The following is a 55,247-nucleotide window of genomic DNA, read 5'->3' as shown; positions in this document are numbered from 1 at the left end:
CACAGGTGACACAAGGGCAAAGATCGCGGGCCCCGAAGGTATCGACCGGTTCGAGTCCGGTCCGGGGCGCTGGCCGCCCGCGTGCGGTCTCTTCCACAAACGGCAAGTGCCCCCGGTGCTGGAACACCGGGGGCACGGTTCGGGCCGTTCCACCTGTGAGAGGAACCACGACCCAATGAGCCACATCGTTACTGTTCAGGACGCTGTTACCGCGTTCGAGCCGTGGTTGGAACCCACGGATGCGGAGTTGGACGCGATCGAGCAGGAGATGCCGCTGATCCTGGCGGGTGTCGACCTGGTCGACGCGCAGATCATCGCCCTTGACCGTACCCCGAACGAGGTGGACAACCGGCGTATCCGCCGGGCCCGGAACCGGGTGTTGGCCGCCCGGCGGGACCTGGCCAACCGCCCGGCCAGTGCGCTGCTGCCGGGAGGTGCGGCATGAGCGCCCCCACCCCGACCCCCCAGGGCCGCGTGCTGGCCCTGATCTCCCTGGGCGTGCTCATCGGGCTCGCCGGTTCCATCGCCGCCCTGGTGACGGGGGACCACCGGCTGATGGGCATCGCCGCCGTGGGGTTCGCCGTCCAGTTCGCCGGGTGGGTGGCCAACGGCCGCCGGAACGGGGGCAGGCGATGAGTGCCACGGAGCGGACTCTGACGGCCGCGCACGCCGAGGTGAAGGCGGAGATCACGCGGACCGACACCAAGACCGGTCTGTTGCTGGCGTTCGTCGGTGCGGTCCTCGCGGGTGCCTGGACGGTCGCCCGTGACCTGCCGATGAACCGGCCCGCCTACGTCGCCGGTGGCCTCGGTATGGCGCTGCTGGTGGCGGCGGCGGGTCTGCTGCTGCGCTCGACCCGGCCGAACCTGCGCGGCCGACACGGCTTTCCGCTGTGGGCCACGCTGACGGCCGAGGAGATCACCGACACCGTCGCCTCGGATCTGGCCGCCGACATCGCCGGTCTGTCCCGGCTGGCGGTCGCCAAGTTCACGACCCTGCGTCGCGCGGTCGACCTGACTTGTGCCGGGGGCGCCCTGCTCATCCTGGCCGCCCTGCTCGCTGTGGGGGGTGCGCGATGACGCAGTACGCCCGGATGACCAATACCTTCCTTGGTCTGTGGGAGGTGTACGTGCCCTTGCCCGACACGCCGTCGGGCCGGTGGCCCGCGCACGACTTCGACCGGACCGACCCCATTCCGACCCCGCAGGAGAGGGGCCGCGCGCTGGCCGCGCTGGGCTACGAGATCGCCGATGGGGGCGAGTGGCAGTGGCAGGAGTCCACCTGCCGCGGCGACGTGGTCCGCCTGACCGCGTCCGTGCCCGTGCGGCCTGTCGTGGACGGGGGTGCGGTATGAGCACGCAGCAGACCCGCAGGCCGTTGACGCGCGCACAGAAGATCGTGCTCGGGTGCGCGTTCGTCCCGATGCTGCTGACCGGCGTGGCCGGCGGCATCGGCACGTTCAGCAACATCGGGCACGCCTACGGCGAGGGAACCGCACTGGGCGCCGTCGCGGCCGGTGAAGGCGCGACCGCCGTCCTGGGCCTGGTCCTGCTCGGTCTGACCATGCTGGGCCAGGCCTCACCGTGGCCGGTCCGCCTCGGACTGTGGGCACTGCCCGCCGCCGCCTCGGTCATGGCCGCCATGGCAGGCCCCGACGCCGGACGCACCGTCATCTACGCCGTCACCCCGATGGGCATGTGCGTGTCGGCCGAGGGCATGGCGTTCCTGGCCCGGCGGATCGTCGTCCACACCGACGGCCGCGACGCCGAAGCGGAACGACGAGCCGCCGCCGTCGTTCAGGCCCTGGCCTACCACCGGGCCCGTGCCGCCAACCACCCCAGCGACCGGGTCAAGAAGTGGTCGGATCGTAAGTCGTGGCGCCTCGCGCGCAAGGTCGGCGTCGGCGACGTAGCCCTTGGATCGAGGCTGCTGGACGTCCAGCGCGATCGGGTCACGGACGGCGCGAACGCGGCCCTGGCGGACATGTTCCCCGGCATCGCAAATGCGGAGGAATCCACCAAGACCATAAGGAAACGGTCTACGGCTGACCTCGCCGAATCGACCCCGGACCCGGTGGTGACGCTGACCCGGCTGACTCTGCCCGATCCGGTCGCAATCGACCTGGGCAAGTCGATGCCACTCAAGCCGCTCCCCCCGGTCGAGCCCGCTCCGGTCGCCTCGATCGAGTCGCGCGCGGTGGCCGCTGAGTCGACCCGATCGCGCCGCGCCACGGGCCGTGTCCCGGAGGCGGCAAAGCCGAGTCGACCGAAGCGCACGCCGGAACAGTTGCTCGCCGAAGCGCGCAAGGTGACGGCCGATTGGCCGGACACAAAGGTGACCGGCGAGGGCATCCGCCGCGCGATCCACACCTCACCGGCGAACGCGCGGTCACTGCGGGACACCATCCTCGCCGAACGCGCCGCATCGGCTAAGGCCGCGTGATGGGGGCGCTGCCGGTGTTCCGGTGGCGCCTGGCTCCGGACGGCTACGCCACCCGCCGACAACTCCGGGCGCGCGGCCTGCGGCCCGGTGGTCAGTTCGTGGCCGCTCAGCTCGAACGGCCACGCCGCCGCCGGGGGCCGCTGGTCGCCTACCTCTACCGCGTCGACCTCGCCAAGCCGGTACGGCCGATGACACCGGCGAGGTGGGCGGCTCTGGCCAAGGCAAACGCCGCCCGCCGCCTGTGCCCCGTCTGCGGAACGGATGCGGGCTACGTCATCCCCGCCTCGCTCGGCACCTGCGTGCCCTGCGCCTACCCCGATCCCCCAACTCTTCAAGGAGCGCCTGACCATGGGTAAGCCCGATACCCGCCGCCTGGACCGTGCGATCCAGCAGGCGAACCGCAAGCTGATGGCCGTGCGGCAGCGTGAGCTGTGGCCACTGGACGGCCGTGAGCGCCGCGCGGTCCTCGCCGCTGTGGCCGGCGGCTCGTACAAGCTCACACGGGGCGAGAGCACCGGCCGCGCCGAAACCCGCCTGGACACGGCGTGGCAGGCGGCCGAGACCCGGCTCATCAGCGAGATTGCCGCGTTGCAGGGCGAGCGGCAGCGCGTCGTGACCGAGGCCGCCAGGGACAAGGCCGCTAAGAAGTCGTCCCGCTGGTGGTGACCGCGCGCCTGTCCGGCGCCCTCACCGCCTGACCTGCGCCGGGGTGGCCTTCCCTGCCACGGACCCAGCCACCCCGGCGCCCTCAACTCCCGCCCCTGTTCGGGGCAGTCAGGAGAACTTCCAGCATGTCTGAGAACGTCGTTCGCCTCTACAAGGACCCCGAACCGCCCACGCCGGATGGGCCGGTGACCACGCTGACCGTGGTTCCGGACCCGCCGCCGGCGCCGGTGGTGCCGCTGTGGGTGCGCTCCGGCCGCGCCGTCAAGCGCATCGCCACCGATGAGCGCACCACCACCACGGCCCGCGCTGTTGCCCGTCACACCCTCTACGTGGCGGGTGGGGCGCGGATCGTGGCCCGCCGGACCTGGGACGGCCGTACCGGTGCCCGCTATGAGCGGATGCTGCGTGCGGCTGAGGCTGCCGGGAACTACGAGGTGGCCGAGGAGTGGGAGGACCGTCTTCAGCGCTTCCGGGAGGCGCGCCACCGGCGCCGTATGGACCTGCTGCACTCCCCGGTGGAGGTGGCCAGGGGTGCCGCCGTCGGGACCGGCATGGGCATCGGTGTGCTGGTCGCCCTCGGGATCGTGATGGCCCTGAACACCAAGGAAGTCGGCGATGTCATCACCCCGTTGAAGGCGACCGTCGACTTCATCGCCACGTTGATCCGGATCGTGCAGGTGGTATGGGGTCCGGCCCTCACGATCGGCCCGTTCCTGGCCCTGCTCGCCCTGTGGGCCGTCGGCAGCAAGCAGCAGGCCGCCCCTCAGTGGGCGCTTCCGGCCGCTGTCCGCTCCGGTGAGGGGGAGCCGATCACCCCGTCCATCGTCGTCAAGGCCCTGCGTGACCTGGGCGTGCCGGCCCTGCGCAACGCCATCAAGGAGATGGGCGACGCCGGCGCGTCCATGCTCGGTCCGATCCGGATCGCCGGATGCGGGGTCGAGGTGGACGTCACGCTGCCGTCGGGGGTGTCGACGGTCGAGGTGCAGAACCGGCGCCGCAAGTTGGCAGAGAACCTGACCCGGCATGAGCACGAGGTGTTCATCACGATCCCCGAGGCGGCCCGCACCGTCCGGTTGTGGATCGCTGATTCCGGTGCGCTGGATGAGCCGATCGGTCCGTCCCCCCTGGTCACTGACGAGACGCTGACGGCGAACTACAAGACGGGCAAGGCGCCGTGGGGGCAGGACTTGCGCGGGGATGCCGCCATGTTGAGCCTGTATCAGCGCCATGTGCTGGTCACGGGTCTGTCGAACCAGGGTAAGACCGTCGCTCTGCGCTCGCTCGCGCTGTGGCTGGCGCTGGACAAGTCGGTGCAGTTCCTCATGGGCGACCTGAAGGGTGTGGGTGACTGGGCCATGTTCGATGGGCTCGCCACGACCCTGATCCAGGGGCCGACGGATGAGCACGTGATCCAGGTGACCGAGATGGTCGAGGGCGCGGTGGATGAGATGAACCGCCGTATCCAGGCCCCGCCCGGCACCGTGTTCCCGCCGCTGATCGTGCTGGTCGATGAGGCGCAGGTGGCGTTCATGTGCCCGGCCAAGGATGAGGACAAGCGCCCGTATGGCGGGTCGAAGGCCAACTCCCGGTACTTCATGGCCGTCCGGAAGATTCACAACCAGGGCCGTGCCGTGAACGTGCTGATGTGGCAGGGCACCCAGGACCCGACCAACGAGAACCTTCCCAAGCTGGTCCGCGAGGGTGCCCACACCCGCGCCTCCCTCGCCCTGGGCACAGAGTCGCAAGCCCGCATGGCGCTCGGGGACAAGGCCGTCGACGGCGGCGCCGCCCCGAACCTGCTGCGTCCGGGCCTGGACCGGGGAACCCTGGTCGTCGCCTCCGACGGCATCGCCATCCCGGCCGGACAGTCGTCCATCACGGTGCGCACGCACTACATCGACGACGACGCGGCCGAAGCCATCACCGACCGGGCCAAGGCCCTGCGCGACGGCGTGACCACCCTGCACGCCATCGAGCGGGGCGAGGAACACGATCCGCTCGCCGACATCGCCGCCGTCGTCGGCGACGCGCCCCGCGTGCGGACGAAGGACGTGCTGGCGCGGCTCGCCACGCGGAACGCGGACGCCTACGGCGGTTGGTCGTTCATCGATCTCAAGCGCGTCCTGGACGACGCCGGCGCAGAGCCCTACAAGTCCGACGGCGTCATGGTCGTCGCCCGTGACCGCGTCGCCCGCGCCCTCGCCAACCGCGACACCGAGGGTTCCGCTTCCGCCGACGGATGACAGGGAGCCAACCCCCGACAGGTCAGGGAGACAGGGAGAACTCCCTGAACGCCTCCCTGACCCGCCTCCCTGGCCCTGACCTGCACAAATGATCGTTCAGGGAGTCAGGGAGGCACGCAGGTCAGACCCCCCGAACACCCCTCCACAACGCCCCCTCAAGGGATTTCTCTGCCTCCCTGGCCAACGTTCGGAAGGGATTCCGCATGTACCCCGACCACACCCACCACCCGCCCGTACAGCGGGCTGTGGAAGTCCACCAGCCCACCCCGCTCCCGCCCACCGCCACCGTCCCGGCGCCGGTCGTGCCGGTACAGCCGAACAGCGTTCCGGCGGTGGCGAGCATCGTCCTGCCCGACGGCCGCGTCGTCACCGGCTACGCCATCGAACCGGCCCGCCCGGAACCGGTCGCGACCAAACCGGCCGTGTCCCGCACGGCCGTGAACATCGCCGTCGGGGGCATCGGGTTCGGCGCGGTGTGCGGCGGGCTGTTCCTGCTGACCGCGTTCATCACTGCCCTGACCGCATTCATCACCCAACTCATCACACTGGCCGCCGTCTGCTTCGGCGGATTCCTCGCCGTCCAGATCTTCAAGCCCAACGACAGCAAGGGCGGCATCACGTTCCACATCCGCAAGGCCGTCTTCAAGCGCAACCACTTCAACGGCTGAGGGGAGACGCCTTGCGCTTCTACCTGACCACCCACAAACGCCACTGGGTTCGGCTGACCGACGTGCCGTTGTTCTTGAAGTCCGAGCACTTCGTCAGCGCGGCCAAGCTGAATGTGGCGCGCGGTCCGTACGCGGTGGACTCCGGCGGTTTCTCGGAGCTCCAGCGGCACGGCCGGTGGACGCGAACCCCACGCCAGTACGTGCAGGACCTGCGCCGCATCTGGGAATGCGTCGGCCCGTATGACTGGGCCGCCCCACAGGACTGGATGTGCGAAGACCTCATCATCCACGGCGGCACAGCAGGGCCGAACGTCTTTGTCGGCACTCATCTCAGCGTGCCGGAGCACATCCGCCGAACCGTCGCCAACTTCCTCGAACTGCGCTCCCTCGCCCCCGAGCTGCGCATAGCCCCTGTACTCCAGGGCCGGACGGTCGCGGACTACGAGTGGTGCGCGGAACTGTACGAGCGAGCCGGGGTCGACCTGACCCGCGAACCCACGGTCGGGCTCGGCTCGGTCTGCCGCTTGCAGTCCACCCGCGAGGGCGCGGCGATCGTGACCGCGATGGCCGCGCACGGGCTGAAGCTACACGGCTTCGGCTTCAAGACCCTCGGGCTGGAACGGGTCGGCCATCTGCTCGCATCGGCCGATTCCGCCGCATGGAGCTACCACGCACGGCGCAGGCCGCCGCTGCCCGGCCACGCGCACAAGAACTGCGCCAACTGCCTGCCCTACGCACTGCGCTGGCGCACCCGCGTCCTCAGCGCCCTGCCCACCTGGCAGCAACCCGCCCTCGACGCAGCCTGACGAGACAAGAGGACATCACCCCATGCTCCGACTGCGCCTCCAGCGCACCTCCTGGCCCCGGCCCGCCCTGGTCCTCACCGATACGCCTCGCCCCGACTGCCCGGACTGCGAGGGCATCGGAGGCTTCGAGTACGACTACGGCGACTACAACGGCGAGTACGCCGGTACCGAGTGGGACCCCTGTGCGTGCTGGAACGAGAACCGCCGCTGGCCCCTGCTGCCCCTGCCGCGACTGCCCCGCTGGCTGCGTCGGCGCAGCAGCGCGCGTGACCCGTGGAGCCCCGGCGGCTACAGCGACGAACCGCCCTTCTAGCTCGCCAAGGGCGGCCCCCTTCCGCCAAGAACGCGGGGCCGCCCTTGCTCGCCAGCATCCATCCAAGGAACTGGAGACATCCAGCATGACCCATGACCCCCGTTCCGCGCTGCTGCGCGCCGCACTGGACGCCGTCGAACGCGGCTGGCACGTCTTCCCACTCCGTCCCGGCACCAAGCGCCCCGCCCTGCACGGCGAGGCCGCCTGCCCCCGCACCGGCCCCTGCGTCGATGGACACCTGAAGTGGGAGCAGCGCGCCACCACCGACCCCGACCGCATCCGTGCGGCCTGGTCGAGGGCGCCGTTCAACATCGGCATCGCCACCGGCCCGTCCGAACTGCTCGTCGTCGACCTGGACGTGCCCAAGGACAAGAGCAGTTCGGACGCGCCTTGCGGCGCGACGACCTTCCAGGCGCTCTGCGAGCGCGCCGGCCACGCCATCCCCACCACCTACCGGACCCGGACCGCAAGCGGCGGGACGCACCTGTACTTCACCGCCCCCTCGGGGGTGCGGCTGACCAACACGGCAGGCACCATCGCCCCGTTGGTCGACACTCGTGCGTGGGGCGGCTACGTCGTCGGCGCGGGCAGCAGCACCCCCACCGGGCAGTACGAAGCTCTGTGCGCCCCGGTGGCCGCCTCTCTGCCGTCCTGGCTCCAAACCATCCTGAAACCCACCCCCAGGGCCCCTCAGGCCCCTTCAGTGGCCGTCGCGACGCAATCCCGCCGATATGCGGATGTAGCGCTCGACAACGAGACGGCGAACGTGGCTCGCGCTGTTGAGGGCGAGCGGGAAGCGAAGCTGTTCCGCGCGGCGCGCGCCCTGGGACGGTTCGTCGCGTGGGGCGACCTCCCCCGGCACGTGGTTGAGCAGGCTCTTCAGGAGGCAGGCGAGACGGCCGGACTCACCGCGTCCGAGTGCCGCTCCACCCTCCGCAGCGCCCTGACCTGGTCCATCACCCACAACCAGACCAGGGGGTACGCGGCATGAACCCCCGGACCCGCCCCCTCCTGAAGAGCCTCACTGGCACTCCGACCGGCGCGCGCGCCGCCCAACCGGCCGCAGCACAACGGGCCATGGGCGAGCCGAAAGGCGCCGCCCGTCAGGGCGTCCGATCTGTTCATCGTCCTGACCCGCACCAGCGCGACGGCCGCTACCCCGTGGCGTGGCTGCACATCAGCGCCCCACGCGGCGCCGTGCCCACGGCCACGTCGAAGTGCCAGTGCGGCCATGACCGCAGCGCCGTCGGCAAACGCCGCGTGCTCGCCCTGATCGCCGACCACGAAACCCACCGCGCAACCTGCCCGCTCCGGAGCTCCCAGGAAGGGAGGACCGCCGCATGACCGACCCCAACGTCACCGAGGAACTGCCGTCGCCGTCCAACCCCCTGGCCGTCGCCCGCCGCCTCCTGCCCGACTGGCACACCGAGGACGGGCGCCCGATCGTCCGGCGCTGGCGTGGCTCGTGGATGCGCTGGAACGGCACGTGCTGGCGCGAGATGGACGAAGCGCAGATGCGCGCCGCCATGTACAAACGGCTTGAGCACGCCACCTACGCCACCCCCGGCAAGGATGGACAACCGGAACTCCGGGACTGGGCCCCCACGAAACAGAAGATCGGCAACCTTCTCGACGCGTTGGGCGCCATCACCCTGCTGCCCACCGACACCGATGCTCCCGCCTGGATCGATGGTGGAGACGCGGCGGCCGGCGGGCCGATGGTGGCATGTGAGAACGGCCTGCTCAGGATCCGGGATCGCGCGCTGCTGCCGCACGGGCCCGGGTTCTTCAACCTGGTCTCCGTCCCCTTCGCCTACGACCCCGCCGCGAGGGCACCGACGTGGGAACGCTTCCTGGCGCAGATCTGGCCGAACGACCCCGACGCCATCGCCGCTCTTCAGGAGTGGTTCGGCTACGTCCTCTCCGGCCGCACCGACCAGCAGAAGATCCTGCTCATCGTCGGCCCGTCCCGCTCCGGCAAAGGCACCATCGCCCGCGTGCTCAAAGAGCTGGTCGGCAAGGAAAACCTCGCCGGACCCACCCTCGCCGGACTCGGCACGAACTTCGGGCTGTCCACGCTGATCGGCAAGCCGCTCGCGGTCATCTCCGATGCCCGGCTGTCCGGCAACGACAACAGCCAAGTCGTCGAACGCCTGCTCACGATCTCCGGCGAGGACACCATCGACATCGACCGCAAATACCGCGCGGTGTGGACCGGCAAGCTGCCCACCCGGCTGGTGATCCTGTCCAACGAGCTGCCGCACTTCGGCGACTCATCCGGCGTCATCGCCCGCCGCTTCGTGCTGCTCAACATGCGGGTGTCGTGGCTGGGCAAGGAAGACCCCACCCTCTTCGACCGGCTCACGTCGGAGATGCCCGGCATCCTCAACTGGGCACTAGAAGGGCTCGCACGTCTCCAGCGCACGGGCCGGATCACCGAACCGGCATCCAGCCGCGAGGCAGTCACCACAATGCAGGACACCGCCTCCCCCACGTCCGCGTTCATCCGGGAACGCTGCACCACCGGACCCACCTGCTCCGTGCCCGTGGACGCCCTGTGGACGGTCTGGCGGGAATGGGCCGAGGACAACGGCGTGCGCCCCGGCACCAAGCAGGTGTTCGGCCGCAACCTGCTCTCCGTGGTCCCCCAGCTCAGCCGCTCCCGACCCCGCGACGCATACGGCCGACAGGTGATCACCTACACCGGGATCACGCTGAACATGTCCGAACCACATTTGCCTGAGTCGCAACTCATCGCGTCTCAAGACACCTCTGAGAGCCGCTGAGTGCCGATGAGTCGCGACTCAACGGAATGTATTTGCAACTCTCCCCGCCCGCCCCGCCTTCGCTGAGGAGTGCCATGGCTCGCCCCAAGATGCTCAAGCTCCCCGAAGTCCTCGAAGAGATCGAGATGAGCCGCGCCGCCTTCTACCGCATGCGCGCCCGTGGCAAGGCACCCAAGCTCATCAAGCTCCCCAACGGTCACCTCCGCTGCCGCCGCACCGACCTCGACGCGTGGTGGTCGTCCATGGAAGACGCTGCCGCCTGACCGCCTCCCGCACACACGAGACACGAGGGGCCCGCTTCCGGCGGGCCCCTCTGGAGTTCATATGGCACTGACCTACGACGTTCGCCTCTACTCCATCGAGGTTCGCAAGGATCGCCCGAAGCCCTACCGCCTGCGCTGGCTGGTCGGGGAGCGCAAGCACTCCAAGAGCTACACACTCAAGGTCCAGGCCGAGGGGCGCCGCTCGGAACTCATGTCTGCCGTGCGACGCGGCGACCAGTTCGACGAGGAAACGGGCCTGCCCGTATCCGAGCTGCGCGCCAAGCAGGGCTCCATCACGTGGTACGAGCACAGCCGCGCGTACGTCGACCGCAAGTGGGTGCTGGCTCCGGCAAAGTCGCGGAAGAACTACGCCGATGCGCTGGCAACCATCACTCCCGCGCTCGTGAAGACCAAGACGGGGATGCCCGACACCGCGCTTATGCGACGGGCGCTGTACGGGTGGGCGTACAACCGGAACCGCTGGAACGAGACCCCGCCGGACGATGTGGCCCGCGCCCTCACCTGGATCTCCAAGCACTCCATGCCGGTCTCCGCGCTGGAGGATCCGGCGACCGTACGTCTGGCCCTGGACGCGCTATCCCTCCGGCTGGACAGCGACGTTCTCGGGCTCGCCGTGGAAGAGCAGTACTTCACCATGCCGGTCAACCCGATCACGGCCGTGAAGTGGACTGCCCCGAAGTCAGTGGAAGCGGTGGACCCCGAGAGCGTGGCCAACCCTCGCCAGGTCCGCGCGCTGCTGGCAGGGGTGCGTGAGCAGGGCCCGCGTGGGCGACACCTGGAAGCGTTCTTCGGGTGCCTGTACTACGCGGCCATGCGTCCAGCCGAGGCCGCCGGACTGCGCGTGAGCCAGTGCCACCTCCCGGAGACGGGGTGGGGGATGCTTACCCTGCGGCAAGGAGTTGTCCGGGCCGGACGGAGCTGGACCGACGACGGAACGGCGCATGAGACACGCCACCTCAAGGCCCGCGCCAAGAAGGACTCCCGTCCGGTGCCGATCCCGCCGCACTTCGTCCGTCTGCTGCGACAGCACATCGCCACCCACGGCACGGCACCCGATGGCCGGCTCTTCCGGACGAACCGTGATGGCCTGCTACAGGAGACCGGCTATGGGGAAGTATGGGCCAAGGCCCGGAAGGACGTACTGAGCGAGGCGGAAACGGCATCCTTGCTGGCCCGTCGCCCCTACGACCTCCGGCACGCCGGGGTGTCGTTCTGGCTCAGTTCCGGGGTGGATGCGATGGAGTGCGCCCGGCGTGCCGGCCACAGCATCGCGGTACTGCACAAGGTGTACGCCAAGGTCCTCGACCAGACGCGGGAACGGGCGAATAGCCGGATCGACGCAGCCCTACGGGAGTGGAACGAGCCGGAGTGATCATGATCACCCCCGGGGGACGCCTGGGGGACACGCACTGATCAACGGTGGGATACGGGCGGTACGAGGTGAGACACGCCCTCGCTCCGTCCACGACGAATCGAACAGGGAGGGTCAACGAAAAACCCCCTCTGAACAGGCGAAAAACCTGATCAGAAGGGGTCTTCCCCAAAGTGGCGGCGCCAGGATTCGAACCTGGGAAGGCTGAGCCGGCAGATTTACAGTCTGCTCCCTTTGGCCGCTCGGGCACACCGCCGGGGGTTGCTGCCCGTCGACCGCCTCTCGGCGGTGCTCCGTGGCAACGACGTAAACAATACCCGATACACGGGGGTGCTTCGCCACCCGATTGATCAGCGCCCGGGGGACCGGGGGTGGCTAGGCTTGTCCGGACGCGGCCCGGACCCACGGCGGTCCCATGGCCGCCCCCACGTACGCCGGTACGCACCGATACGCACCGATACGCACCCCGATACAAGGAGCCACAGGACATGGCCGACTCCAGTTTCGACATCGTCTCGAAGGTCGAGCGGCAGGAGGTCGACAACGCCCTCAACCAGGCCGCCAAGGAGATCTCGCAGCGCTACGACTTCAAGGGCGTGGGTGCCTCGATCTCGTGGTCCGGTGAGAAGGTCCTCATGGAGGCGAACTCCGAGGACCGGGTGAAGGCTGTCCTCGACGTCTTCCAGTCCAAGCTGATCAAGCGCGGCATCTCGCTGAAGGCTCTGGACGCGGGCGAGCCCCAGCTCTCCGGCAAGGAGTACAAGATCTTCGCATCGATCAAGGAGGGCATCTCCCAGGAGAACGCGAAGAAGGTGGCGAAGATCATTCGTGACGAGGGTCCGAAGGGCGTGAAGGCCCAGGTGCAGGGCGAAGAGCTGCGGGTCAGCTCCAAGAGCCGCGACGACCTGCAGGCCGTCATCGCCCTCCTCAAGGGCCAGGACTTCGACTTCGCGATGCAGTTCGTGAACTACCGGTAGCCGGTGCGGCGGGGTCAGGCCGGCCGGTGGGCCACGCCCCGCGCGCGTACGAGGAACGGTGAGCACCCGTCGGTGCCCACCCTTCTCGCCTGCTGGCCGCGGTCAGGGGCGCCCTCAGCGCGAGTTCGTGCTCAGCGCGATGTCGTGCTCAGCGCGATGTCGTGCTCAGCGTGAGTTGCCGAACAGCAGCCGGTAGGCGATCAGCAGGACGAGCGAGCCCCCGATCGCGGCGGCCCACGTGGCGCCGTCGTAGAAGTGCTTGGCGATCGGGTGGTCCAGCCAACGGGCCGATATCCAACCGCCGATGAACGCGCCCGCGACACCGATCACGGTCGTGCCGACGAAGCCGCCCGGGTCGCGGCCCGGCAGCAGGAACTTGGCGATGGCGCCGGCCAACAGGCCCAGGATGATCCAACTGATGATGCCCATGCGGTGAACCTGCCCTTTCACGCTGTGCCCGTGCTGTCCCGGCACTGTGATGTTGATCTCCGGGCAAGCCGTGCTCGCGGTTCGTACGTCGTTCTGGTCGCGCGCGAGTTCATGCCGTCTTGGTGGAGAGGACGTCCCGGGGGCATCCCCTGGTTGCACTGATCAGTAAGGTGCCGCCCATGACAGTTGCCGGTCCCGAACTGCGGCGCACCCTCGGCGTGGCCGACGCGGTCGTCATCGGCCTCGGCTCGATGGTGGGAGCCGGGATCTTCGCCGCGCTGGGGCCCGCGGCCCACGCGGCCGGGTCGGGGCTGCTGCTCGGGCTCGCGGTCGCCGCCGTGGTCGCCTACTGCAACGCCATGTCGTCGGCACGGCTGGCCGCACGGTATCCGGCCTCCGGCGGCACGTACGTGTACGGGCGCGAGCGGCTCGGGGAGTTCTGGGGTTATCTCGCGGGCTGGTCGTTCGTGGTCGGGAAGACTGCCTCCTGTGCGGCGATGGCACTCACCGTGGGTGCGTACGTCTGGCCGGGGCAGGCGCACGCCGTGGCGGTCGCGGCCGTGGTGGCGCTGACCGCGGTGAACTACGGCGGGGTCCAGAAGTCCGCGTGGCTGACGCGGGCGATCGTGGCGGCGGTCCTGGCTGTCCTCGCTTCCGTGGTCGTCGTGTGTCTGGGGTCCGGTGAGTCCGATGCCGGGCGGCTGGACATCGGGGCGTCGGACGGCGCGGTCGGGGTGCTTCAGGCGGCCGGCCTGCTGTTCTTCGCCTTCGCGGGGTATGCGCGGATCGCGACCCTCGGCGAGGAGGTGCGTGATCCGGCGCGCACGATTCCGCGGGCGATCCCACTGGCCCTGGGCATCGCGCTGGCGGTGTACGCGTGTGTGGCGATCGCCGTCCTTTCCGTGCTGGGTTCCGGTGGTCTCGGGGATGCGGCCGCGCCGCTGGCCGACGCGGTGCGGGCGGCCGGGGTGCCGGGGCTGGTGCCGGTCGTGCGGGTGGGCGCCGCCGTGGCCGCGCTGGGCTCGCTGCTGGCCCTGATCCTGGGCGTCTCGCGGACGACGCTGGCCATGGCCCGGGACGGGCATCTGCCCGGTGCACTGTCCGCCGTCCATCCGCGCTTCCAGGTGCCGCACCGGGCCGAGCTGGCCGTGGGTGCGGTGGTCGCGGTCCTGGCCGCCACGGTGGATGTGCGGGGCGCGATCGGCTTCTCCTCCTTCGGTGTCCTGGTGTACTACGCGGTGGCCAACGCGTCGGCCTGGACCCTGGACCCGTCCCCGATCAGGCGTGCGGTACCGGCCGTGGGCCTCGTCGGGTGCGTGCTCCTGGCGTTCTCCCTTCCGGGGGTGTCGGTGGCCGCGGGCGCGGGTGTGCTGGCGGTGGGCGTCGCGGCGTACGCGGTGCGGCGGAGGCTGCGGGCGCGGGTGGCGGGGCGGTAGGGCGGCCGGCTTCGCCAAGGCGGCTGCGCTGACTCCGCGCGGGTGGCTGCGCCTGTCGTGCGGCCGACGCGACAACTCACGTTCCCTTACGGCGGCAGCGAGCCCTGCGCCAACGCGTGGGCGGCCTCGTGTCTCAGGAAGCCCGCGCCTGCGTGGTGCGTATGCGGAAGTCGGTCCACGGGCGCATGCCCAGCTCCTCGTTCGTCTCTTCGTACCAGCCCGTGCCGTCGACCCAGGCGCGGAGCCAGTCCGTGAGGCTGGGGGCGTCGACGAACCAGGCGTGGTCGGCGCCGTCGGCGTTCGGCTCGAAGAGCAGGACGGTGGACTCGGGGGCGTGGCAGTCCACGCACGCGTACATGGCGCAGCCCCAGTGGGATATCGGCAGGACGCCCTCCGGCCAGGACCAGTCGGGGTCCTTGCGGGCGTCGGCGCGGTTGGCGAGGTACTGGACGACAGCGGCGGGCTCGCCGGCGGGCGGGCCGTCGAGCAGCGGCAACAGGCCGTACTCCGGGCCGAATCCGCCGTCTCCTATCCGCAGATAGAGCTCGGCGAGCAGCGGGGGCAGACGAAAGCCCAGCGCGGACTCGGCGCGGGCCAGGGTGTCCGCGTCGACGGGCTCGGGGAGTGAAGTCCAGCCCCACGGGCGGGTGTTGCGGGCCTTGGCCGCCACCCGTGCCAGCAACTGCTCGATCTCGGTCATGCGTTCATCATGCCGCCCGCCTCTGACAGCCGTGCGGGCCTGTGGACAACCCCCCGCCTGTGGAAAACGGGCGACTGAACGGGCGACCGGTCCGGCGTCACCAGCGGTCGGTGAACGGCCGGTCCGTGCGGACGATTTCGCGGCCCAGCGGCAGCAGCGAGACCGGGATCAGCTTGAAGTTGGCGATGCCGAGCGGGATGCCGATGATCGTGACGCACAGGGCGATGCCGGTGACGATGTGGCCGAGGGCCAGCCACCAGCCCGCGAGGACCAGCCACAGCACGTTGCCGATGCAGGACGGCGCGCCCGTGTCACGGCGCTCGACGGTCGTGTACCCGAAGGGCCACAGCGCGTAGACACCGATGCGGAAGGCCGCGACGCCGAACGGGATGCCGATGATCGTGATGCCCAGCAGCACGCCCGCGAGGAGGTAGCCGAGGAACAGCCAGAAACCGCTCAGAATGAGCCAGACGATGTTGAGGATTGTCTTCACTGGTGGGGACCTGCCATCTTTTCGAGCCGGGAGATGCGGTCGGCCATCGGCGGGTGCGTGGAGAACATCCGCGCAAGCCCCTGCCCCGGGCGGAACGGGTTCGCGATCATCATATGGCTGGCGGTCTCGATACGGGGCTCGGGTGGCAGCGGGAGCTGCTTGGTGCCCGTTTCGAGCTTGCGCAGGGCGCTGGCGAGGGCAAGCGGGTCGCCGGTCAGCTGGGAGCCGGAGGCATCGGCCTCGTACTCCCGGGAGCGGCTGATGGCCAGTTGGATGAGGGACGCGGCGAGCGGCCCCAGGATCATGATCAGCAGCATGCCGAGGAGGCCGGGGCCCTCGTCGTCGTCGGAGCGGCCGATGGGAATCAGCCAGGCGAAGTTCACCAGGAACATGATCACGGAGGCGAGGGCGCCGGCGACCGACGAGATCAGGATGTCGCGGTTGTAGACGTGGCTGAGCTCGTGGCCGATGACGCCGCGCAGCTCGCGCTCGTCCAACAGGCGCAGGATGCCGTCGGTGCAGCACACGGCGGCGTTGCGCGGATTGCGGCCGGTGGCGAAGGCGTTGGGCGCCTCCGTCGGGGAGATGTACAGGCGCGGCATGGGCTGGCGGGCCTGGGTGGAGAGCTCACGGACCATGCGGTACAGCCCCGGGGCCTCGAACTCGCTCACCGGGCGGGCACGCATCGCGCGTAGCGCCAGCTTGTCGCTGTTCCAGTACGCGTACGCGTTCGTGCCCAGGGCGACCAGGACGGCGACGACGAGCCCCATGCGGCCGAAGAAGCTGCCGATGAGGATGATGAGTGCGGACAGTCCCCCGAGGAGGACTGCGGTCCTGAGCCCGTTGTGCCGGCGGTGCACGGTACGCCCTCCAAGTGGTGCGGCAGGGGAACCCTTGCTGGGTGATCTGTGCTGCCACTGGTGCCGTGGTGTCACGTCCAGTGGACCCTCCCGTACTGGTCAACGCCAGGCGAGGGCCCCGGGTTCCCTCTTGCGTCCGGCGGCGTGCGTGGGCCGTCCGTGTGACGGTGGCCGCGTGCCGCACGCGTGCGCGGAGATCGGGTGCCCCACGCGCGCGTGGCCGAAGCGACCGGTGCTCAGAACAGCCCGGTGTCGGCGAAGCGCAGGACCAGCTGGGGCGCTCCGGACAGGGCGATGGCGAGGACCCCGGTGAGCGTGATCGCCGCCGTGAGCGGCGCGGGCAGGAGGTGCGTCTCGGGCTCGCCTTCGGGGGCGCGGAACAGCAGGGCCGTCCACTGGAGGTAGTAGAACAGCGCGATCACGACGTTGACGGCCATGACCACGGCCAGCCAGCCGAGGCCCGCGTCGACGGCCGCGGAGAAGACGGTGACCTTGGCGAAGAGGCCGATGATGCCCGGCGGCAGTCCGGCGAGGCAGAGCAGGAAGAAGGCCAGGAGCAGCGCGGTGAGGGGATTGGCGGCGTAAAGGCCGCGGTAGTCCGTGATGCGGTTGAGGGGCCTGGTACGGCCCACGACGGCGGCCACCGCGAAGGCGCCGAGGTTCACCGCGCCGTACATCAGCGCGTAGGCGACGGTGGAGCCGATCGACCGCTCGGCGTCGTCGGCGTACGCGGCGGCGGCGATCGGCACCAGGAGGTAGCCGGCCTGTCCGACGGACGACCAGGCCAGCAGGCGTACGGCGCTGTACGCGCGCGTGGCCTGCTGGCGCAGAGCGCCGACATTGCCGACGGTCATGGTGAGAGCGGCCAGCACCGCGAGCGCGGGGCCCCAGACGTCGCCGTACGAGGGGAGGGCGACGACCGTGACGAGGATCAGGCCGGAGAAGCCGACGGCCTTGCCGACGACCGACAGGTAGGCGGCGACCGGCAGGGGCGCTCCGACGTAGGTGTCGGGCACCCAGAAGTGGAAGGGGACGGCGGCCATCTTGAAGGCGAAGCCGATGAGGGTGAGGACGACGCCGGTCTGGGCGAGCGTGTCGAGCCGGCCGTCGACGTTCTGGATACGGTCGGCGACCTGGGTGAGGTAGAGGGTGCCGGTGGAGGCGTACACGAAGCTGATGCCGAGGAGGCTGACCGCGGTCGCGGTGACCGAGGACAGGAAGAACTTCAGGGCCGCTTCGGAGGACTTGCGGTCGCCGTGCCTGAGGCCCACGAGGGCGAAGGCCGGCAGGGAGGCGACCTCCAGGGCCACGATGAGGGTCGCGAGGTCGCGGGAGGCGGGCAGGAGGGCGGCGCCGGCCGCGGACGACAGCAGCAGGAACCAGAACTCCCCTTCGGGAAGTCCCTTGCGCGCGTCCTTGAGGGCGGTGACCGACAGCAGGGCGGTAAGGAGGGCGCCCGCGAGGACCAGGAACTGGATGACGAGGGTGAAGCGGTCGGCGGTGTAGCTGCACACCTCGGGTTCGCCGGTCAGGCAGAAGGTGCTGCGGTCGCCGTCCAGGAGGGGCAGCAGCATGACCGTCGCGGCGGCGAGTCCCGCGACGGAAGCCCAGCCGAGCAGCGCCTTCTTCGAGGAGCTCACGAACAGGTCGGCGACGAGGACGCCGAGTCCGACGACCGCGGCGATGGTGGGCGGCGCGATCGCGAGCCAGTCGACGGACTGGACGAGGGAGCTCATCGGGTGCCTCCTGCGAGGAGCTGCTGCACGGCCGGGTCGGTCAGCCCGAGCAGGGCCTTGGGCCACAGGCCCGCGACGACGGTGAGGGCGACCAGCGGGGTCCAGGCCGCGAACTCGTACCGCCGGACGTCGGCGAGCTCCGGGGCCTGCTGCGGTACGGCGCCCATGCAGACGCGGCGGACCACGACGAGCAGGTACGCGGCCGTGAGGAGCGTGCCGAACGCGGCGATCGCCATGAAGGTGAGGAAGGCGGGCCGGCTGAGGCCTGCGGCGGGGTCGAACGCGCCGAACAGCGCCAGCATCTCACCCCAGAATCCGGCCAGGCCCGGCAGGCCGAGCGAGGCGACGGCGGCGAAGGCGAGCAGGCCGCCGAGGCGCGGGGCCCTGCCGTACAGGGCCGCTCCGGTCTCCTCGGCAAGGGTGTCGAGGTCGGTGCTGCCGGTGCGGTCCTTCAGTGCGCCGACCAGGAAGAAGAGCAGGCCGGTGATGAGGCCGTGGGCGATGTTGGCGAACAGGGCGCCGTTCACGCCGGTCGGGGTCATGGTCGCGATGCCGAGGAGGACGAAGCCCATGTGGCCGACGGAGGAGTAGGCGATGAGCCGCTTGAGGTCGCCCTTCGCGCCCTGTTTGGCGAGGGCGAGGCAGGCGAGGGATCCGTAGATGATGCCGACGACGGCGAAGGCAGCGAGGTAGGGCGCGAAGATGCGGAAGCCGTCGGGGGCGATGGGGAGGAGGATCCGGACGAATCCGTACGTTCCCATCTTCAGCAGGACGCCGGCCAGCAGGACCGAGCCGACGGTCGGCGCAGCGGTGTGGGCGTCGGGCAGCCAGCTGTGCAGCGGCCACATCGGCGTCTTGACCGCGAGCCCGATCCCGATCGCCAAAACGGCGATGACCTGCACGGATGTGGTCAGCGACCGGCCGTTGTCAGTGGCGAGTGCCATCATGTCGAACGTGCCCGCCTTGATCCCGATCAGGAGCAGGCCGAGCAGCATGACCACGGAGCCGAGCAGGGTGAAGAGGATGAACTTCCACGCGGCCTGGCTCCGGCCCTCGCCGCCCCAGCGGGCGATGAGGAAGTACATCGGGATGAGGACCATCTCGAAGGCGAGGAAGAACAGCAGCAGGTCGAGGACGGCGAAGGTGGCGAGGGTGCCTGACTCCAGGACGAGCAGCAGCGAGACGAAGGCCTTCGGGGACGGACCTGCGGGCATCTTGAAGTAGGAGTACAGCGCGCTCAGGAAGGTGAGCAGCGCGCTCAGGACCAGAAGGGGGAGCGAGATGCCGTCGATGCCGAGGTGGATCCGTACGTCGAGTGCGGGGATCCAGCTGATGTCGGTGCTGGCCTGCATCTTCGACGGCTGGTCGTGGTCGAAGCCGAGCGCGAGGGCGATCGCGGCGATGAGGACGGCGCCGGTGACGGTCACGCCGTGCCGCAGCACGGCCTGCTCGGGCGACTTCCCCTTCAGCCCGGGCGGGGCGGGCAGGAGAGCGGCGGCGGCGCCGAGGAGCGGGCCGACGACGACGAATGCCAGAAGGAACTGCATCACGGACTCGTTGATATCGATCACGCCTGCTCACGCTCCCGTGGCGACGAGGACGGCGGCGACCACCAGGACGACGGTGCCGGCGAGCAGCGCGCTCACATAGGTCTGCACATTGCCGGTCTGGGCACGTCGGACGGCGGCGCCGAGCCACCGCGGCAGGGCGCCCGCGCCGCGTACGTAGGTGTCGACGACCTCGCGGTCGAGGAACCGGACGAGACTCGCGCCGGCCTGGACCGGGCGGACGAACAGGGCCGCGTACACGGCGTCGAGGTGGAAGCCGAGGGCCGCGTGCCGGTGCAGCGGGCCTAGCAGCAGCCGTGCGGGGTCGGCCGGGTCGGACGCGGCGGCCACGGTGCCGTACGCGGGTTTGTGGCTGGCGATGGCCTCGGCCTCGACCAGCGCGGCGTCACCTTCGGGGTGGGCCGCGACGGCGCCCAGCGGGACGCGGGCCGCGAGTGCGGTGGTGTGCCGCCAGGCGGCGTAGGTAACGATGCCGCCGGTCAGGGCCACACCCGTACCGAGGACGGAGGTGGTGAGCAGCGGGGTCAGGTCACGGCCGTCGAACCAGTCGGGCAGCAGGCCGTAGGCCAGACCGAAGGCGAGCGACGGCACCGCGAGCACCCACAGCACAGCGGTCATGACCAGGGGCTGCCGGCCGTGGTCGGGGGCCTCGGCGCCCCGGCCGCGGAAGGCCAGCAGCCACAGGCGCATCGCGTACGCCGCGGTGAGCAGGGCGGTGACCAGGCCGGCGAGGAGGACGATCCAGCCCGCGGCGCCGGGCGCGTGCCCGGTGTCGCCGGTGGCGACGTGCTCGGCGACGCCGAGCACCGCCTCCTTGGAGAAGAAGCCGCTGAACGGCGGGATCGCGGCGAGCGCGAGGAGCGCCACGGTCATCGTCCAGTAGGCGTCGGGGACGCGGGCGCGCAGGTTTCGCATGCGGGACATGGCGGCCAGCGAGTTGGTGCCGGCGGCGTGGATGATCACGCCCGCCGCGAGGAACAGCAGCGCCTTGAAGGCGCCGTGGGACAGGAGGTGGAAGACGGCGGCTCCGCGGTCGCCGACGGCGAGCGCTCCGGTCATGTAGCCGAGCTGGCCGATCGTCGAGTAGGCGAGGACGCGCTTGATGTCGTCCTGGGCAAGCGCCGCGAGCGCCGAACCGGCCATCGTGACGGCGGCCATGACGGCGAGGACGGTCATCGCGGCCCGCGAGGCCTCGAAGACGGGAAGGAGACGGGCGATGAAGTAGACACCGGCGGCGACCATCGTCGCGGCGTGGATCAGCGCGGAGACGGGAGTGGGGCCCGCCATGGCGTCGGGGAGCCAGCTGTGCAGCGGGAACTGCGCCGACTTGCCCGCCACACCGGCCAGGAGCAGCAGGGCGATCAGGGTCGGGTGGTCGAGTCCGCCGTGCGCGACGGCGCCGAGGACGCGGGTGATGCGGAAGGACCCGGCGTCGGTGGCCAGTGCGAACAGTCCGATCAGGAAGGGGACGTCGCCGAGCTTGGTGACCAGGAAGGCCTTGATGGAGGCGGCGCGGGCCTCCGGGGTCTCCCAGTAGTGGCCGACGAGGAAGTACGAGCAGATGCCCATGACTTCCCAGCCGACCAGCAGCACGATCAGGTCGCCGGAGTAGACGACCAGGAGCATCGCGGAGGTGAACAGGGAGATGAGGGCGGCGTAGGAGGGGTAGCGCGGGTCGTCGCGCAGATAGCCGGTCGAGTAGATCTGCACGGCGGAGGCGACGACGCCGACCAGGACGGCGGTGAGGGCGGCGAAGCCGTCGATGTGCAGGGCGAGTTCGACCGGGACCGAGCCGGTGGGTGTGAGTTCGGTGGCGGCGTCGACGGCGCGGTCGCCGCCCTGGCGCACGGCGACCAGGACCGCGAAAACGAGGGACGTGAGGGTCGGCAGGACGGCGAGCGGGCGGACGAACCCGGTTGCCGTGCGGCCCAGGAGGAGGCCGGCGGCCGCCGCGAGGAACGGAAGGAGGGGGACGAGGACGGCGAGGGTGATCGTGGTCACGCGGTGGCCTCAGCCTTCTCGGTCTCTTCGGCCGTGAGGGCGTCGCTGCCGGGGCCGTCGGGGCCGTTGCCCTCGGCGGTGTCGCGGAGTTTGTCGATGTCCGAGGTGCCGCGATTGCGGTGGACGGCCAGGACGATCGCCAGGCCGATGCCGATCTCGGCGGCGGCGATGGCGATGGTGAACAGGGTCAGGGCCTGTCCGGAGTGCAGGGTCTCCTCGGCGGCCTTGCTGAGCCAGACGTCGAAGGCGACCAGGTTCAGGTTGACGGCGTTGAGCATCAGCTCGACCGACATCAGGACCAGGATCGCGTTGCGGCGGGCGAGGACACCGTACAGACCGGTGCAGAACAGGAGGGCGGAGAGTACGGCGGGGTAGGCGAGATGCATCAGCGGGCCTCTTCCGTGTCGCGCCGGGTTGCCTGCGTGTCGGGCGCGCCTGGGGCGGTGGTCGCGGTGGTCGTGTCGGTCTTCGCCTTGCGGGACAGGACGATCGCGCCGACCAGGGCGGCGAGGAGGAGGACGGAGAGGGCCTCGAAGGGGAGGACCCAGTTCTGGAAGAGGCTCGCTCCGGTGGCCTTCGTGGAGCCGGCGGCGGGGCCGTCCAGGTCGATCCAGGTCGCGCGGAAGGCGTCGACGACGACCCAGATCAGGGTGGCCGCGGCGGCGACGGCCACGGTGAGGGCGGCCCAGCGGTTGCCGGAGTCGGCGTCCGGGGAGCGGCCGATGGGGGCTCTGGTGAGCATGAGACCGAACAGGAGGAGGACGACGACGGAACCGACGTAGATGAGGACCTGCACCCAGGCGATGAACTCGGCGGTGAGCAGGAGGTATTCGACGGCGAGGCCGCCGAGGGTCACCACCAGCCACAGGGCGGCGTGCACCAGCTGGCGGGTGGTGACGGTGACGATCGCGGCGCCGAAGGTGGCCAGGCCGACGAGGAGGAAGGCGATCTCGACGCCGGTCGGGGAGAGGAACCCGGGCGGGTCGGCGGCGGTGGTCGTGGCGGCGTGCGCTGCCGTGGTGGCGTGCGCGTGGGCCGTCGTGGCGGCTGCGGCGAGGGTCATGGCCGGCCCTCCTGCCCGTCCGGGGTGTCCCTCCGGGGCTGGTCGGTCTGCTGCTTGGACTCGCCCATCGGCCGGGTGGGCTGCTCGGCGGCGCGGGCCTGTTCGTCGGCGTGCGGCTCGGCGGGTGCCGGGGGCTGCTGCTGGGCGGCGAGTTTGTCGGCGGTCTTGCGGGCGGCGGCGAGTTCCTTGGGGTCCTCCGCGCCGGGGTCGAGGGCGGGCGGGGCCGGGACGGTCCACATCCACTCGCGGAGCTTGTCGCGCTCGTGGGTGAGGTCGCGGATGTCGGTCTCGGCGTACTCGAACTCCGGGGACCAGAACAGGGCGTCGAAAGGACAGACCTCGATGCAGATACCGCAGTACATGCACAGGGCGAAGTCGATGGCGAAGCGGTCGAGGACGTTGCGGCTGCGTTCGCGGCCGCCGGGGGCCGCCGCAGGGACCGTCTCCTTGTGGGAGTCGATGTAGATGCACCAGTCCGGGCACTCGCGGGCGCACAGCATGCAGACCGTGCAGTTCTCCTCGAACAGGCCGATCACGCCGCGGGTGCGGGGCGGGAGGTCGGGCTGGGCGTCCGGGTACTGGTCGGTGACGGACTTCTTCGTCATCGTGCGCAGGGTGACGGCCAAGCCTTTGGCCAGACCGCTGCCGGGGATGCGGGGCCGGGAGGGCGGGGACGACTCGGCCATGGCTACTGGATCACCACCTTGACGATGCCGGTGAGGGCGATCTGGGCGAGGGAGAGGGGGACGAGGAGGGTCCAGGACAGTTTCTGCAGCTGGTCCTCGCGCAGGCGGGGGTAGGTCACGCGCAGCCAGATCACGAGGAAGGCGAGGAGGGCGGTCTTCAGCAGGGTCCAGACCCAGCCGAGGCCGTCGGCGCCCCAGGGGCCGTGCCAGCCGCCCAGGAAGAGGACGGTGGTCAGGCCGCACAGGATGACGATTCCGGCGTACTCGGCGAGGAGGAAGAGGGCGAAGCGCAGGCCGGTGTACTCGGTGTACGCGCCGAAGATGATCTCCGAGTCGGCGACCGGCATGTCGAAGGGGGGCCGCTGGAGTTCGGCGAGTCCGGCGACGAAGAAGACGATCGCGCCGACGATCTGCCAGGGCAGCCACCACCACTCGAAGGCGTCGAGGATGCCGGGGATCGACACCGTGCCGGCCGCCATCGCCACCGAGGCGGCGGTGAGCAGCATCGGGAGTTCGTAGGCGAGGAGCTGGGCGGCGGTGCGCAGGCCGCCGAGGAGGGAGAACTTGTTGGCGGAGGCCCATCCGGCCATGAGCGAGCCGAGGACGCCGACGCCCATGACGGCCAGCACGAAGAAGATGCCCGCGTCGATGACCTGGGCGACGGCGCCCTCGCCCGGACCGATGGGGATGGCGAGGAGGACGAGCAGGTACGGCAGGAGGGCCACGGCGGGGGCGAGCTGGAAGATACGGCGGTCCGCGCCCGCCGGGACCACGTCCTCCTTCTGCGCGAACTTCACGCCGTCGGCGACGAGCTGGGCCCAGCCGTGGAAGCCGCCGGCGTACATCGGGCCGAGGCGGCCCTGCATGTGGGCCATCACCTTGTGTTCGGTCTGGCCGATGAGCAGCGGGAAGGTCAGGAAGACGACGAAGACGATCAGGAGTCGCAGGGTGACGTCGAGCACGTCGTTCACTGCGGGCCTCCTGCGGGGTCTTCGCGGGTCGGGGTGGTGTCGGCGGAATCGGAGGGACCGGAGGAAGCAGCGGAGTCGGCGGAGTTGGAACGGCCGGTTTCCGGGGGCGGGGTCTGCGAGTCCGGGGGCTCACTCTCGGCTTCGGCCGCCTGTTCGGCCTTGGGCCGCTGTTCGGCCCCGGGTGCCTGCTCGGCCTTCGGGGACTGCTCGGTTTCGGCCGCTTGCTCGGCCTTGGGCTTCTGCTCGGCCTCGGGCGCCTGCTCGGCCTCGGGACCCTGCTCGGCCTTGGGACCCTGCTCGGCCTCGCGCGCCTGCTCGGAGGCGGGCTCGTCGAAGGTCGGGCGGGCGTGGTGCCACGGGGCGTCGGGGCTGCGGGGAGTCGCGGGGGGCTTCGGGGTACGGCTGTCCGGGCCCGGTGTCGCGGCGGTCTCGTCCGTGTCGCCTGCCGGGGCAGTGCCGGACGTGGCTCGCTGGCTCGCGGAGCCCTCGGAGGCGCTGCGCGCGCGACGGGGGGCGGCGGGAGTGCCCGTTCCGGTGCGCTGGGACGCCGAACCCTCGTTCGCGCTGCGCGCGCGGCGCGGGGTCGGAGTCTCCGGGGTCCCGCCCGCCGGCGTGCCCTCACGTTGTGAGGCCAAGCCCTCTCCGGCGCTCCGTGTGCGGCTGGGCGTGGTCGGTGGTGCGGGTGTGTCTGCCTGTGGCTCGGTGGCGGGGGGCGTCTGGCTCGCCGAGCCCTCCGCTGCCGTACGCATGCGGCGTGCCGGGGGCTCCCCTGCGGCTGTGGGCGTCGCCGACTGGCTGGCGGAGCCCTCCGTCGCGGTGCGGGTGCGGCGTGCCGGGCGGTCGCCGGCTGCGCGGGCCGCACCGCGGGCCGGGCGGGCGGGGGCAGGGGGGAGCTGGCCCTTGAGGGGGCCCCACTCGTTGGGGTCGGGGACGCCCGGAGGGAGCATCTGGCGGCGCTTGGGGCCGCCGTGTGCTGCACCCGCCGCAGGCTCCCCCGGCTCCTTCGCGCCGGGCCAGGCCTTGGCGACGCGCGCCGCCAGGACGAAGTCCTTGCGGAGGGGGTGGCCCTCGAAGCCGTCCGGCAGGAGCAGGTGGTCCAGCGCGGGGTGGCCCTCGAAGTCGACGCCGAACATCTCGTGCGTCTCGCGTTCGTGCCAGGCCGCGCCCGCGTAGACGCCGACGGCGCTCGGCAGCACCGGCGCCTCGTGCGGGACCGTCGTGCGCAGCAGCAGCCGTCGTACGGGGGCCAGGGCCGCGACGTGGGCGGTGACATGGAAGCCCGTGCCCGGTTCGTCGACCGCGCTCAGCCAGTCGAAGTACGTGCAGCCCAGCCGGTCGCGCGCGGTCTCCAGGGCGGGGAGCCAGGCGGCCGGCGGTACGTCGACGGTCAGCACGTCGTACGACTCCTCGGCCGTGGCCTCCGTACCGAACAGGTCCTCGACGCCGGCGGGCAGCCAGCCGACGGCGGTCATCGTTCCTCCCCCGCGGCCGGCGGTGTCACCAGGCCGCTCTGCAGCGCGGCGGCGGACGGCCGGGAGGCCGACCCGTACCGCTCCTCCAGCGACTCGCGCGCGATCTTCTCCTGGAGCTTCAGGATCCCCTGGAGCAGGGCCTCGGGGCGCGGCGGGCAGCCGGGGACGTAGACGTCGACGGGGATGATCTGGTCGACGCCCTTGGTGACGGAGTACGAGTCCCAGTACGGGCCGCCGCAGTTGCTGCACGCGCCGAAGGAAATGACGTACTTCGGCTCGGGCATCTGCTCGTACAGGCGTTTCACGGCGGGCGCCATCTTGTCCGTGACCGTCCCGGACACCACCATCAGGTCGGCCTGGCGCGGGCCGGGCGCGAACGGGATGACGCCGAGGCGGATGAAGTCGTGGCGGGCCATCGACGCTGCGATGAACTCGATCGCGCAGCAGGCCAGGCCGAAGTTGAAGACCCAGAGCGAGTAGCGGCGGCCCCAGTTCAGGACGACCTTCATCGGCTCGGGGGCGAGGCGCGCGAGCGCGCCCAGCCGCTTCGGCTCCGGCAGCAGGACCGGCTGGCCGATCGGTTGGCCGTTCGGCTGACCGATCGACGGGCTGTTGGTGTCTGGCGTCACGTCCATGCCAGGACGCCCTTCTTGTATGCGTACAGCAGGCCCACGGCCAGGAAGCCGAGGAAGATGAACATCTCGACGAGGGTCGTGGCGCCGTAGCCGGGGGCGGCGAAAACCGTCGCCCAGGGGAACAGGAAGATCGAGTCGACGGCGAAGATCACGTACAGGAACGCGTAGACGTAGTAGCGGACCTGGGTGTGAGCCCAGCCCTCCCCGACTGGGTCGACGCCGCACTCGTATGTCAGGAGCTTCTCCGGCGTGGGGACCACCGGCCGCAGCAGGCGTCCGGCGCCGAAGGCCACGGCGACGAACAGCACGCCGATGACGGCGAGCAGGCCGACGACCGAGTACGACTGGAAATAGTCGGCCGCGTACGTCTGGGCATAGTCGGCCGCGTGCCTCTGGGTGTACTCGGCCGCGTGCGTCGCGCGGTCCGCCGCGGCGGCGGTCGAATCGACGACGGTCGGTTCCGGCACGTCCGTCCCTCGCTCCCTGACCTCGTGACCTGTGGACTTGTGACCCGTGGACCTGGTGAACGCCGCTGTATGGCGACCTGTACGCACGGGAGTCTAGGGCCTGCTAAAGAGAGCGTAAGCAGCCCGTCATGCGTTGGGACACAGGTGAGCATGCGCCCGTCCGGCGAGCGGCCCCGCGGCGGCCGGTTTCGCGGGGGTGGTCGCGGGGGGTGGGGTTTTCCTCAGGGGAACTCGGCGGTCCACCTCATGGCGCGACGGCCTGGCGACGGGCACGCTAACCGATATGACCGAACGCTACCCGCCCGCGAGTTCGAATGCGACCGAGCCCGACGACCGCCTGCCTCCGGCCCGCTTCGCCTTCGCGGGGCGCACCTGGAAAGAGATCGCGCATCTCCTGGCGAACCTGCCGATGGCGCTGTTCGGCTTCGTCTACGTGGTGACGGTGCTGTTCGCCGGCGGCATGCTGACCCTCACGGTGATCGGCCTCCCGGTGCTGGCGCTGGGACTCTCGGGCGCGCGGCTGATGGGCCGGTTCGAGCGGGCCCGGGCCAGGGCGCTGCTCGGGGTGCGGATCGACGAGCCGAGCCCGCTGCCGCTGCACCGGGCCGACGGTCTCCTCGGCCGGCTGTGGATGAGGCTGAAGGATCCGGTGGGCTGGCGAACGTTCCTGTACGACTTCATACGGCTGCCGTGGGGTGTGCTCACCTTTGCGATCACGCTGACCTCGTTGTTCGTGCTGTGGCCGGTGCTGCCGTTCATCGCGCGGGGGCTGACCAGTGCCGACCGGGCGATGGTGCGGGGGCTGCTGTCGCCCTCCGACGAGCTGGAGCGGCGCATCGCCGAGCTGGAGTCGGACCGGGGGGTCGTGGTCGACACGGCCGCCGCCGACCTGCGGCGCATCGAGCGTGACCTGCACGACGGTGCGCAGGCCCGCCTGGTCAACCTGGCCATGGGTCTGGGCCTTGCCAAGGAGAAGCTGCTGGAGGATCCCGACACGGCGGCGGCGATGGTCGAGGAGGCGCACTGCGAGGTGAAGCTCGCGCTGCAGGAGCTGCGAGACCTGGCCCGCGGCATCCACCCCGCCGTACTGACCGACCGCGGACTGGACGCGGCCCTGTCATCGGTGGCCTCGCGGTGCGCGGTCCCGGTGAAGGTGATGGTCGAGCTGGCGGAGCGGCCGGCGGCGGCGATCGAGGGCATCGCGTACTTCACGGTGTCCGAGCTGCTGCAGAACATCAGCAAGCACAGCGGGGCGAAGGCGGCGTCGGTCGACGTGGGGCGGACGGACGACCGGCTGCTCATACAGGTGTGGGACGACGGTCGCGGAGGCGCGCGGCTCGACGGCGGTACGGGCATGCGGGGGCTGGCCGACCGGCTGGACGCCGTCGACGGGGTGTTCGTCGTCGAGTCGCCGGAGGGCGGGCCGACGACCGTCACGGCGGAGCTGCCGTGGCGGAACCGCACGGGCACCGACCGCGCGGGGGCGGCCGTCTCCGGGAGGGGTTCGCGGGGCAAGGCGGCGTCGGGCAAGGGGGCGCCGGGAGAGGCCGCCTGACACGGCTGGGTCGTCGGGGCGGGGCCGCCGCTCGCGACGGTGCTACTCCCGGCGGGCTACTCCCGGCGGGCTGCACCCGGCCGGGCCCGGCGGATCTGCTCCCGGCAGGGGCGGGGCAGGGGCTGCACCCGGCTGAGGGCCGGCGGGCTACTGCCGCGGGGGCAGACGAGGCCAGCACCGCGGGAGGGGGCGGGCGGAGCTGCTTCTGGCAGGTCCGCTCCCGGCAGGGGCCCATCGGGCCTGCTCCCGCCAGATCCGCTCCCCGCTGGGGTGGGGAAAACCCCCGTCCAAGACGCCGACGGACTCCATGGTCTGCCGACCTGCGGGCGAGCAGGGTGGACGTACGACGGGCGCAGCCGCAGGACGTTGCCGACCCTGCGGGACGCGAAGGACGAGTAGGACGGGACGACACCGATGGCCATGGAGTACGGACAGGGGTACGGGCCCGACGGCGGGTCCGGGCCGCACGGGGCAGGCTCGTGGGGCGGCGAGGAGCGGCGGCACCAGCTGCCGGCCGGGCTGCGGGCACCGTGCGAGGCGCGCACCTGGCAGGCGTTCGGACATGTGCTGCTGAGCCTGCCGATCGCCGTCCTGCTGTTCACCTTCACCGCGACGATGGTGGCGCTGGGGGCGGGCCTGCTGGTGACGTTCCTCGGGGTGCCGGTGCTGGCGGTGGCGCTCGCGAGCTGCCGGGGACTGGGGGTGCTGGAGCGGGCCCGGGCGCGGGCGCTGCTGGGTCTGGAGGTGGCTGAGCCGGAGCCGCTGCGGGCGCAGAAGCCGGGTGCGATGGGCTGGATAGCGGCCGTGCTCAAGAGCGGCACGTCGTGGCGGGCCGTGCTGTACTCGCTGCTGTTCTTCCCGTGGGCGGTGTTCTCCTTCTGCGTCGCCGTGACCGTGTGGGTCTGCGGGTGGTCGCTGGTGACGTATCCGCTGTGGTTCTGGGTGTTCCCGATGTACGCCGGTCAGGGCGGGATCCAGCTGTACGGCGACGACCAACACCGGATCTACCTGGACAACCCCTTCGAGATCACCGTGACCACCGCTGTGGGGCTGCTGATCACGCTGGCCGTGCCCTGGATCACGCGGGCGCTGACGATGGTGGACCGGCTGCTGGTGGCCGGGCTGCTGGGGCCGTCGCGGCTGGCGACGCGCGTGGTGGAGCTGGAGTCGGACCGGGGGGTCGTGGTCGACACGGCCGCCGCCGACCTGCGGCGCATCGAGCGCGATCTGCACGACGGGGCGCAGGCGCGGTTGGTCAACCTGGCCATGGATCTGGGGCTGGCGAAGGAAAAGCTGCGGGAGGACCCGCAGGCAGCGGTGCACATGGTGGACGAGGCGCACGGCGAGGTGAAGACGGCGTTGCAGGAGCTGCGGGATCTGGCCCGCGGGATCCATCCAGCCGTCCTGACCGACCGGGGGCTGGACGCGGCGCTGTCGGCGGTGGCGGCGCGGTGCACGGTGCCGGTGCGGGTGGAGGTCGACCTGGCGGAGCGGCCGGCGCCGGCGATCGAGGGGATCGCCTACTTCACGGTGTCGGAGCTGCTGCAGAACATCAGCAAGCATGCGCAGGCCACACGGGCGGCGGTGGAGCTGTGGCGGGTGGAGAACCGGCTGATGCTCCAAGTCGCCGACAACGGGGTTGGCGGGGCCGGCGTCTCCAGTGGCTCCGGGCTGGCCGGGCTGGCGGAGCGGCTCGACGCGGTGGACGGGGTGCTGGTGGTGGACTCGCCGGTCGGGGGGCCGACGCGGGTGACGGCGGAGTTGCCGTGGCGGGATGAGGGGGTGGGTTGAGCGGGTGGGGTGAGCGGGTGGGGTGGTGAGCCGACGGCGGCTGCGGGCGGCGTGGGTCAAGGTCCGGGGGGGGTGGGGCAGGGGCCGGGTAGGGGCGTGAGCGGTCGCGGGAGCTGAGGTCGGTAGGTTTCGCCCCCGCCGCCCTTACCCGTTCGCATCCCCAGGGGCTCCCCCCTTCGACCCCGCCAGGGCTCCGGCCCTGGACCCCCGGGCGGCCCCAGGACCAGGCCGCCCCAGACCCAGGCAGCCCTCGCGCTCCGGGCATTCCCAGGCCCATACAGTCCCTGGACCCCAGGCAGATCCAGGGCTCTGGGCAGTCTTTGCGCTCCGGGGGGATCCCCAGGTCCCGGCGGTCCCAGGCCCAGTCGGTCCCTAGGCCCAGGCAGTCCCTGGACTCCGGGCAGCCCCAGACCCAGGCAGCGCCCAGACCCAGGCAGTCCCCAGACGCCAGGGCCACAGGCAGCCCCTGGCCCCCGGGCCGGTCCCTAAATCCCGGACGATCTCAAGGCCTGGCCGGTCCCTGACCCCATGCGGACCCCGGGCGAACCCTGACCCCAGCCGGTCCTGACCCCGCGCGAACCCTGGCCCCCACGCGAACCCTGACCCCAGGCCGCCCCCCTGCCGACGATCCCGAGCCACCCCAGCCGACTCCCCGCCCCTCACCGCAAGCTCACGCCACTCCCCCTGAACCACCACGAGCGCCAACCGCCCGGCCCCGCTCCCGCAACCGCCCCGTTCTCCCAACCACCCCACCCCGCCCCGCTCCCGCAACCGCCCCGCGCCCCAACCCCCGCCCCCTCATTCGCGCCCCCGAATCCCGTTGCCTGGGCGCATCCGTCCCTCAATGCTGGAATGCTGGACCTGGCGTCGTACGGGGCGGCGTGGAGTCGGGGGGAGGGGGACAAGGATTGTGGAGGACAGGGTGCGGGTGGTCATCGCCGAGGATTCGGTTCTGCTCAGGGAGGGGCTGACCCGGCTGCTGACCGACCGCGGGCATGAAGTCGTCGCCGGCGTCGGGGATGGGGACGGGCTGGTCAAGACCATCACGGAGCTGGACGCGCAGGGGGAGCTGCCGGACGTCGTCGTCGCGGACGTACGGATGCCGCCGACGCACACCGACGAGGGCGTCAGGGCCGCGGTGCAGCTGCGCAAGGCGCATCCCGGACTCGGTGTGCTCGTGCTGTCGCAGTACGTGGAGGAGCAGTACGCCACCGAACTGCTGGCGGGTTCCAGTCACGGCGTCGGCTACCTCCTCAAGGACCGGGTAGCCGAAGTGCGTGAGTTCGTGGAAGCGGTGGTGCGCGTGGCCGAGGGCGGTACGGCCCTCGACCCGGAGGTCGTGGCGCAGCTGCTCGGCCGCAGCCGCAAGCAGGACGTGCTCGCGGGACTCACCCCGCGGGAGCGGGAGGTCCTGGGCCTGATGGCCGAGGGCCGGACGAACTCGGCGATCGCCAGGCAGCTCGTGGTGAGCGACGGAGCCGTGGAGAAGCACGTCAGCAACATCTTCCTGAAGCTGGGGCTCTCGCAGAGCGAGGGCGACCACCGCCGCGTGCTGGCCGTACTCACCTACCTCAACTCCTGAGACGACCCGAAGCGACCCGAAGCGACCCGAAGCGACCCGAAGCGACCCGAAGCGACCCGAAACGGCCGGCGGCGACCAGCAACGACCAGCGGCGAGCAGAACCGAAGAACGACCCGGGAGCGTCTTCCAGAGCAGCGCCGGGGACGGGCAGAACATGGCGTGTCAGGGCAGCGGGCCGTCTCAAAGTGGTGTCCATCATGCGAATGGCCGCAGGAAGGCGACCCCTGCGGTCGTAGGGTTGATCCTGGGAAGGCCTACGGGAAGGCCCGTCCCGGACAGCCGCCTCAAGGGAGGTCCAGTTCAGTGACCAGCCAGGTCAGTAGCCCAGCGGAGCAGGCCGACGGAGCAGTCGTAGGGGAGCAGCGCGAGCCAGCAGGCGACAAGGACGTCCGCCGCCTGGACCGGGTGATCATCAGGTTCGCGGGGGACTCGGGTGACGGTATGCAGCTCACCGGTGACCGCTTCACCTCGGAGACCGCGTCGTTCGGCAACGACCTGTCGACCCTGCCGAACTTCCCGGCCGAGATCCGCGCACCCGCCGGCACCCTGCCCGGCGTGTCCTCCTTCCAGCTGCACTTCGCCGACCACGACATCCTCACCCCCGGTGACGCACCCAACGTCCTGGTGGCGATGAACCCGGCCGCCCTGAAAGCGAACATCGGCGACCTGCCGCGCGGCGCGGAGATCATCGTCAACACCGACGAGTTCACCAAGCGGGCCATGCAGAAGGTCGGGTACACCACCAGCCCACTGGAGGACGGCTCCCTCGACGGCTACAGCGTCCACCCGGTGCCGCTGACCACCCTCACGGTCGAGGCGCTCAAGGAGTTCGCCCTGTCCCGTAAGGAGGCCGAGCGCAGCAAGAACATGTTCGCGCTCGGGCTGCTGAGCTGGATGTATCACCGGCCCACCGAGGGCACGGAAAAATTCCTGCAGGCCAAGTTCGCCAAGAAGCCTGACATCGCGAAGGCCAACATCGCCGCGTTCCGGGCGGGGTGGAACTTCGGCGAGACCACCGAGGACTTCGCCGTCTCCTACGAGGTCGCCCCGGCCCAGTCGGCGTTCCCGCCCGGCCTCTACCGCAACATCTCCGGCAACCTCGCCCTCTCCTACGGCCTGATCGCCGCCGGCAAGCAGGCCGACCTGCCGCTCTTCCTGGGCTCGTATCCGATCACCCCGGCCAGCGACATCCTGCACGAACTGTCCAAGCACAAGAACTTCGGCGTGCGCACCTTCCAGGCCGAGGACGAGATCGCCGGCATCGGCGCCGCCCTCGGCGCGGCGTTCGGCGGCTCGCTGGCCGTCACCACCACCTCCGGCCCCGGCGTGGCGCTGAAGTCCGAGACCATCGGCCTGGCGGTCTCGCTGGAGCTGCCCCTGCTGGTGGTCGACATCCAGCGCGGCGGGCCCTCCACCGGTCTGCCCACCAAGACCGAGCAGGCGGATCTGCTGCAGGCGATGTACGGCCGCAACGGCGAGGCCCCGGTACCCGTCGTGGCCCCGCGCACCCCGGCCGACTGCTTCGACGCCGCCCTGGAGGCGGCCCGCATCGCGCTGACCTACCGCACGCCCGTCTTCCTCCTCTCGGATGGCTACCTGGCCAACGGCTCCGAGCCCTGGCGCATCCCGGACCTGGACGACCTGCCCGACCTCACGGTGCAGTTCGCGCAGGGAGCCAACCACACCCTCGACGACGGCACCGAGGTCTTCTGGCCCTACAAGCGCGACCCGCACACCCTCGCCCGCCCCTGGGCCATCCCCGGCACCCCCGGCCTCGAGCACCGCATCGGCGGGATCGAGAAGGAGGACGGTACGGGCAACATCTCCTACGCCCCCGCCAACCACGACTTCATGGTCCGCACCCGCCAGGCCAAGATCGACGGCATCGACGTGCCCGACATCGACGTCGACGACCCGCACCAGGCCAGAACCCTGGTCCTCGGCTGGGGCTCGACCTACGGGCCCATCACCGCGGCCGTACGGCGGCTGCGCCGCGCCGGGGAGTCGATCGCACAGGCCCACCTGCGCCACCTCAACCCCTTCCCGCGGAACCTCGGCGCGGTGCTGCGCTCGTACGAGCACGTCATCGTGCCGGAGATGAACCTCGGCCAGCTCGCCACCCTCATCCGGGCGAAGTACCTGGTCGACGCCCACTCGTACAACCAGGTCAACGGCATGCCGTTCAAGGCGGAGCAGCTCGCCGCGGCTCTCAAGGAGGCCATCGATGGCTGAGACGTCCACGGAAGGCACGGGCACGATCGAGGCGCTTTCCCTCGTGCCGAAGGCCGAGGGCAGGCAGTCCATGAAGGACTTCAAGTCCGATCAGGAAGTGCGCTGGTGCCCCGGCTGCGGCGACTACGCCATCCTCGCCGCCGTGCAGGGCTTCATGCCCGAACTCGGCCTGGCGAAGGAGAACATCGTCTTCGTCTCCGGCATCGGCTGCTCCTCCCGCTTCCCGTACTACATGAACACCTACGGGATGCACTCCATCCACGGCCGCGCCCCCGCCATCGCCACCGGCCTCGCCGCTTCCCGCCGTGACCTGTCCGTCTGGGTCGTCACCGGCGACGGAGACGCCCTCTCCATCGGCGGCAACCACCTCATCCACGCCCTGCGCCGCAACGTCAACCTCAAGATCCTGCTCTTCAACAACCGGATCTACGGCCTGACCAAGGGGCAGTACTCCCCGACCTCCGAGGTCGGCAAGATCACCAAGTCGACGCCGATGGGGTCGCTGGACGCGCCGTTCAACCCGGTGTCGCTGGCGATCGGCGCGGAGGCGTCCTTCGTGGCCCGCACGGTGGACTCCGACCGCAAGCACCTCACCGAGGTGCTGCGCCAGGCCGCCGCCCACCCCGGCACGGCACTGATCGAGATCTACCAGAACTGCAACATCTTCAACGACGGCGCCTTCGACGCCCTCAAGGACAAGCAGCAGGCCGAGGAGGCCGTGATCCGGCTGGAGCACGGCAAGCCCATCCGCTTCGGCACCGGGGGCACCTCCCGCTCGAGCGAAGCCGAGAGTGGGAGAGGCTCCAAGGGCGTCGTACGGGACCGGCTGACCGGTGACCTGAAGGTCGTCACGGTCACCGCCGACAACGAGGCCGAGATCCTGGTCCACGACGCGCACTCGCCGTCCCCGACCAACGCCTTCGCCCTGTCCCGGCTGGCCGACCCGGACACGCTGCACCACACCCCGATCGGCATCTTCCGCTCCACCGACCGGCCGGCGTACGACACGCAGATGTCGGACCAGCTCGACACCGCGATCGAACAGCACGGCAAGGGCGACCTGGCCGCGCTGCTGGCGGGCGGCGACACCTGGACGGTGGTCGGCTGACCTCCGCAGGACGCGAGACGCACCTGGCGGGCGGAGGCCCGGACCGTTACGACGCAGTCCGGGCCTCGTCGTATGCCCGCCGCGCCCGCTGCACGTCGCCCATCCGCTGCTCCGTCCACGTCGCGAGCGCCCGCACCTGCTCGGCGGCCTCGCGGCCCAGCTCGGTGAGGGAGTAGTCGACGCGCGGCGGGATCACAGGCTTGGCGTGGCGGTGGACGAGACCGTCCCGTTCCAGAGTCTGGAGCGTCTGTGTGAGCATCTTCTCGCTGACCCTGCCGATCGCCCGGCGCAGCTCGCTGAAGCGGTGCGGACCCTCCGAGAGCCGGATCAGTACGAGGACGCCCCAGCGGCTGGTCACGTGCTCCAGCACCAGGCGGTGCGGGCACATCTGCTCGCCGTCGCTGACCCGATCACTTACTGCCATACCAGTAACTTACTTCAAAGTGGGTACTTTCGAAGAGTTAGCGCACATCCTAGGGTTAGTGCCAACGCACCCCACAAGGAGTCCCAGAATCATGAGCATCATCGTCACCGGAGCCACCGGACACCTCGGCCGTCACGTCGTGGAGCAGCTGCTGGAGAAGGTCCCGGCGGATCAGATCACCGCGGTCGCCCGCAACGCGGAGAAGGCCGCCGGCCTCGCGGACCGAGGAGTGAAGCTCGCGCTCGCCGACTATGACTCCCCCACCTCCTTCGACGGCCTGTTCTCCGCCGGCGACAAGGTGCTCCTGATCTCCGGCAGCGAGGTGGGCAACGACCGCGTCGGGCAGCACAAGGTCGTCATCAACGCCGCCAAGGCCGCCGGTGTCGCCATGCTCGCCTACACCAGCGCCCCCGGCAGCCTGACGGCCGCCCTGGCCGACGACCACCGCGGCACCGAGGAGGCGATCCTGGCCTCCGGCCTGCCGTACGTGCTGCTGCGCAACGGCTGGTACCACGAGAACTACACCGAGAACCTCGGCCCCGTTCTGGAGCACGGCGCCGTCGTCCAGGCCGCCGGCGAGGGCCGGGTCTCCTCCGCCTCCCGCGCCGACTACGCCGCCGCCGCGGTCGCCGTGCTGACCGGCGAGGGGCACGAGAACAAGACGTACGAGCTGGGCGGCGACGAGGCATGGAGCTTCGCCGAGTACGCGGCCGAGCTGAGCCGGCAGACCGCCAAGGAGATCGCGTACAGCCCCGTCTCCGTCGAGGCCTTCACCGGCATCCTGACCGGCGCCGGCCTGCCCGAGCCGCTGGCCGCGATCATCGCGGGCGTGGACGCCTCCGTCGAGAAGGGCGAGCTGGTCGTGACCACCGGCGACCTCTCCCGCCTGGCCGGCCGTCCGACCACGCCGATCTCCGAGGCCATAGCCGCCGCACTCAAGGGCTGAACTCCCCCCAGTAGAAACCCCTGAGAGCGGTTCACCCCCGCCTGTCATGACCGTATGGCGATACGAGCATGACAGGCGGGGGTCTCCGGCGTTACGGTCGTGCCCGCGTGCGTCGTTCGTGCGCGGGGGCGATAAGCGGGGCGTCGAGGAGGAGTGGTCCATGGCCGGGGAACCGAGGAGCGAGCGGCACATAGGTCTGCTGAACGGTTTCGCGGCGTACGGCATGTGGGGCCTCGTCCCCCTGTTCTGGCATCTGCTCGAATCCGCCGGGGCCGTCGAGATCCTGGCCCACCGGATGACCTGGTCCCTCGTCTTCGTCGCCGCCGCGCTGCTCGTCGTACGGCGCTGGGCCTGGGCCGGCGAACTGCTGCGCCAGCCGCGCAAACTGGCGCTCGTCGCGGTCGCCGCGACGGTCATCACCATCAACTGGGGCGTGTACATCTGGGCGGTGAACTCCGGCCGGGTCGTCGAGGCCTCGCTCGGGTACTTCGTCAACCCGCTGGTCACCATCGCCCTCGGCGTGCTGCTGCTGAAGGAGCGGCTGCGCCCCGTGCAGTGGGCGGCGGTAGGGACCGGCTGCGCGGCGGTGCTGGTGCTCACCATCGGCTACGGCCGGCCCCCGTGGACGTCCCTCTGCCTCGCTTTCTCCTTCGCCACGTACGGTCTGGTGAAGAAGAAGCTGGACCTCGGCGGCGTGGAGTCGCTGGCCGCCGAGACCGCGATCCAGTTCCTGCCCGCGCTGGGCTATCTGCTGTGGCTGACCGCGCAGGGCAAGTCGACCTTCACCACCGAGGGTGCGGGACACGCGGCGCTGCTCGCCGCGACCGGCGTCGTCACCGCGCTGCCGCTGGTCTGCTTCGGCGCCGCCGCGATCCGCGTGCCCCTGTCCACGCTGGGCCTGCTGCAGTACCTGACCCCGACCCTGCAGTTCCTGCTCGGCGTCCTCTACTTCGGCGAGGCCATGCCACCGGAGCGCTGGGCCGGCTTCGCGCTGGTCTGGCTGGCGCTCACGCTGCTCACCTGGGACGCGCTGCGCCGCGCGCGCAGGCCCGTGACCGACTCCAGCGCGCCCAGGGCAATCATGACCACCGGCACGACCAGCGCCGTACGGAACGCCGACAGGATGGAGTCGGGGTCCGGTCCGGTGGACGCGAGGCCGTAGACGGCGGTCACGGCCGAGATGCCGATCGCCGCGCCGAACTGCGTCGAGGTGGTCAGCAGCCCACCTGCCAGGCCCCGCTCGTGCTCGGCGACCCCGTCGGTCGCCGCGATCGTCAACGGCCCGTACGCCAATGCGAACGCGACACCCGCGAGCAGCAGCGTCAGGAACATCGCCGCGTACGACCAGTCCATGCCGACCGGCAGGAACAGCGCGTACGCGAGCACGGCGAGCAGGAAGCCGCCGACGATGACGCGGGCGTGGCCGTAGCGGGCGACGAGCTTCGGGGTGAGCGTCGGCGCGAGGACCGCGTCGCAGCCCATGACGATCAGCGCGACCGACGTCTGGACCGCCGACCAGCCGCGCAGCTCCCGCGCGGCGTACGACGCGCGGGAGGCCGAGGTCAGCTCTCCGTAGCGGCCCTGCGGGACCGGTGGGCCCTGACCTTCTCCCGGTTCCCGCAGTGCTCCATCGCGCACCAGCGGCGGCGGCCCGGCCGTGAGGTGTCGACGAAGAGCAGGTAGCAGTTGTGGGCGCCGCACTCGCGGACGCGGTGCGCGTACGGGCCGGTGAACAGGTCGATCGCGTCGCGGGCGACCGTCGACAGCAGCTGGGTGCCCGTGGCGCCGGGGGCCCAGGCACGGGTGCCGTCCGGCTCGATGCGGGAGACGAGCGGGGGCTCGGCCGCGGCGGCGTTGACGATGTCCAGGTGGCCGGGGTGCAGCGGGCGGCCGTGCGCGCGGTCGGCGGCGAGCAGGAACACGGTGTTCCGCAGGGTGCGCGCACGCTCCAGCTCGGCCTCGTCCACGGCGAGGCCGAGCCCGTCCGCGAGACGACTGCGCCCGGCCCAGACGACCAGGTCAGCGGGCTCGTGCAGCACCTCGTACCGCGCGAAGGCACCGGGCCCGCCCGTCGTCACCAGCTCCAGGCACAGGGCGCCGGGGTCGAAGCGGAAGACCTTGCCGCCGTACGAAGTCAGCGTCAGCCCCGGCGTTTCCGTTGCACGCTCACTCACGTAACTAATATATGTGGTTACATGGCCGACAACACACCGCACCCGCTCCACTGGAAGATCGTCATCGACTGCGCGAACCCGCAGGCGCAGGCCGACTTCTGGGCCTCCGCGCTGCACTACGAGGTCGAGGACAACAACGCGCTCATCGAGAAGCTGCTGGACTCCGGCGCCGTACCGGCCGAGTTCACCGTCGAGTTCCACGGCCGGCACGCCTTCCGGGACCTGGTCGCCGTACGGCATCCCGGCGACCCGTACGACAAGGAGAGCGGGACCGGGCTGGGACGGCGGCTGCTGTTCCAGCGCGTACCGGAGGCGAAGACGGTCAAGAACCGGCTCCACCTGGACCTGCACCCCGATGAGGGGACGCGCGAGGACGAGGTCGTACGCCTGGAGGGTCTCGGGGCGAACGTGCTGCGGCGGGTGGCGGACCAGGGCACGGCGTGGGTCGTGATGGCCGATCCGGAGGGGAACGAGTTCTGCGTGCACTAGTGCGGCAACAACTCAACGGCTTGTCCGTATAGCGCTCTTGACGGGGATTCAGCCGGGCTCCACCATCCAGGCACCCCATTCACCGTGGAATTCGGAGCCCCCACATGAAGCTCTCCGTTTCCGGGCGTGCGCTGGCGGCCGGTGTCGTCGCTGCCGCCACGCTACTGGCCGGCGGTTCCACAGCCGGCGCGGCGCCCAGCCCCGAGGCCCCGGCCGCCGCACCCGACATCCCGCTGGCCGGCGTCAAGGCCCACCTCGCGCAGCTGCAGTCCATCGCCACCGCGAACGGCGGCAACCGCGCGCACGGCCGGGCCGGTTACAAGGCCTCGCTCGACTACCTCAAGGCCGAGCTGGACGCAGCCGGATTCACCACCAGCGTCCAGCAGTTCACGGCCTCCGGCCGCACCGGCCACAACCTGATCGCCGACTGGCCCGGCGGCGACACCGGCCAGGTCGTGATGGCCGGCTCGCACCTCGACAGCGTCGGCTCCGGGCCCGGCATCAACGACAACGGCACCGGCTCGGCGGCCGTCCTCGAAACCGCGCTCGCCGTGGCCCGGGCCGGGTACAAACCCGCCAAGCACCTGCGGTTCGCCTGGTGGGGCGCCGAGGAGCTGGGGCTGGTCGGTTCCAAGCACTACGTGAGCCGCCTGTCCGCCGCCGACCGCGCCCGGATCAGCGGCTACCTGAACTTCGACATGATCGGCTCGCCGAACCCGGGCTACTTCGTCTACGACGACGACCCCACGATCGAGAAGACCTTCAAGGACTACTTCACCGGCCTCGGCGTCCCGACCGAGATCGAGACCGAGGGCGACGGCCGCTCCGACCACGCGCCCTTCAAGAGCGCGGGCGTGCCGGTGGGCGGGCTGTTCACAGGTGCGAGCCGGGCCAAGTCGGCCGCGCAGGCCGCCAAGTGGGGCGGCACGTCCGGGCAGGCCTTCGACCGCTGCTACCACTCGTCCTGCGACACGACCGCCAACGTCAACGACACCGCACTGGACCGCAACAGCGACGCGATCGCGCATGCGGTGTGGGAGTTGTCGGGCTAGGCAGGGCCTAACTGCCTGGCGTGCTCGCTGACTTGCGGGCGCGGTCGGTCAGGCGGTCCATGCGGGCGCGGGCCGACTCCAGTTCCTCGATGTCGTCGGCGGCGGGGCCGTCCTCGGCCGCTAGTTCGGTCCATCGGCCGATCAGGTCCCGTCCCAGGTCGAGTCCCTGCGCCGGGTCACGTACGGCGCGCCAGGCGGTGGCCGCGCTCTGGATGTTGCCGTACGCGGCCTCCGCGTCACCCGCGCGGCGGCTCACCGTGACCAGGTCGAGGGAGAGGTGGAAGGCGCGGACCGGGTCGCCCGCCAAGTAGGCGATGTAAGCGGCGAGTTCGCGCAGCCGGAGCACCTTCGGGTGTTCCGGCCCCAACGTCGCCGACGCCTCGGTGACCGTCCGCTCCACCAGCCGTGTTGCCACGTCGGTCCGCCCCGCCCGCACGGCCTCGTTGATCCGCCCCACCGGCTCCGCGAGCCGCGCGGGGGCCGGGCTGTCACCGGGCGCGGTGAGCGGTTCGTCCCCGAGCACCGCCTCGGCCACGGCGTCGAAGCCGCGCGCGGGGGTGGGTTTGGGGTCGTCCGGTACGAGGTCGGAGACGGCCAGATGCTCTGCCGAGCGGTCGTGGCGGGGGGCGTGGGGAGCGCGTGTGGCTTCGGGGGTGGGGAGAGGTTGCGGGGCGCGCGGGGCTTCGGGCGGGGGGAAAGGCACGGGTGCGCGGTCGGTGGGGCCCTCGGGTGCAGGTACGGGTCCCGGGGCGTGGTCGGTCTCGGGGACGGCGGGGTGCGGGCGGGCGTCCATCACCGGCGGTGGGCCGAACTCGCCCTTCGGGGGCGCGACCGTGCCCGGGGACTGGTCCTCCGGCGGGCCTGCCGAGGCCGGTGCGGGCGGCGTGCCCGGCACGCCCTGCGCGTGCCGGGGCGGCTCCGGTACGGCCCTCATGGGGAACGTCTGCGCGGTGTCCCGTACGTGTTCCGATCCTGGCGGTACCGGCAGGGACCGTAGGACATGGGTGGGATGGTCCGCCGCCGGTCGCCGGGACGGCGCGGCGTCGGACGCCGGCTCGGGGGCGCCCGGTGTGCGGAGGGGCTCCGCGGTGAAGTGGCTGGAGCCGTCCGGGTCGACCCGGAGCGGTACGACGTAGCCGATGCGCTCGTCGTGGACCGTGGCGAGGACGGGGTGCCCGGCGGCCCGGGCGATCTGGTGGAGGCGGTTCAGGACGGCATGCTGGACCTCCTCGCCGGGCGCCGCGACCACCGGGACTCCGCCGACCAACGCGCTGCCCGCACCGCCCGTACCCACGGTGGAGCCACCGGGAACCGAGGGGACGTGAACCTCGATCGGCGTCTGCGGGGCCTCCGCAGGTACCGTCCGCTTCTGTTCCCGCTTCTTCTCGCGGCCCAGTCGAGCCATCGTCCCCTCACTCCCCCGACGTCGAGAGCCGGTCGTATACACCTACTGTTGAGTCTCTCCGGCCGCGCGCGGCGCTCTCGTCACCGCGTTGTCACAGGCTCGTCCCAAGGACCGCATGCCCCGTTCCGCGTAGTTCAAGGGCCCGTGAGGATCGGCGGACGGGGAGAGGCGGACGAGGGTGAGAAGGAGGAGCGCGGGCATGCAGACAGGCATGCGGCAGGGACCGGAGATCTGGATCCGCGGACCGGTGGAGGGGGCCGAGCCCGCACCGCCGGACCGCGCGCCCTCCTCCACGAGGCCCCGGCGCTTCTCCTGGGTCGCCACGCACGGCGGCGCCGGCGTCTCCACGCTCGCCACGCTCTACGGCGGCCACGACTCCGGCCGCGTCTGGCCCGGCCCCGGCGATCCGCAGTCCGTACTCCTCGTCGCCCGCACCCACGCGGCCGGTCTCGAGTCGGTGGTACGTGCCGTGGAGTCGTTCCGGCACGGGGACGTACCGGCGGGCCTCGACCTGGACGCGGTCGTACTGGTGGCGGATGCCCCGGGACGGCTGCCCCGTCCGCTCGCACACCGGATCAAGGCGATCGAGCAGACCGTCGACGTCTACCGCGTCCCCTGGGTCCCCGCCTGGCGCCTGGGCGACCTGACCGGCCACCCACCCCGCGAAACCCACGCCCTGGCCCGCCTCACGGGAGCACCCCACTGACGACAGGGCCGGCTCCCACCGAGAGGACCCCCGGGCGGCCCGCCGACGGGCTCCCCGGATCCGCCGAAAAGATCGCCTCCGCCGTACGGTCGCGCACGCTGCGGGCCGTCGACGTGGTCGCGGCGGCGCTCGACCGGATCGAGCGGGCGGACGGACCTGTGCGCGTTCGTGGAGGTGTGGCGGGAAGCGGCGCTGCGGCGGGCGTCCGAGGTGGACGCCCAGGTCGGCGCAGGTGAGGCGCTGCCGCTGGCGGGGGTGCCGATCGCGGTGAAGGGGCGGCACGGACTGCGAACGGCGGGCCCGCTTGTCACGGCCGGGTGTGTCGCCGTGGGCGCCACGTCCGTGCCCGCGCCGGGAACGCCCTGGCAGACCTGGGGACTCGGCGCCCATGGCCGTACCGTCAACCCATGGCGCGCCGACCGCACACCGGGTGGCTCCTCGGCCGGGTCGGCGGCAGCGGTGGCGGCCGGCCTCGTAGCGCTCGCGACCGGAAGCGACGGGGCCGGGTCGGTACGGATCCCGGCGGCGTGGTGCGTCGGCCTGAAGACCACGAACCGTGACCGGGCGAGCCTCACGGCACCCGGCATCCTCGCCCGCTCGGCGACGGACGCGGCGGCCTGGTGGCGGGCGGTGTCGGGAACGCCTGACGGCACCGCTTCCTTCCCCGTCACCGCCCTCTGGTCCCCCGACCTCGGTTTCGCCGCCCCCGACCCGGAGCCCGTCGCCCTCGCGCGTGCCGTGGTGGCACCGCTCGTGGACGGCGGTGTCGCACGGCTCGCACGGCCACGTGCCCCGCTCCGCCTGGAGGACAGCAAGGCGCGGCTGCTGCTGACGCCCACTGTGTGGAGCAGCAGTGGTCGATCTCGCCGCGCATCCGTTGCCAGAACTAGGCCGTGATGTCCTTCGCCGTGAAGCGTGCCCAGGCCGCCGAGCCGAACACCGCCGCGTACACGGCCTGGAGGCCGAGGTTCTTCGTCAGGTCGTCCCAGTAGACCGGCTCGCGCATGAGGTCGGCGAAGGACAGCCAGTAGTGGGAGAAGAAGTACGGCTGGAGCGCGTGGAGCTGGGGGATCTGGTCGAGGATCTGGACGGTGATCAGCAGCCCGACGGTCGTCGCCATCGCCGCGATGCCGCTGTTGGTCAGCGTCGAGACGAACAGGCCGAGGGCCGCGACGCCGATCAGTGACGCGGCGACGACCAGGGCGATCAGCAGGGCTCTGCCCAGGCCTTCGGCGAAGCCGATCTGCGTGCCGGAGATGGTGGTGAGGTCGCCGAGCGGGAACAGCAGCGCCCCGACCGCCAGCGCCGAGACCGCGACCGTGAGGGTGGCCAGCAGGCAGAAGGCGATGACGGTCGCGTACTTGGTGAGCAGCAGCCGGGTGCGGCCGGCGGGGGCGACCAGGAGGTAGCGGAGCGTTCCGGCGTTGGCCTCGCCCGCGATCGCGTCCCCGGCGATCACGCCGATCGCCATCGGCAGGAAGAAGGGGAGCGTCGCGGCGAGCGCGGTGAAGACCAGGAACAGGCCGTTGTTGGTGATCTGCGAGATGAACGCCGGGCCACCGCCCCCGCCTCCGCCGCCGGCCGACGAGCCGTCGCTCGTCTCGATCTTCACGGCGATCCCGACGAGGATCGGTACGGAGGCCAGCACCCCGAGCAGCGCGAGGGTGCGCCAGCGCCGGAACGTGGTGAGCAACTCGCTGCGCAGCAGGCCGAAGGTCCACAGCACACTGACCGGACGCAGGGCCTCGGCCTGCGACCGGTTGCCCCGCACCACCTCAGCCCGCGACATCGAACCCCTCCCCCGTCAGCGCCACGAACGCGTCCTCCAGCGAGGCCCGTTCGACCCCGAAGCCCCGGACCCGGACCCCGGCCGTCACCAGCGCGGCGTTCACCTCGGCGAGATCCCGCTCCGGCGCCTCGCCGGTCACCCGGTCCTCGGCCACCACCACATCGCCGACGCCCTGTTCCTTCAGCACCCTCGCCGCCTCGCCCGGGTCCGGCGTGGTCACCACCAGCCGGCCGCGCGCCCCGGCGGCCAGGTCGGCGACCGGGCCCTGGGTGATCAGCCGCCCCTGGGCCATGACGGCGGCGTGCGTGCAGACCTGCTCGATCTCGTCGAGGAGGTGCGAGGAGAGGAAGACGGTCGTGCCGTCCGAGGCCAACTCCCTGATCAGGGTGCGTATCTCGCGCATGCCCTGCGGGTCGAGGCCGTTGGTCGGCTCGTCGAGGACGAGCAGCTTGCGCGGCTGGAGCAGCGCCGCGGCGAGGCCGAGGCGCTGCTTCATGCCCAGCGAGTACGCCTTGGCCTTCTTGCCCGCGGCGGCCGCGAGCCCCACCCGGTCCAGTGCCGCCGCGACGCGCTCACGCCGGGTGCGCGGGTTGGCGGTCGGGTCGGCGGCGTCGTACCGGAGGAGGTTGTCGCGGCCGGAGAGGAAGCCGTACAGGGCGGGTCCCTCGATGAGGGCGCCGACGTGCGGGAGCACGGCGCGCGTGGCCCGGGGCATGGGCTGCCCGAGGACGCGTGCCGTGCCCGAAGTCGGCTCGATCAGCCCCATCAGCATGCGGATGGTGGTGGTCTTGCCGGAGCCGTTGGGACCGAGGAAGCCGAAGACGCTGCCCGCCGGGACGCTCAGGTCGAGGCCGTCCACGGCGAGTTGTCCGCCGCGGTAGCGCTTGGTGAGCGCGCGGGTGGCGATGACGCCGTCTCCCGCGCTCGGAACCCCCGGGCCGCCACCCTCGCCCGGCGCACCCGGCCCCGCAGCCGCGCTCGACGCGCCCGGCTCCGTGGCGGACGGTTCGCCCATCGGCTTCCTCGATTCTCGTACGGCCGTCAGGTCACCGTCTCACCGTACCTACTTGCCGGCGTTGGCGGCCTTCACCAGGGCGTCCTTGGTGACCGTACCGACGTAGACCTTGCCGTCGTCGGTGATCAGCGCGTTGACCAGGCGGGTGGAGAAGACCCTGCCCGAGCCGAATTTGCCGTTCACCTTGTCGCCGAGGGAGTTCAGGAACCCGCCGAACTCGCCGCCGGCCTTTGTGCCGGAGGGGATGCCCTTGCCGCCGGTGTCGAAGGTGGCGATGGAGTTCCAGCCCTCGCCGAGCATCTTCATGCCGTCGAGGCCCTTGCCGAGGTCCTCCCCGGACTTCGGCGCGTGGGACTTCGGGGCGTGCCCGGGCGCCTTCTCCACCTTCTCGCCCTCGGTGACCTTCGCGCCCTTGGGCGGGGCGAAGTCGAAGGTCGAGGCGGCCGGCTTGGCGAAGCTGACCTGGGTGAAGCCGACGTCGACGACCGCCGCGCCGCCGCTCGCCGGGGTGAGCGTGAACTTCAGCGGCGTACCGGTCTTGGCGTCCACCGCGACGCTGATCGCGCCGACCGTCGAGCCGGACTGCTTCGGCTCGACGAGCAGCTTGTAGGCGTCCCGTCCGGCGACCTGCGCAGTGCCGTCGACGGTCACGGACGTGGTGTCGTCGACCGCCTTCAGGGCCTCCTCGGCGAAGTCCCTGGGCGTGGCCGGGGCCTGAAGCTCCTTGCCCTTGTCGGCCTTGCCGCCCTTGCCGCCCTTGTCCTTGCCCTTCTTGGCGGCGCTGTCGTCGACGGTGCCGTGGTAGACCTCGTTGGACTTGCTGTCGTAGCCCCAGACGTTCTTGCCGTTGTGGATCAGGCTGTACTCGGCGGCGTCCTCGATCAGCGACACCTTCTGCCGGTCCGGTCCGTCGGCCGCGACGCGCACGGTGTGCGTGCCGCTGGCCAGTTCCATGAGCTTGGCCGACGGGTCCGCAAAGGAGCCGCCCTCGCCGCCCGCACCGCCCCGCTCGCCCCGCATGGCGCCGGACATCAGGCTGTCCTCCAGGCCGCCGAGGTCCGGCAGGCCCAGGTTCGTGCTGATCTTCACCGTGCCCGACAGCTGCTGCACGTCCGACTGCGCGATCTTCTCGATGAGTTGCTGTGCGGAGATGCCGGGAAGGTCGGGGTCACCGGAGTCGGCGATCGCGGGCACGAGCCCGATCGTCGCGGCCGCCACCCCCATCACCGTGACCGGGACGACGTACCGCGCGGCCTTGCGTCGCCGCGCCGCGCGCAGGTCGTCGGCCTCCCCGGCGGTCGTGTTGTCATCGGATTCGTACGGTGCCATGTGTGCCCTACCTCCGTGGTCGGCGGCGGCTGTACCGTCTTGTTCGCGTCCGTGCACTGGTCCACCCCGAGCCGCCATTCTCACCCGAATCGGTGAGGAGTGGTGTTTTTCCGTGGTGTCCATCTGACCAAATCGGCCAGGCGGATTCGTCAGCCCGCGGACTCAACTCCGTGTACTGCTGCGGTATGACACGAGGGGGCGTTGCCTCCCCCACCCCGTAGGGGTCGTCCGACCCAATGCGCAGTGCGCCACAGTTCAGGCTTGCTCAGCCGGCCCGGTGCACGACGGCGTCGCACAGTTCCATCAGGGCGACCTTGGCGTCGCACTCCCGCAGCGGGGCCAGCGCCGCGCGCGCGTCCTCGGCGTACCGCACGGTGTCCCGCCGCGCCTGCTCCAGCGCGGGGTGCGCCCGCAGCAGGCGCAGGGCCTCGGCGTGCCGGGTGTCGTCGCTCAGGTCGGAGTCGAGCAGCTCGCACAGCTCGCGGTCCTCGGTCAGCCCCAGCCGGTCCGCCCGCTCCCGCAGCCGCAGCACCGGCAGCGTGGGGATGCCCTCGCGCAGGTCGGTGCCGGGCGTCTTGCCGGACTCGTGCGAGTCGGAGGCGATGTCCAGGACGTCGTCCGCGAGCTGGAACGCGACGCCGAGCCGCTCGCCGTACTGGCTCAGCACGTCCACGACCGTCTCGTCGGCACCGGACATCATCGCCCCGAACCGGCAGGAGACCGCCACCAGCGAGCCCGTCTTGCCGCCCAGCACGTCCAGGTAGTGATCGACCGGGTCCCGCCCGTCCTGCGGCCCCGCCGTCTCCAGGATCTGCCCGGTGACCAGCCGCTCGAACGCCACGGCCTGCACCCGGACCGCCTCGGGCCCGAGGTCGGCGAGGATCTGCGAGGCACGGGCGAAGAGGAAGTCGCCGGTGAGGACGGCGACCGAGTTGCCCCAGCGGGTGTTGGCGCTGGGCACCCCGCGGCGCACCGCGGCCTCGTCCATCACGTCGTCGTGGTACAGCGTGGCGAGGTGGGTCAGCTCGACGACGACGGCCGACGGCACGACCCCCGGTGCGTACGGGTCGCCGAACTGTGCGCAGAGCATCACGAGCAGCGGCCGGAACCGCTTGCCGCCGGCCCGCACCAGGTGCTGGGCGGCCTCGGTGATGAAGGGCACCTCGCTCTTGGTGGCTTCGCGCAGCCCTTCATCGACAGCCGCCAATCCGGCCTGGACATCGGCTTCCAGAGCCTGGTCCCGCACGCTCAGCCCGAACGGCCCGACGACGGTCACGAGGGGTCTCCTGTCTGCTGGTGTCTGCTGGCGATTACGCGGTTTGTCGATAGGTCTCTGCCGTCACTCAAGTCAGCGTATCCGGTCAGCTTTCGATCACCGCGAGCGCCCACCGTTACAGGCCGGGCGGTATCGGATCACACCAGGCAAGATTTTGACCATCTGATACGAAGGGTTATTTACCGACTTACCGCAACAATGGACCTTGCGCCCTATTTGCCACCTTTAATGAATGATTGTTCTCTCGTGAATTGGGTCACTTTCCCGCACCTGCATTCCCGGCACCCGGCCTCCCTCTTCGCCCTTGCCTCGAGCGCCAGTTGAGACTTGGCAACCGCAAAGGATCAAGTGCCTCGTAAACAACAGATCAAGGTCAACTGGCACGTCAGGTGAATTCCGTACTTGTTTCGGACATGTGCTCTCGCATACGTTCCCGGCCTGTCGGGCGGACGCCGAATCCTGCCGCCGCCCGGACACCCATCGACCCGAGACACGTACTCGCGCACGGCAGGAGCGGGGGACCCAGGTAAGCCGCCGGACCGGACGGCGTACGACGTACGCCGCACCGGAACGGCTCGGGGTGAAGCCGCGCCCAGGCGCGGCCGGGCATCTCCCGCCCGAACCCGACAGCTCACCTCGCAGGCGCCGGAGAGGAACATCACCATGGCCCGACGAGGCAAGCACCGCCGCCCGCGCACCAACCCGCTCATCCGACACGTCGTCGCAGCCGGAACCGGCACCGCCGCGCTCGCCCTCCCGCTTCTGGGCGCGACCACCGCGAGCGCCGCACAGCCGTCCCAGGCCCCCGCCGCCGCGCAGGCCGCAGCGCAGGTCAGATCCGTCACGTACAAGACGGTCAAGGGCGACACCCTCTATGGCATTGCCCACAAGTACGACACACCGGGCGGCTGGCGACAGCTCTACAAGGACAACCGCGCGGTCGTCGGTGACAACCCGAGGCTGATCCACCCGGGCGTTGAGTTCACCGTCAGGACGACGAAGAAGGCGAGCACGCCGAGCAAGACGGCTGACAAGGCCGCCACGACCCCCAAGGAGTCCACCGTCGCCCAGGCCACCCAGGCCTCCGCCAAGACGTACCCGAACAACCTCGACGGCTGGATCCACGAGGCGATGGACATCATGGCGCAGAAGGGAATTCCCGGGTCGTACGACGGTATCTACCGCAACATCATGCGGGAGTCGTCCGGCAACCCCCAGGCCATCAACAACTGGGACTCCAACGCCGCCGCCGGCACCCCGTCCAAGGGCCTGCTCCAGACCATCGACCCGACCTTCCAGGCCTACCACGTGGACGGCACGTCGTGGGACCCGTTCGACCCGGTCGCGAACATCACGGCCGCGTGCAACTACGCGGCCCAGCGGTACGGGTCGATCGACAACGTGTTCGGCCCGTACTGAGGCACGGCCTGAGCGCAGGTTCACGGAAACAGTCTTTCGAGGACGACGGCGATGCCGTCGTCCTCGTTCGACAGGGTGATCTCGTCGGCCACCGCCTTGAGTTCGGGGTGGGCGTTGGCCATCGCGACGCCGTAACCGGCCCAGTCGAACATCGGGATGTCGTTCGGCATGTCGCCGAAGGCGATGGTCCGCGCCGGGCCAAGACCCAGGTGCCGGGCGGCCAGCGCCAGCCCGGTTGCCTTGGTGATGCCGCACGGCTGGAGCTCCACGGTCCCCGGACCCGACATGGTGACCGTCGCCAGCGAGCCGACCGCCTCGCGCGCGGTCGCCGCCAACTCGTCGTCGGACAGGTCGGGGTGGCGCAGCAGCACCTTGCTGATCGGCGCGCACCACAGGTCATCGCGCCGCCCGACCCGCACGGCGGGCAGGGTCGGGTGCGGCATCAGGTACCCCGGCTCGATCAGCGTGAGCCCGTCGACGCCGTCCTGGTCGACCGCGGCGTACACCTGCCCCACCTCGGCCTCGATCTTGCCGAGCGCGGTCTCGGCCAGCTCCCGGTCCAGGGTGACCGACCACAGCAGGCGGTCCGCGCCGGCGTCGTACACCTGCGCGCCCTGGCCGCACACTGCGAGCCCCCCGCACATCAGGTCGTCGAGCAGGGGCCGCACTCGCGGCGCCGGGCGGCCCGTCACCACGAGGTGCTGAGCGCCGGCGTCCGCCGCCCGCGCGAGCGCGGCGACGGACCGGTCGGAGAGGGTGTCGTCGCCACGCAGGAGCGTTCCGTCCAGGTCGGTGGCGACGAGTGAATATGCGAGGGGTGCGGCCATGATCAGAGGATAGGTACACCCGGAGGTGCTCCCGTTCCGTGGTGGCCGGTTTCCGGCATCGCTGGTAGGGGGCCGGTAAAAGGCTTCTGCACCGGTTGGCAACAACATGCTCCGCTACCTACCGTCCGGGTGCTCCCGGGCGGTACCTTCCAAGTGTTCAGGGGGGACTGATCGGGGGGTCAGGTTGAGCAATGGGCGCATTCGCGTGCTGAGGACCGGGGAACTCGGCGAGGGGGACAGGGAACGGTGGCGCGAGCTGCGCGCCCTGTCCGAGGCGCCGCGCAACCCGTTCATGGAACCGGAGTTCACCGAGGCGGTGGGCCACGTGCGGCCGCAGGCCAGAGTGGCCGTGCTGCGGGAGGGCGGTGAGACGGCCGGCTTCCTGCCGTTCGAACGGGGGCCGCTGGGGCAGGGCCGGGCGATCGGGCTCGGGGTGTCGGACTGCCATGGCGCGGTGCTGCGGCCCGGTCTCGTGCCGGACACCGGCCGGCTGCTGCGGGCCTGCTCGCTCTCCAGCTTCGCCTTCGACAACCTGGAGGCGGAGCAGCGGCTGTTCGTGCCGTACGCGGCGGAGGAGCACGCCACCTTCGTCATCGACATGGAGAAGGGCTACGAGACCTACGAGTCCGTGCTACGCGTCCAGTCGCCGAAGTTCCTGAAGACGACTCTCGCGAAGGAGCGCCGGCTCGGCCGTCAGGCCGGCGAGGTGCGGTTCGTGTTCGACGAACGCGACCCGGCCGCGCTGCGCACGCTGATGGGCTGGAAGTCGGCCCAGTACCGCCGGACGGGCCGCCGCGACCGGTTCGCGCAGGACTGGATCAGCCAGCTGGTCGGCCGGCTCGCCGAGACGCGGGCGCAGCAGTGCACGGGCACGCTCTCCGTGCTGTACGCCGCGGGGCGACCCGTCGCCGCGCACTTCGGGCTGCGTTCGGCGTCCGTGCTGGCCTGCTGGTTCCCGGCGTACGACCCGGAGTTCGCGAAGTACTCGCCGGGTCTCGTGCTGCATCTGCGGATGGCCGAGGCGGCGGCGGCCGAGGGCATCGGCATGCTCGACATGGGGCGGGGCGCGGCCGAGTACAAGGACTCGCTCAAGACGGGCGAACTGCCGGTGTACGAAGGCGCGGCGACCCGCGTGGGGGTGGGCGCCGCGCTGTACTGGCTGAGCCGCGAGCCCGCGCGCCGCGCGCACAGCTTCGTGCGCGGCCGGCCGCGGCTGGCGTCGCTGGCGTCGCGGACGCTCAAGGGCGCGGCGCGGCTGCGCCGGGCCTGACAACCGGGGTCACATGAGGGGGAGGCCGCATGTCCCGTACAGCGGATGTGCAGGAGGAGATACGCCGGTTCCTGAGCATCAGGCCGGTGCAGGTCGCCGAGCTGGATCTGGAGGGTGCCGACGCGGTGCTCAGACCCGGTCCGGGGAGCCCGCCGGTGACGCACGGCGAGGTGTTCATACTGGTCAGGCGGGATGGGCGGCCGGTCGGCACGATGGTGGGGAGGGTGCCGGAGGAGGCTGATCCGGGGGCGGTGCTCGCGGGGCTCGCGCGGGAGGCGTTGGGCGCGGGGGCCGGAAAGGCTCCGGAGGCAGTGACCGCCGGGCCGCCGTACGCCGGTGTCGAACCGCCGTACGCCAGTGTCGTCGTCGCCACCCGGGAGCGGGCCGGGCAGCTCGCGCGGGCGCTCGACTCGCTGCTCGCGCAGGACCATCCGCGGTTCGAGATCGTCGTCGTGGACAACGCGCCGGTGACGGACGGGACGCGGGAGCTGGTCGAGCGGAAGTACGACGAGCGCGTGCGGTACGTGTGCGAGCCGGTGGCAGGCCTTGCGACCGCGCACAACAGCGGGCTCGCGGCCGTGCGCGGTGAGGTGGTCGCCTTCACGGACGACGACGTCGTCGCCGACCCCCGCTGGGTCACCGAGCTGACCGCGCCCTTCGCCGCCGACCCCGGGCTCGGCGCTGCGACGGGCCTGATCCTGCCGGCGCGGCTGCGCACCCCGGCACAGGTGCTGCTGGAGAGCCACGGCGGCTTCTCCAAGGGCTTCGCGCCCCGCACGTACGACCCGGCGGACCCGCCCGCCGACGAGCCGCTGTTCCCGTTCACCGCGGGGCGTTTCGGCTCGGGCGCCAACATGGCCTTCCGTACGGACGTGCTGCGTGCCGTCGGCGGCTTCGACCCGGCCACCGGTGCCGGCACGCGCGCGCGTGGCGGCGACGACCTGTACGGCTTCGTCCGCGTCCTCGCCAAGGGACACCGGCTGCGCTACACGCCGTGGGCGCTGGTGTGGCACCACCACCGGGAGACCTGGGCCGACCTGGAGACCCAGGCGTACGGCTACGGCGCCGGCCTCACCGCCTACCTCACGGCGGTCCTGGTGAACCAGCCCACGCTGCTGCCGGCGTTCCTCGCCCGCCTGCCGCGCGGCCTTGCGCACGCCCGTGCCCTGACCGCCGTACGGGACACGGAGGGCGGCGGGGCGCCCGGCGAGCACGGCACCCGCGACCATCCGTGGCCACGACGGCTCTCCCGGCTGCAACGGCGGGGGATGGTGTACGGGCCGGTGGGGTATCTGCGAGCGCGGCGTGCTCTCAGGGGTTCGGGTGCCGGGGGTGCGGGTGCGCGCAGTGGTTCGGTCGGTGGGGGGTCACGATGAGCAAGTCCGCTGTGGGTGACAGAGGGACGGACGGCAGAGTGGCGGGCCGCGGGAGCATACCCGTCTTCCTGTACCACACCGTGATGGACGACCCGCCCGCGTGGATCGCCGAATTCACCGTCACGCCAGGGCAGTTCGCCGCGCATCTCGACGCCGTCGTCGACAGCGGACGTACTCCCGTCACCATCAGCGCGGTCGCCGACCACCTCGCCGGGCGGACGCCGCTGCCGCCGCGGCCCGTGCTGCTCACGTTCGACGACGGGTTCGCCGACCTGCCCGGACCCACCGCCGAGGCGCTGGCCGCACGCGGGCTGTGCGCCACCGTCTATCTCACCACCGGAGCCATCACCCCGGGCGGCCGAAGTCTGCTGCCGCCCGCGCCGATGATGACCCTGGACCGCGCGGCGGAGCTGGAACGTTCCGGCATGGAGATCGGCAGCCACACCGTCACCCACGCCCAGCTGGACACGCTGTCCGTCAAGGCCCTGGCGTACGAACTGCGCACCTCCAAAGCCATGCTGGAGGACACCCTCGGCCACCCGGTCCCTCACCTCGCCTACCCGCACGGCTACAACAGCCCGCGGGTACGGGCCATGGCGGCCCGCCTGGGTTACGAGACCGCGACCGCCGTACGGCACGCGCTCAGCTCGGACCGGGACGAGCGTTACCGCATCGCCCGGCTCATCGTGCGCCGCAGCCACACCGTCGCCGACGTCGAGGGCTGGCTGGCGGGCAGCGGCGCACGGATCGCGCCGTACCGTGACGGGCCGAAGACCATCGCGTGGCGCTGGTACCGGCGGGGCCGCGCGGCGGTGCGCGGGCCCGAGTTCGCGGGCTGAGCCGGCCGCTGCTGGTTCGGGGTTGCTTGTCCGGGTTGCTTGAGCGGGTTGCTTGAGCGGCCGGATCAGGTGGCTACTTGAGCGGCTGGTTCAGGTACGGGTCGGCGGCGGCCTTGCGGAGGCTGTCCCAGGCCTGGTCGTTGGCCAGGGCCAGATCGCAGTGCGGCCCCGGGTCACGGTAGTTCCACTGGAGGGCCGCCTTGACGCCGTCCAGGCCCTTGAGCACCCGGGGCACCTGCGCGTACCACTCGGCCTGCCGGTCCGGCCGGTCCGCGTCCGCCGCGGTGCCGAACTCGGACAGCATCAGCGGCTTGTCGTCGGAGATGTGCGCGCGGATCCAGTCGTGCGTGGCGTTCTGGGTCTGGGCGAAGGTGAGCCAGTTCGTGTCGTGGCAGCGGTAGTAGTTGTACTGGTTGTAGCCGACCCAGTCGACGTACTCGTCGCCCGGGTACATCCGCTTTATGACGTCGGCGTGGTTCAGGTACCCGGTGGTGATCCACGTCCACACGACGTTGTCGACGCCCAGCTCTCGGAACCGGTCGTGGATGTGCCGGTACGCCTTCACGTACTCCTCCGGCGTGCCGTTGTCCGGCGTGCGGGTGTCCATCTCCAGGTCGAAGGAGAGGAAGACCTTCTTGCCGTAGTCCTTGATGCGCCGGGCCTGGACGTCGATGACGGAGTCGTCGAGCGCGCCGGAGGCGATCTGCTGCCAGGTCGGCTGCTGCTTCTTCGTGCCGCCCCACCACTTGCTCTCCCAGGACAGCAGCAGCAGGTGGTCCTTGCCCACGCGCTGTTCCTCGGGCGTGAGGAGCTGGCCCTCGCGGCGGGCGCCCTCGGCCAGGGACATGTCGTGGTACGTGTACACGATGTCGAGCTTGCGGCCCACGCGTTCCTCGTAGGCGCGCACCTTCTGCCCCAGGTCGTCCCGGTCGTGCGGCACGAACGCGCCGAACCACGCGCCGCACGGCGGTTCGAGCAGTGCCGTGGGCCGGCACTGCCCGCCCGGCCCGGAGTCCGGCCCCGCCGGTCCGGAGGCGTTGCGCAGGGCGAGTACGGCCACCAGGACCGCGCAGACCACCGTGCTGGAGGTGATCAGCAGGCGGCGACGGCCCGGCAACAGGGCGACGACGGGCCGTCGTTCACGGGGTTTGGGTTTGCGGTGGCGAAAGGGACGGGCGAACCTCACTGAGCAGAACCCTTCCGTGTCCGTTATGGGGAGGCGCGCAGCGGCGGGCAGAACGCGGCGAGCGTGGTCAGCAGCGTGAGCGTCAGCAGCACGTGCTGCGCGCTGAAGACGTGCGTGGCGATCAGTACCGTCGCGACGAGCATGACGGCGGTCACGCTCAGGAAGACGATCAGCATCGCCTGCTCCAGCAGGTCGGAGTGGCGGGCGAAGTCCGGGTCCCGGCGCTCGACGGGCCCTTCGGCGGGCCGCGCCCGCAGCGCGGGACCGCAGACTCTGACCATGGCCGCGCCCGGCCCCGCCGCCAGGAACACCACCACGGCCGCCCCGCGCAGCGGTGACGCGCCGGGCAGCGCGAGCGCGGCGAGGGCGAGCCAGCCGGCGAA

The 55,247-nt window shown here is 71.1% G+C and carries 56 protein-coding genes, 1 tRNA gene, 1 pseudogene and 1 riboswitch (1 of these 59 running past the window's edge); of the genes and pseudogenes, 32 read left to right on the top strand and 26 right to left on the bottom strand.

The genetic code is table 11. The features are described 5' to 3' along the window. Nucleotides 1–175: 175 nt before the first annotated feature. The 15 genes from H8R17_RS15235 (at nt 176) to H8R17_RS15165 (ending at nt 11,580) form a co-directional block, all read left to right on the top strand. Nucleotides 176–445, top strand: coding sequence for a DUF6284 family protein (locus H8R17_RS15235; protein ID WP_187823719.1), 270 nt, complete (start codon nt 176–178; stop codon nt 443–445). After that, entirely contained in the window at nt 442–636 is a 195-nt protein-coding gene (locus H8R17_RS15230; RefSeq protein ID WP_187823718.1) for a hypothetical protein, read from the top strand. Before H8R17_RS15235 ends, H8R17_RS15230 begins: the two co-directional genes overlap by 4 nt. Then, nucleotides 633–1,079: a Pycsar system effector family protein gene (locus H8R17_RS15225; RefSeq protein ID WP_187823717.1), complete on the top strand. Its 447-nt coding sequence runs from the start codon at nt 633–635 to the stop codon at nt 1,077–1,079. The genes H8R17_RS15230 and H8R17_RS15225 overlap by 4 nt, the downstream gene beginning before the upstream one ends. Next, nucleotides 1,076–1,354 (top strand): DUF6303 family protein, encoded by a 279-nt coding sequence (locus H8R17_RS15220; RefSeq protein ID WP_187823716.1) that lies wholly within the window; start codon nt 1,076–1,078, stop codon nt 1,352–1,354. Before H8R17_RS15225 ends, H8R17_RS15220 begins: the two co-directional genes overlap by 4 nt. Beyond that, the gene (locus tag H8R17_RS15215) at nt 1,351–2,442 is read left to right on the top strand and encodes a conjugal transfer protein (RefSeq protein WP_187823715.1); all 1,092 of its coding nucleotides are present in this window, start codon (nt 1,351–1,353) and stop codon (nt 2,440–2,442) included. The genes H8R17_RS15220 and H8R17_RS15215 overlap by 4 nt, the downstream gene beginning before the upstream one ends. After that, nucleotides 2,442–2,798, top strand: a complete 357-nt coding sequence (locus H8R17_RS15210) for an RRQRL motif-containing zinc-binding protein (protein WP_187823714.1) — start codon at nt 2,442–2,444, stop codon at nt 2,796–2,798. The genes H8R17_RS15215 and H8R17_RS15210 overlap by 1 nt, the downstream gene beginning before the upstream one ends. Then, complete coding sequence (locus H8R17_RS15205; protein ID WP_187823713.1) at nt 2,791–3,108, top strand: hypothetical protein; 318 nt, start codon at nt 2,791–2,793, stop codon at nt 3,106–3,108. Before H8R17_RS15210 ends, H8R17_RS15205 begins: the two co-directional genes overlap by 8 nt. Before the next feature lie 125 nt (nt 3,109–3,233). Continuing rightward, a complete protein-coding gene (locus H8R17_RS15200; RefSeq protein WP_187823712.1) occupies nt 3,234–5,351 on the top strand; it encodes an FtsK/SpoIIIE domain-containing protein in 2,118 nt (705 codons plus the stop codon). A gap of 203 nt (nt 5,352–5,554) precedes the next feature. Further along, nucleotides 5,555–6,019, top strand: a complete 465-nt coding sequence (locus tag H8R17_RS15195; RefSeq protein ID WP_187823711.1) for a hypothetical protein — start codon at nt 5,555–5,557, stop codon at nt 6,017–6,019. Between the two features lie 11 nt (nt 6,020–6,030). After that, nucleotides 6,031–6,825 (top strand): hypothetical protein, encoded by a 795-nt coding sequence (locus H8R17_RS15190; RefSeq protein WP_187823710.1) that lies wholly within the window; start codon nt 6,031–6,033, stop codon nt 6,823–6,825. 22 nt (nt 6,826–6,847) lie between these two features. Then, nucleotides 6,848–7,138, top strand: a complete 291-nt coding sequence (locus H8R17_RS15185; protein WP_187823709.1) for a hypothetical protein — start codon at nt 6,848–6,850, stop codon at nt 7,136–7,138. An 85-nt stretch (nt 7,139–7,223) separates the two neighbouring features. Next, a complete protein-coding gene (locus H8R17_RS15180) occupies nt 7,224–8,129 on the top strand; it encodes a bifunctional DNA primase/polymerase (RefSeq protein WP_187823708.1) in 906 nt (301 codons plus the stop codon). A gap of 349 nt (nt 8,130–8,478) precedes the next feature. Further along, nucleotides 8,479–9,924 carry a phage/plasmid primase, P4 family gene (locus H8R17_RS15175; RefSeq protein WP_262505260.1) on the top strand — a complete coding sequence of 482 codons (1,446 nt, stop codon included), beginning with the start codon at nt 8,479–8,481 and terminating at the stop codon, nt 9,922–9,924. Nucleotides 9,925–9,998: 74 nt separating this feature from the next. Beyond that, entirely contained in the window at nt 9,999–10,187 is a 189-nt protein-coding gene (locus H8R17_RS15170; RefSeq protein ID WP_187823707.1) for an AlpA family transcriptional regulator, read from the top strand. A 61-nt stretch (nt 10,188–10,248) separates the two neighbouring features. After that, nucleotides 10,249–11,580: a tyrosine-type recombinase/integrase gene (locus H8R17_RS15165; protein ID WP_187823706.1), complete on the top strand. Its 1,332-nt coding sequence runs from the start codon at nt 10,249–10,251 to the stop codon at nt 11,578–11,580. 174 nt (nt 11,581–11,754) lie between these two features. On the opposite strand, the gene H8R17_RS15160 is transcribed toward H8R17_RS15165, so the two are convergent. After that, nucleotides 11,755–11,836 (bottom strand) — tRNA-Tyr (locus H8R17_RS15160). Between the two features lie 232 nt (nt 11,837–12,068). Between H8R17_RS15160 and H8R17_RS15155 the strand changes: the two genes are divergently transcribed. Then, nucleotides 12,069–12,557 (top strand): YajQ family cyclic di-GMP-binding protein, encoded by a 489-nt coding sequence (locus tag H8R17_RS15155; protein WP_187823705.1) that lies wholly within the window; start codon nt 12,069–12,071, stop codon nt 12,555–12,557. Nucleotides 12,558–12,722: 165 nt separating this feature from the next. On the opposite strand, the gene H8R17_RS15150 is transcribed toward H8R17_RS15155, so the two are convergent. Beyond that, complete coding sequence (locus H8R17_RS15150) at nt 12,723–12,986, bottom strand: GlsB/YeaQ/YmgE family stress response membrane protein (RefSeq protein WP_187823704.1); 264 nt, start codon at nt 12,984–12,986, stop codon at nt 12,723–12,725. Between the two features lie 179 nt (nt 12,987–13,165). Here H8R17_RS15150 and H8R17_RS15145 point away from each other — a divergent pair, with 179 nt between their 5' ends. Further along, complete coding sequence (locus H8R17_RS15145) at nt 13,166–14,422, top strand: APC family permease (protein WP_187823703.1); 1,257 nt, start codon at nt 13,166–13,168, stop codon at nt 14,420–14,422. 133 nt (nt 14,423–14,555) lie between these two features. Here the strand turns inward: H8R17_RS15145 and H8R17_RS15140 are convergent, their stop codons facing one another. The 13 genes from H8R17_RS15140 to H8R17_RS15080 form a co-directional block, all read right to left on the bottom strand. Further along, the gene (locus H8R17_RS15140) at nt 14,556–15,122 is read right to left on the bottom strand and encodes an SMI1/KNR4 family protein (RefSeq protein ID WP_187823702.1); all 567 of its coding nucleotides are present in this window, start codon (nt 15,120–15,122) and stop codon (nt 14,556–14,558) included. Nucleotides 15,123–15,219: 97 nt separating this feature from the next. Then, entirely contained in the window at nt 15,220–15,615 is a 396-nt protein-coding gene (locus H8R17_RS15135) for a YccF domain-containing protein (RefSeq protein ID WP_187823701.1), read from the bottom strand. Continuing rightward, nucleotides 15,612–16,475: a zinc metalloprotease HtpX gene (gene htpX, locus H8R17_RS15130; RefSeq protein ID WP_187823700.1), complete on the bottom strand. Its 864-nt coding sequence runs from the start codon at nt 16,473–16,475 to the stop codon at nt 15,612–15,614. Before htpX ends, H8R17_RS15135 begins: the two co-directional genes overlap by 4 nt. Before the next feature lie 236 nt (nt 16,476–16,711). After that, nucleotides 16,712–18,211: an NADH-quinone oxidoreductase subunit N gene (locus H8R17_RS15125; protein WP_187823699.1), complete on the bottom strand. Its 1,500-nt coding sequence runs from the start codon at nt 18,209–18,211 to the stop codon at nt 16,712–16,714. Then, nucleotides 18,208–19,782: an NADH-quinone oxidoreductase subunit M gene (locus H8R17_RS15120; protein WP_187823698.1), complete on the bottom strand. Its 1,575-nt coding sequence runs from the start codon at nt 19,780–19,782 to the stop codon at nt 18,208–18,210. The genes H8R17_RS15125 and H8R17_RS15120 overlap by 4 nt, the downstream gene beginning before the upstream one ends. 6 nt (nt 19,783–19,788) lie before the next feature. Next, nucleotides 19,789–21,780 carry an NADH-quinone oxidoreductase subunit L gene (locus H8R17_RS15115; protein WP_187823697.1) on the bottom strand — a complete coding sequence of 664 codons (1,992 nt, stop codon included), beginning with the start codon at nt 21,778–21,780 and terminating at the stop codon, nt 19,789–19,791. Continuing rightward, nucleotides 21,777–22,166, bottom strand: coding sequence for an NADH-quinone oxidoreductase subunit NuoK (gene nuoK, locus H8R17_RS15110; RefSeq protein ID WP_187823696.1), 390 nt, complete (start codon nt 22,164–22,166; stop codon nt 21,777–21,779). Before nuoK ends, H8R17_RS15115 begins: the two co-directional genes overlap by 4 nt. Continuing rightward, a complete protein-coding gene (locus H8R17_RS15105; protein ID WP_187823695.1) occupies nt 22,166–22,843 on the bottom strand; it encodes an NADH-quinone oxidoreductase subunit J in 678 nt (225 codons plus the stop codon). The genes nuoK and H8R17_RS15105 overlap by 1 nt, the downstream gene beginning before the upstream one ends. Further along, on the bottom strand, nt 22,840–23,529 hold the full coding sequence (locus tag H8R17_RS15100) for an NADH-quinone oxidoreductase subunit I (RefSeq protein WP_187823694.1): 690 nt from the start codon (nt 23,527–23,529) through the stop codon (nt 22,840–22,842). Before H8R17_RS15100 ends, H8R17_RS15105 begins: the two co-directional genes overlap by 4 nt. 2 nt (nt 23,530–23,531) lie before the next feature. Continuing rightward, nucleotides 23,532–24,500, bottom strand: coding sequence for a complex I subunit 1 family protein (locus H8R17_RS15095; RefSeq protein WP_187823693.1), 969 nt, complete (start codon nt 24,498–24,500; stop codon nt 23,532–23,534). Then, on the bottom strand, nt 24,497–25,972 hold the full coding sequence (locus tag H8R17_RS15090; protein ID WP_187823692.1) for an NADH-quinone oxidoreductase subunit C: 1,476 nt from the start codon (nt 25,970–25,972) through the stop codon (nt 24,497–24,499). The genes H8R17_RS15095 and H8R17_RS15090 overlap by 4 nt, the downstream gene beginning before the upstream one ends. Further along, nucleotides 25,969–26,607 (bottom strand): NADH-quinone oxidoreductase subunit B, encoded by a 639-nt coding sequence (locus tag H8R17_RS15085; protein WP_187823691.1) that lies wholly within the window; start codon nt 26,605–26,607, stop codon nt 25,969–25,971. The genes H8R17_RS15090 and H8R17_RS15085 overlap by 4 nt, the downstream gene beginning before the upstream one ends. Then, a complete protein-coding gene (locus H8R17_RS15080) occupies nt 26,598–27,074 on the bottom strand; it encodes an NADH-quinone oxidoreductase subunit A (protein WP_187823690.1) in 477 nt (158 codons plus the stop codon). The genes H8R17_RS15085 and H8R17_RS15080 overlap by 10 nt, the downstream gene beginning before the upstream one ends. A 283-nt stretch (nt 27,075–27,357) precedes the next feature. Here H8R17_RS15080 and H8R17_RS15075 point away from each other — a divergent pair, with 283 nt between their 5' ends. From H8R17_RS15075 to H8R17_RS15055, 5 genes are all read left to right on the top strand, one after another. Then, on the top strand, nt 27,358–28,629 hold the full coding sequence (locus H8R17_RS15075) for a sensor domain-containing protein (RefSeq protein ID WP_187823689.1): 1,272 nt from the start codon (nt 27,358–27,360) through the stop codon (nt 28,627–28,629). Nucleotides 28,630–29,043: 414 nt separating this feature from the next. Continuing rightward, a complete protein-coding gene (locus tag H8R17_RS15070; RefSeq protein WP_187823688.1) occupies nt 29,044–30,420 on the top strand; it encodes a sensor histidine kinase in 1,377 nt (458 codons plus the stop codon). 910 nt (nt 30,421–31,330) lie between these two features. Further along, nucleotides 31,331–32,002 carry a LuxR C-terminal-related transcriptional regulator gene (locus H8R17_RS15065; RefSeq protein ID WP_187823687.1) on the top strand — a complete coding sequence of 224 codons (672 nt, stop codon included), beginning with the start codon at nt 31,331–31,333 and terminating at the stop codon, nt 32,000–32,002. A 303-nt stretch (nt 32,003–32,305) separates the two neighbouring features. Then, complete coding sequence (locus H8R17_RS15060; RefSeq protein WP_187823686.1) at nt 32,306–34,234, top strand: 2-oxoacid:acceptor oxidoreductase subunit alpha; 1,929 nt, start codon at nt 32,306–32,308, stop codon at nt 34,232–34,234. Beyond that, complete coding sequence (locus H8R17_RS15055) at nt 34,227–35,342, top strand: 2-oxoacid:ferredoxin oxidoreductase subunit beta (protein ID WP_187823685.1); 1,116 nt, start codon at nt 34,227–34,229, stop codon at nt 35,340–35,342. The genes H8R17_RS15060 and H8R17_RS15055 overlap by 8 nt, the downstream gene beginning before the upstream one ends. Nucleotides 35,343–35,388: 46 nt before the next feature. On the opposite strand, the gene H8R17_RS15050 is transcribed toward H8R17_RS15055, so the two are convergent. Further along, nucleotides 35,389–35,766: a helix-turn-helix domain-containing protein gene (locus H8R17_RS15050; RefSeq protein WP_187823684.1), complete on the bottom strand. Its 378-nt coding sequence runs from the start codon at nt 35,764–35,766 to the stop codon at nt 35,389–35,391. A 91-nt stretch (nt 35,767–35,857) separates the two neighbouring features. On the opposite strand from H8R17_RS15050, the gene H8R17_RS15045 reads away from it, so the two are divergent. After that, entirely contained in the window at nt 35,858–36,712 is an 855-nt protein-coding gene (locus H8R17_RS15045) for an SDR family oxidoreductase (RefSeq protein WP_187823683.1), read from the top strand. A gap of 160 nt (nt 36,713–36,872) precedes the next feature. Beyond that, the gene (rarD, locus tag H8R17_RS15040; protein WP_187823682.1) at nt 36,873–37,874 is read left to right on the top strand and encodes an EamA family transporter RarD; all 1,002 of its coding nucleotides are present in this window, start codon (nt 36,873–36,875) and stop codon (nt 37,872–37,874) included. A gap of 80 nt (nt 37,875–37,954) precedes the next feature. On the opposite strand, the pseudogene H8R17_RS46710 reads toward rarD, so the two are convergent. Both H8R17_RS46710 and H8R17_RS15030 read right to left on the bottom strand, forming a co-directional pair. Next, nucleotides 37,955–38,194: pseudogene (locus tag H8R17_RS46710) on the bottom strand (MFS transporter); the annotation flags it as partial. Nucleotides 38,195–38,274: 80 nt separating this feature from the next. Beyond that, nucleotides 38,275–38,886: an ABATE domain-containing protein gene (locus H8R17_RS15030; RefSeq protein ID WP_187823681.1), complete on the bottom strand. Its 612-nt coding sequence runs from the start codon at nt 38,884–38,886 to the stop codon at nt 38,275–38,277. A 21-nt stretch (nt 38,887–38,907) separates the two neighbouring features. Here H8R17_RS15030 and H8R17_RS15025 point away from each other — a divergent pair, with 21 nt between their 5' ends. After that, nucleotides 38,908–39,375 (top strand): VOC family protein, encoded by a 468-nt coding sequence (locus H8R17_RS15025; RefSeq protein WP_187823680.1) that lies wholly within the window; start codon nt 38,908–38,910, stop codon nt 39,373–39,375. A 104-nt stretch (nt 39,376–39,479) separates the two neighbouring features. Beyond that, on the top strand, nt 39,480–40,427 hold the full coding sequence (locus H8R17_RS15020) for a M28 family metallopeptidase (RefSeq protein ID WP_187823679.1): 948 nt from the start codon (nt 39,480–39,482) through the stop codon (nt 40,425–40,427). A 7-nt stretch (nt 40,428–40,434) separates the two neighbouring features. Here H8R17_RS15020 and H8R17_RS15015 read toward each other — a convergent pair whose 3' ends face one another. After that, the gene (locus H8R17_RS15015) at nt 40,435–41,832 is read right to left on the bottom strand and encodes a tetratricopeptide repeat protein (protein ID WP_187823678.1); all 1,398 of its coding nucleotides are present in this window, start codon (nt 41,830–41,832) and stop codon (nt 40,435–40,437) included. 199 nt (nt 41,833–42,031) lie between these two features. Here H8R17_RS15015 and H8R17_RS15010 point away from each other — a divergent pair, with 199 nt between their 5' ends. Both H8R17_RS15010 and H8R17_RS15005 read left to right on the top strand, forming a co-directional pair. Then, a complete protein-coding gene (locus H8R17_RS15010) occupies nt 42,032–42,538 on the top strand; it encodes a DUF6668 family protein (protein ID WP_187823677.1) in 507 nt (168 codons plus the stop codon). 168 nt (nt 42,539–42,706) lie between these two features. Next, nucleotides 42,707–43,435, top strand: a complete 729-nt coding sequence (locus tag H8R17_RS15005) for an amidase family protein (RefSeq protein ID WP_399476738.1) — start codon at nt 42,707–42,709, stop codon at nt 43,433–43,435. Here the strand turns inward: H8R17_RS15005 and H8R17_RS15000 are convergent. From H8R17_RS15000 to H8R17_RS14985, 4 genes are all read right to left on the bottom strand, one after another. Further along, nucleotides 43,425–44,327: an ABC transporter permease gene (locus tag H8R17_RS15000; protein WP_187823676.1), complete on the bottom strand. Its 903-nt coding sequence runs from the start codon at nt 44,325–44,327 to the stop codon at nt 43,425–43,427. The two genes, H8R17_RS15005 and H8R17_RS15000, sit on opposite strands and share 11 nt — an antisense overlap. Next, nucleotides 44,314–45,342 carry an ABC transporter ATP-binding protein gene (locus tag H8R17_RS14995; protein ID WP_187823675.1) on the bottom strand — a complete coding sequence of 343 codons (1,029 nt, stop codon included), beginning with the start codon at nt 45,340–45,342 and terminating at the stop codon, nt 44,314–44,316. The genes H8R17_RS15000 and H8R17_RS14995 overlap by 14 nt, the downstream gene beginning before the upstream one ends. A 48-nt stretch (nt 45,343–45,390) precedes the next feature. Continuing rightward, nucleotides 45,391–46,671 carry a DUF2092 domain-containing protein gene (locus H8R17_RS14990; protein ID WP_187823674.1) on the bottom strand — a complete coding sequence of 427 codons (1,281 nt, stop codon included), beginning with the start codon at nt 46,669–46,671 and terminating at the stop codon, nt 45,391–45,393. A 265-nt stretch (nt 46,672–46,936) separates the two neighbouring features. Continuing rightward, nucleotides 46,937–47,947: a polyprenyl synthetase family protein gene (locus H8R17_RS14985; protein ID WP_187823673.1), complete on the bottom strand. Its 1,011-nt coding sequence runs from the start codon at nt 47,945–47,947 to the stop codon at nt 46,937–46,939. A gap of 522 nt (nt 47,948–48,469) precedes the next feature. After that, nucleotides 48,470–48,607: riboswitch (cyclic di-AMP (ydaO/yuaA leader) on the top strand. A 3-nt stretch (nt 48,608–48,610) separates the two neighbouring features. On the opposite strand from H8R17_RS14985, the gene H8R17_RS14980 reads away from it, so the two are divergent. After that, entirely contained in the window at nt 48,611–49,366 is a 756-nt protein-coding gene (locus H8R17_RS14980; RefSeq protein WP_187823672.1) for a LysM peptidoglycan-binding domain-containing protein, read from the top strand. A 20-nt stretch (nt 49,367–49,386) separates the two neighbouring features. Here the strand turns inward: H8R17_RS14980 and H8R17_RS14975 are convergent, their stop codons facing one another. Continuing rightward, entirely contained in the window at nt 49,387–50,193 is an 807-nt protein-coding gene (locus H8R17_RS14975) for an HAD family hydrolase (RefSeq protein ID WP_187823671.1), read from the bottom strand. Nucleotides 50,194–50,398: 205 nt separating this feature from the next. Here H8R17_RS14975 and H8R17_RS14970 point away from each other — a divergent pair, with 205 nt between their 5' ends. The 3 genes from H8R17_RS14970 (at nt 50,399) to H8R17_RS14960 (ending at nt 53,678) form a co-directional block, all read left to right on the top strand. Further along, nucleotides 50,399–51,463 carry a GNAT family N-acetyltransferase gene (locus H8R17_RS14970; RefSeq protein WP_316959405.1) on the top strand — a complete coding sequence of 355 codons (1,065 nt, stop codon included), beginning with the start codon at nt 50,399–50,401 and terminating at the stop codon, nt 51,461–51,463. Between the two features lie 29 nt (nt 51,464–51,492). Then, the gene (locus H8R17_RS14965) at nt 51,493–52,839 is read left to right on the top strand and encodes a glycosyltransferase family 2 protein (protein WP_187823669.1); all 1,347 of its coding nucleotides are present in this window, start codon (nt 51,493–51,495) and stop codon (nt 52,837–52,839) included. A gap of 83 nt (nt 52,840–52,922) precedes the next feature. Further along, nucleotides 52,923–53,678 carry a polysaccharide deacetylase family protein gene (locus H8R17_RS14960; protein ID WP_187823668.1) on the top strand — a complete coding sequence of 252 codons (756 nt, stop codon included), beginning with the start codon at nt 52,923–52,925 and terminating at the stop codon, nt 53,676–53,678. Nucleotides 53,679–53,751: 73 nt separating this feature from the next. Here H8R17_RS14960 and H8R17_RS14955 read toward each other — a convergent pair whose 3' ends face one another. Further along, nucleotides 53,752–54,864, bottom strand: coding sequence for a glycosyl hydrolase (locus H8R17_RS14955; protein ID WP_316959404.1), 1,113 nt, complete (start codon nt 54,862–54,864; stop codon nt 53,752–53,754). Between the two features lie 23 nt (nt 54,865–54,887). Next, nucleotides 54,888–55,247, bottom strand: the 3' portion of a protein-coding gene (locus H8R17_RS14950) for a hypothetical protein (RefSeq protein WP_223125042.1). It continues 45 nt past the right edge of the window; 360 of the gene's 405 nt are visible here — the last part of the coding sequence; the start codon falls outside the window, past its right edge; it ends in the stop codon at nt 54,888–54,890.

This window comes from Streptomyces sp. TRM68367, assembly GCF_014495685.1.
Classification (GTDB): domain Bacteria; phylum Actinomycetota; class Actinomycetes; order Streptomycetales; family Streptomycetaceae; genus Streptomyces.
This window is presented reverse-complemented; position numbering and strand designations above follow the sequence as displayed.

Coding starts and splice junctions, on each gene's coding strand:
- H8R17_RS15235 (WP_187823719.1), top strand. CDS start 176: ATGAGCCACATCGTTACTGTTCAGGACGCTGTTACCGCGTTCGAGCCG.
- H8R17_RS15230 (WP_187823718.1), top strand. CDS start 442: ATGAGCGCCCCCACCCCGACCCCCCAGGGCCGCGTGCTGGCCCTGATC.
- H8R17_RS15225 (WP_187823717.1), top strand. CDS start 633: ATGAGTGCCACGGAGCGGACTCTGACGGCCGCGCACGCCGAGGTGAAG.
- H8R17_RS15220 (WP_187823716.1), top strand. CDS start 1,076: ATGACGCAGTACGCCCGGATGACCAATACCTTCCTTGGTCTGTGGGAG.
- H8R17_RS15215 (WP_187823715.1), top strand. CDS start 1,351: ATGAGCACGCAGCAGACCCGCAGGCCGTTGACGCGCGCACAGAAGATC.
- H8R17_RS15210 (WP_187823714.1), top strand. CDS start 2,442: ATGGGGGCGCTGCCGGTGTTCCGGTGGCGCCTGGCTCCGGACGGCTAC.
- H8R17_RS15205 (WP_187823713.1), top strand. CDS start 2,791: ATGGGTAAGCCCGATACCCGCCGCCTGGACCGTGCGATCCAGCAGGCG.
- H8R17_RS15200 (WP_187823712.1), top strand. CDS start 3,234: ATGTCTGAGAACGTCGTTCGCCTCTACAAGGACCCCGAACCGCCCACG.
- H8R17_RS15195 (WP_187823711.1), top strand. CDS start 5,555: ATGTACCCCGACCACACCCACCACCCGCCCGTACAGCGGGCTGTGGAA.
- H8R17_RS15185 (WP_187823709.1), top strand. CDS start 6,848: ATGCTCCGACTGCGCCTCCAGCGCACCTCCTGGCCCCGGCCCGCCCTG.
- H8R17_RS15180 (WP_187823708.1), top strand. CDS start 7,224: ATGACCCATGACCCCCGTTCCGCGCTGCTGCGCGCCGCACTGGACGCC.
- H8R17_RS15175 (WP_262505260.1), top strand. CDS start 8,479: ATGACCGACCCCAACGTCACCGAGGAACTGCCGTCGCCGTCCAACCCC.
- H8R17_RS15170 (WP_187823707.1), top strand. CDS start 9,999: ATGGCTCGCCCCAAGATGCTCAAGCTCCCCGAAGTCCTCGAAGAGATC.
- H8R17_RS15165 (WP_187823706.1), top strand. CDS start 10,249: ATGGCACTGACCTACGACGTTCGCCTCTACTCCATCGAGGTTCGCAAG.
- H8R17_RS15155 (WP_187823705.1), top strand. CDS start 12,069: ATGGCCGACTCCAGTTTCGACATCGTCTCGAAGGTCGAGCGGCAGGAG.
- H8R17_RS15150 (WP_187823704.1), bottom strand. CDS start 12,986: ATGGGCATCATCAGTTGGATCATCCTGGGCCTGTTGGCCGGCGCCATC.
- H8R17_RS15145 (WP_187823703.1), top strand. CDS start 13,166: ATGACAGTTGCCGGTCCCGAACTGCGGCGCACCCTCGGCGTGGCCGAC.
- H8R17_RS15140 (WP_187823702.1), bottom strand. CDS start 15,122: ATGACCGAGATCGAGCAGTTGCTGGCACGGGTGGCGGCCAAGGCCCGC.
- H8R17_RS15125 (WP_187823699.1), bottom strand. CDS start 18,211: ATGAGCTCCCTCGTCCAGTCCGTCGACTGGCTCGCGATCGCGCCGCCC.
- nuoK (WP_187823696.1), bottom strand. CDS start 22,166: ATGCATCTCGCCTACCCCGCCGTACTCTCCGCCCTCCTGTTCTGCACC.
- H8R17_RS15105 (WP_187823695.1), bottom strand. CDS start 22,843: ATGACCCTCGCCGCAGCCGCCACGACGGCCCACGCGCACGCCACCACG.
- H8R17_RS15100 (WP_187823694.1), bottom strand. CDS start 23,529: ATGGCCGAGTCGTCCCCGCCCTCCCGGCCCCGCATCCCCGGCAGCGGT.
- H8R17_RS15090 (WP_187823692.1), bottom strand. CDS start 25,972: ATGACCGCCGTCGGCTGGCTGCCCGCCGGCGTCGAGGACCTGTTCGGT.
- H8R17_RS15085 (WP_187823691.1), bottom strand. CDS start 26,607: ATGGACGTGACGCCAGACACCAACAGCCCGTCGATCGGTCAGCCGAAC.
- H8R17_RS15075 (WP_187823689.1), top strand. CDS start 27,358: ATGACCGAACGCTACCCGCCCGCGAGTTCGAATGCGACCGAGCCCGAC.
- H8R17_RS15070 (WP_187823688.1), top strand. CDS start 29,044: ATGGCCATGGAGTACGGACAGGGGTACGGGCCCGACGGCGGGTCCGGG.
- H8R17_RS15055 (WP_187823685.1), top strand. CDS start 34,227: ATGGCTGAGACGTCCACGGAAGGCACGGGCACGATCGAGGCGCTTTCC.
- H8R17_RS15050 (WP_187823684.1), bottom strand. CDS start 35,766: ATGGCAGTAAGTGATCGGGTCAGCGACGGCGAGCAGATGTGCCCGCAC.
- H8R17_RS15045 (WP_187823683.1), top strand. CDS start 35,858: ATGAGCATCATCGTCACCGGAGCCACCGGACACCTCGGCCGTCACGTC.
- rarD (WP_187823682.1), top strand. CDS start 36,873: ATGGCCGGGGAACCGAGGAGCGAGCGGCACATAGGTCTGCTGAACGGT.
- H8R17_RS15025 (WP_187823680.1), top strand. CDS start 38,908: ATGGCCGACAACACACCGCACCCGCTCCACTGGAAGATCGTCATCGAC.
- H8R17_RS15020 (WP_187823679.1), top strand. CDS start 39,480: ATGAAGCTCTCCGTTTCCGGGCGTGCGCTGGCGGCCGGTGTCGTCGCT.
- H8R17_RS15015 (WP_187823678.1), bottom strand. CDS start 41,832: ATGGCTCGACTGGGCCGCGAGAAGAAGCGGGAACAGAAGCGGACGGTA.
- H8R17_RS15010 (WP_187823677.1), top strand. CDS start 42,032: ATGCAGACAGGCATGCGGCAGGGACCGGAGATCTGGATCCGCGGACCG.
- H8R17_RS15000 (WP_187823676.1), bottom strand. CDS start 44,327: ATGTCGCGGGCTGAGGTGGTGCGGGGCAACCGGTCGCAGGCCGAGGCC.
- H8R17_RS14995 (WP_187823675.1), bottom strand. CDS start 45,342: ATGGGCGAACCGTCCGCCACGGAGCCGGGCGCGTCGAGCGCGGCTGCG.
- H8R17_RS14990 (WP_187823674.1), bottom strand. CDS start 46,671: ATGGCACCGTACGAATCCGATGACAACACGACCGCCGGGGAGGCCGAC.
- H8R17_RS14980 (WP_187823672.1), top strand. CDS start 48,611: ATGGCCCGACGAGGCAAGCACCGCCGCCCGCGCACCAACCCGCTCATC.
- H8R17_RS14975 (WP_187823671.1), bottom strand. CDS start 50,193: ATGGCCGCACCCCTCGCATATTCACTCGTCGCCACCGACCTGGACGGA.
- H8R17_RS14965 (WP_187823669.1), top strand. CDS start 51,493: ATGTCCCGTACAGCGGATGTGCAGGAGGAGATACGCCGGTTCCTGAGC.
- H8R17_RS14960 (WP_187823668.1), top strand. CDS start 52,923: ATGGACGACCCGCCCGCGTGGATCGCCGAATTCACCGTCACGCCAGGG.